At 64.4% G+C, this 57,416-nt stretch carries 48 protein-coding genes and 1 tRNA gene (2 of these 49 only partly in view); 32 read left to right on the forward strand and 17 right to left on the reverse strand.

Annotated elements, in window-relative coordinates:
* Window positions 1-1,067 carry the 3' end of a hypothetical protein gene (locus IRI77_RS02800; RefSeq protein ID WP_194450571.1) on the forward strand. 2,014 nt of this gene lie to the left of the window's left edge, so only the last 1,067 of its 3,081 coding nucleotides appear in the window; the start codon falls outside the window, past its left edge; it ends in the stop codon at window positions 1,065-1,067.
* A gap of 49 nt (window positions 1,068-1,116) precedes the next feature.
* On the opposite strand, the gene IRI77_RS02805 is transcribed toward IRI77_RS02800, so the two are convergent.
* Window positions 1,117-3,876: an NHL domain-containing protein gene (locus IRI77_RS02805; protein ID WP_194450572.1), complete on the reverse strand. Its 2,760-nt coding sequence runs from the start codon at window positions 3,874-3,876 to the stop codon at window positions 1,117-1,119.
* Between the two features lie 403 nt (window positions 3,877-4,279).
* Between IRI77_RS02805 and IRI77_RS02810 the strand changes: the two genes are divergently transcribed.
* Genes IRI77_RS02810 through IRI77_RS02835 form a run of 6 tightly spaced genes read left to right on the forward strand, consistent with a single transcriptional unit; the run spans window position 4,280 to window position 10,520 of the window.
* Window positions 4,280-5,419 (forward strand): hydrogenase small subunit, encoded by a 1,140-nt coding sequence (locus IRI77_RS02810; RefSeq protein ID WP_194450573.1) that lies wholly within the window; start codon window positions 4,280-4,282, stop codon window positions 5,417-5,419.
* Window positions 5,420-5,422: 3 nt separating this feature from the next.
* Window positions 5,423-7,144, forward strand: a complete 1,722-nt coding sequence (locus IRI77_RS02815) for a nickel-dependent hydrogenase large subunit (protein ID WP_194450574.1) — start codon at window positions 5,423-5,425, stop codon at window positions 7,142-7,144.
* 13 nt (window positions 7,145-7,157) lie between these two features.
* Window positions 7,158-7,883: a Ni/Fe-hydrogenase, b-type cytochrome subunit gene (gene cybH, locus IRI77_RS02820; protein ID WP_194450575.1), complete on the forward strand. Its 726-nt coding sequence runs from the start codon at window positions 7,158-7,160 to the stop codon at window positions 7,881-7,883.
* Window positions 7,864-8,406 carry a hydrogenase maturation protease gene (locus tag IRI77_RS02825; RefSeq protein WP_194450576.1) on the forward strand — a complete coding sequence of 181 codons (543 nt, stop codon included), beginning with the start codon at window positions 7,864-7,866 and terminating at the stop codon, window positions 8,404-8,406. The genes cybH and IRI77_RS02825 overlap by 20 nt, the downstream gene beginning before the upstream one ends.
* 11 nt (window positions 8,407-8,417) lie before the next feature.
* Window positions 8,418-9,281, forward strand: a complete 864-nt coding sequence (locus tag IRI77_RS02830) for a carbon-nitrogen hydrolase family protein (RefSeq protein ID WP_194450577.1) — start codon at window positions 8,418-8,420, stop codon at window positions 9,279-9,281.
* A gap of 54 nt (window positions 9,282-9,335) precedes the next feature.
* Window positions 9,336-10,520, forward strand: a complete 1,185-nt coding sequence (locus tag IRI77_RS02835) for a radical SAM protein (RefSeq protein ID WP_194450578.1) — start codon at window positions 9,336-9,338, stop codon at window positions 10,518-10,520.
* 1,733 nt (window positions 10,521-12,253) lie between these two features.
* Here IRI77_RS02835 and IRI77_RS38545 read toward each other — a convergent pair.
* Both IRI77_RS38545 and IRI77_RS02845 read right to left on the reverse strand, forming a co-directional pair.
* Window positions 12,254-12,412: a helix-turn-helix domain-containing protein gene (locus IRI77_RS38545; protein ID WP_407674101.1), complete on the reverse strand. Its 159-nt coding sequence runs from the start codon at window positions 12,410-12,412 to the stop codon at window positions 12,254-12,256.
* Between the two features lie 491 nt (window positions 12,413-12,903).
* Window positions 12,904-14,226 (reverse strand): glycoside hydrolase family 2, encoded by a 1,323-nt coding sequence (locus tag IRI77_RS02845; protein ID WP_194450580.1) that lies wholly within the window; start codon window positions 14,224-14,226, stop codon window positions 12,904-12,906.
* Window positions 14,227-14,291: 65 nt separating this feature from the next.
* Between IRI77_RS02845 and IRI77_RS02850 the strand changes: the two genes are divergently transcribed.
* The 5 genes from IRI77_RS02850 to IRI77_RS02870 all read left to right on the forward strand — a co-directional run bounded on the left by IRI77_RS02850 (window position 14,292) and on the right by IRI77_RS02870 (window position 20,965).
* Window positions 14,292-14,915, forward strand: coding sequence for a CGNR zinc finger domain-containing protein (locus tag IRI77_RS02850; protein WP_194450581.1), 624 nt, complete (start codon window positions 14,292-14,294; stop codon window positions 14,913-14,915).
* 253 nt (window positions 14,916-15,168) lie between these two features.
* Window positions 15,169-15,642 (forward strand): hypothetical protein, encoded by a 474-nt coding sequence (locus IRI77_RS02855; protein WP_194450582.1) that lies wholly within the window; start codon window positions 15,169-15,171, stop codon window positions 15,640-15,642.
* 782 nt (window positions 15,643-16,424) lie between these two features.
* On the forward strand, window positions 16,425-17,132 hold the full coding sequence (locus IRI77_RS02860; protein ID WP_194450583.1) for a hypothetical protein: 708 nt from the start codon (window positions 16,425-16,427) through the stop codon (window positions 17,130-17,132).
* 1,365 nt (window positions 17,133-18,497) lie between these two features.
* Complete coding sequence (locus tag IRI77_RS02865) at window positions 18,498-19,406, forward strand: sugar phosphate isomerase/epimerase family protein (protein WP_194450584.1); 909 nt, start codon at window positions 18,498-18,500, stop codon at window positions 19,404-19,406.
* A gap of 104 nt (window positions 19,407-19,510) precedes the next feature.
* On the forward strand, window positions 19,511-20,965 hold the full coding sequence (locus tag IRI77_RS02870; RefSeq protein ID WP_194450585.1) for a M20/M25/M40 family metallo-hydrolase: 1,455 nt from the start codon (window positions 19,511-19,513) through the stop codon (window positions 20,963-20,965).
* A gap of 9 nt (window positions 20,966-20,974) precedes the next feature.
* Here IRI77_RS02870 and IRI77_RS02875 read toward each other — a convergent pair whose 3' ends face one another.
* Window positions 20,975-22,036, reverse strand: a complete 1,062-nt coding sequence (locus IRI77_RS02875) for a hypothetical protein (protein ID WP_194453944.1) — start codon at window positions 22,034-22,036, stop codon at window positions 20,975-20,977.
* A 72-nt stretch (window positions 22,037-22,108) separates the two neighbouring features.
* Here IRI77_RS02875 and IRI77_RS02880 point away from each other — a divergent pair, with 72 nt between their 5' ends.
* A complete protein-coding gene (locus IRI77_RS02880) occupies window positions 22,109-22,732 on the forward strand; it encodes an NUDIX hydrolase (RefSeq protein ID WP_194450586.1) in 624 nt (207 codons plus the stop codon).
* 15 nt (window positions 22,733-22,747) lie between these two features.
* On the opposite strand, the gene IRI77_RS02885 is transcribed toward IRI77_RS02880, so the two are convergent.
* Both IRI77_RS02885 and IRI77_RS02890 read right to left on the reverse strand, forming a co-directional pair.
* Window positions 22,748-23,227 carry a hypothetical protein gene (locus IRI77_RS02885; protein ID WP_194450587.1) on the reverse strand — a complete coding sequence of 160 codons (480 nt, stop codon included), beginning with the start codon at window positions 23,225-23,227 and terminating at the stop codon, window positions 22,748-22,750.
* A 108-nt stretch (window positions 23,228-23,335) separates the two neighbouring features.
* Window positions 23,336-24,559: an L-lactate MFS transporter gene (locus IRI77_RS02890; RefSeq protein ID WP_194450588.1), complete on the reverse strand. Its 1,224-nt coding sequence runs from the start codon at window positions 24,557-24,559 to the stop codon at window positions 23,336-23,338.
* A 127-nt stretch (window positions 24,560-24,686) separates the two neighbouring features.
* On the opposite strand from IRI77_RS02890, the gene IRI77_RS02895 reads away from it, so the two are divergent.
* The 4 genes from IRI77_RS02895 to IRI77_RS02910 all read left to right on the forward strand — a co-directional run bounded on the left by IRI77_RS02895 (window position 24,687) and on the right by IRI77_RS02910 (window position 29,781).
* A complete protein-coding gene (locus tag IRI77_RS02895) occupies window positions 24,687-26,003 on the forward strand; it encodes a DegT/DnrJ/EryC1/StrS family aminotransferase (protein ID WP_194450589.1) in 1,317 nt (438 codons plus the stop codon).
* Window positions 26,004-26,031: 28 nt separating this feature from the next.
* Window positions 26,032-27,285: a neutral/alkaline non-lysosomal ceramidase N-terminal domain-containing protein gene (locus IRI77_RS02900; RefSeq protein WP_194450590.1), complete on the forward strand. Its 1,254-nt coding sequence runs from the start codon at window positions 26,032-26,034 to the stop codon at window positions 27,283-27,285.
* A 61-nt stretch (window positions 27,286-27,346) separates the two neighbouring features.
* The gene (locus tag IRI77_RS02905; protein WP_194450591.1) at window positions 27,347-28,960 is read left to right on the forward strand and encodes a tannase/feruloyl esterase family alpha/beta hydrolase; all 1,614 of its coding nucleotides are present in this window, start codon (window positions 27,347-27,349) and stop codon (window positions 28,958-28,960) included.
* A 71-nt stretch (window positions 28,961-29,031) separates the two neighbouring features.
* Window positions 29,032-29,781 (forward strand): DNA alkylation repair protein, encoded by a 750-nt coding sequence (locus IRI77_RS02910; protein WP_228486568.1) that lies wholly within the window; start codon window positions 29,032-29,034, stop codon window positions 29,779-29,781.
* A gap of 296 nt (window positions 29,782-30,077) precedes the next feature.
* Here IRI77_RS02910 and IRI77_RS02915 read toward each other — a convergent pair whose 3' ends face one another.
* Both IRI77_RS02915 and IRI77_RS02920 read right to left on the reverse strand, forming a co-directional pair.
* Window positions 30,078-31,253, reverse strand: a complete 1,176-nt coding sequence (locus IRI77_RS02915) for an MFS transporter (RefSeq protein ID WP_194450592.1) — start codon at window positions 31,251-31,253, stop codon at window positions 30,078-30,080.
* Window positions 31,250-31,708: a GNAT family N-acetyltransferase gene (locus IRI77_RS02920; protein ID WP_194450593.1), complete on the reverse strand. Its 459-nt coding sequence runs from the start codon at window positions 31,706-31,708 to the stop codon at window positions 31,250-31,252. Before IRI77_RS02920 ends, IRI77_RS02915 begins: the two co-directional genes overlap by 4 nt.
* 393 nt (window positions 31,709-32,101) lie before the next feature.
* Between IRI77_RS02920 and IRI77_RS02925 the strand changes: the two genes are divergently transcribed.
* The 6 genes from IRI77_RS02925 (at window position 32,102) to IRI77_RS02950 (ending at window position 39,426) form a co-directional block, all read left to right on the forward strand.
* Window positions 32,102-32,803, forward strand: a complete 702-nt coding sequence (locus tag IRI77_RS02925; protein WP_194450594.1) for a choice-of-anchor J family PEP-CTERM protein — start codon at window positions 32,102-32,104, stop codon at window positions 32,801-32,803.
* 15 nt (window positions 32,804-32,818) lie between these two features.
* Window positions 32,819-33,319 (forward strand): post-PEP-CTERM-1 domain-containing protein, encoded by a 501-nt coding sequence (locus IRI77_RS02930; RefSeq protein WP_194450595.1) that lies wholly within the window; start codon window positions 32,819-32,821, stop codon window positions 33,317-33,319.
* Window positions 33,309-34,721, forward strand: coding sequence for a PA domain-containing protein (locus IRI77_RS02935; protein ID WP_194450596.1), 1,413 nt, complete (start codon window positions 33,309-33,311; stop codon window positions 34,719-34,721). The genes IRI77_RS02930 and IRI77_RS02935 overlap by 11 nt, the downstream gene beginning before the upstream one ends.
* A gap of 144 nt (window positions 34,722-34,865) precedes the next feature.
* Window positions 34,866-36,632, forward strand: a complete 1,767-nt coding sequence (locus IRI77_RS02940; protein WP_194450597.1) for a GH35 family beta-galactosidase — start codon at window positions 34,866-34,868, stop codon at window positions 36,630-36,632.
* Window positions 36,633-36,691: 59 nt separating this feature from the next.
* Complete coding sequence (locus IRI77_RS02945) at window positions 36,692-38,221, forward strand: tannase/feruloyl esterase family alpha/beta hydrolase (protein WP_194450598.1); 1,530 nt, start codon at window positions 36,692-36,694, stop codon at window positions 38,219-38,221.
* A gap of 29 nt (window positions 38,222-38,250) precedes the next feature.
* On the forward strand, window positions 38,251-39,426 hold the full coding sequence (locus IRI77_RS02950) for a glycoside hydrolase family 43 protein (RefSeq protein WP_194450599.1): 1,176 nt from the start codon (window positions 38,251-38,253) through the stop codon (window positions 39,424-39,426).
* Between the two features lies 1 nt (window position 39,427).
* Here IRI77_RS02950 and IRI77_RS02955 read toward each other — a convergent pair whose 3' ends face one another.
* The gene (locus IRI77_RS02955) at window positions 39,428-40,906 is read right to left on the reverse strand and encodes a GDSL-type esterase/lipase family protein (RefSeq protein ID WP_194450600.1); all 1,479 of its coding nucleotides are present in this window, start codon (window positions 40,904-40,906) and stop codon (window positions 39,428-39,430) included.
* Between the two features lie 152 nt (window positions 40,907-41,058).
* Between IRI77_RS02955 and IRI77_RS02960 the strand changes: the two genes are divergently transcribed.
* Window positions 41,059-42,474, forward strand: a complete 1,416-nt coding sequence (locus IRI77_RS02960; protein ID WP_194450601.1) for a glycoside hydrolase family 30 protein — start codon at window positions 41,059-41,061, stop codon at window positions 42,472-42,474.
* 80 nt (window positions 42,475-42,554) lie between these two features.
* On the opposite strand, the gene IRI77_RS02965 is transcribed toward IRI77_RS02960, so the two are convergent.
* Both IRI77_RS02965 and IRI77_RS02970 read right to left on the reverse strand, forming a co-directional pair.
* Complete coding sequence (locus tag IRI77_RS02965) at window positions 42,555-43,769, reverse strand: NADP-dependent isocitrate dehydrogenase (protein ID WP_194450602.1); 1,215 nt, start codon at window positions 43,767-43,769, stop codon at window positions 42,555-42,557.
* A 203-nt stretch (window positions 43,770-43,972) separates the two neighbouring features.
* Window positions 43,973-44,049: transfer RNA gene (locus IRI77_RS02970), tRNA-Val, on the reverse strand.
* Between the two features lie 105 nt (window positions 44,050-44,154).
* On the opposite strand from IRI77_RS02970, the gene IRI77_RS02975 reads away from it, so the two are divergent.
* The gene (locus IRI77_RS02975; protein WP_194450603.1) at window positions 44,155-44,742 is read left to right on the forward strand and encodes an SAM-dependent methyltransferase; all 588 of its coding nucleotides are present in this window, start codon (window positions 44,155-44,157) and stop codon (window positions 44,740-44,742) included.
* Window positions 44,743-44,831: 89 nt separating this feature from the next.
* Entirely contained in the window at window positions 44,832-46,160 is a 1,329-nt protein-coding gene (locus tag IRI77_RS02980; RefSeq protein ID WP_194450604.1) for a Gfo/Idh/MocA family protein, read from the forward strand.
* Between the two features lie 57 nt (window positions 46,161-46,217).
* Here IRI77_RS02980 and ndk read toward each other — a convergent pair whose 3' ends face one another.
* Genes ndk through sucC form a run of 3 tightly spaced genes read right to left on the reverse strand, consistent with a single transcriptional unit; the run spans window position 46,218 to window position 48,686 of the window.
* On the reverse strand, window positions 46,218-46,631 hold the full coding sequence (ndk, locus tag IRI77_RS02985) for a nucleoside-diphosphate kinase (protein ID WP_194450605.1): 414 nt from the start codon (window positions 46,629-46,631) through the stop codon (window positions 46,218-46,220).
* Window positions 46,632-46,637: 6 nt separating this feature from the next.
* Window positions 46,638-47,513 (reverse strand): succinate--CoA ligase subunit alpha, encoded by an 876-nt coding sequence (gene sucD / locus IRI77_RS02990; RefSeq protein ID WP_194450606.1) that lies wholly within the window; start codon window positions 47,511-47,513, stop codon window positions 46,638-46,640.
* A 15-nt stretch (window positions 47,514-47,528) separates the two neighbouring features.
* On the reverse strand, window positions 47,529-48,686 hold the full coding sequence (gene sucC / locus IRI77_RS02995) for an ADP-forming succinate--CoA ligase subunit beta (RefSeq protein ID WP_194450607.1): 1,158 nt from the start codon (window positions 48,684-48,686) through the stop codon (window positions 47,529-47,531).
* A 50-nt stretch (window positions 48,687-48,736) separates the two neighbouring features.
* Between sucC and trpD the strand changes: the two genes are divergently transcribed.
* Window positions 48,737-49,759: an anthranilate phosphoribosyltransferase gene (gene trpD / locus IRI77_RS03000; protein ID WP_194450608.1), complete on the forward strand. Its 1,023-nt coding sequence runs from the start codon at window positions 48,737-48,739 to the stop codon at window positions 49,757-49,759.
* Window positions 49,760-49,773: 14 nt separating this feature from the next.
* Here the strand turns inward: trpD and IRI77_RS03005 are convergent, their stop codons facing one another.
* Window positions 49,774-50,151 carry a PleD family two-component system response regulator gene (locus tag IRI77_RS03005; RefSeq protein ID WP_194450609.1) on the reverse strand — a complete coding sequence of 126 codons (378 nt, stop codon included), beginning with the start codon at window positions 50,149-50,151 and terminating at the stop codon, window positions 49,774-49,776.
* Between the two features lie 89 nt (window positions 50,152-50,240).
* Here IRI77_RS03005 and zwf point away from each other — a divergent pair, with 89 nt between their 5' ends.
* Genes zwf through IRI77_RS03030 form a run of 5 tightly spaced genes read left to right on the forward strand, consistent with a single transcriptional unit; the run spans window position 50,241 to window position 55,547 of the window.
* Window positions 50,241-51,770, forward strand: a complete 1,530-nt coding sequence (zwf, locus tag IRI77_RS03010; protein WP_194450610.1) for a glucose-6-phosphate dehydrogenase — start codon at window positions 50,241-50,243, stop codon at window positions 51,768-51,770.
* The gene (locus IRI77_RS03015) at window positions 51,770-52,741 is read left to right on the forward strand and encodes a glucose-6-phosphate dehydrogenase assembly protein OpcA (RefSeq protein WP_194450611.1); all 972 of its coding nucleotides are present in this window, start codon (window positions 51,770-51,772) and stop codon (window positions 52,739-52,741) included. Before zwf ends, IRI77_RS03015 begins: the two co-directional genes overlap by 1 nt.
* Window positions 52,738-53,439 carry a 6-phosphogluconolactonase gene (gene pgl, locus IRI77_RS03020; protein WP_194450612.1) on the forward strand — a complete coding sequence of 234 codons (702 nt, stop codon included), beginning with the start codon at window positions 52,738-52,740 and terminating at the stop codon, window positions 53,437-53,439. The genes IRI77_RS03015 and pgl overlap by 4 nt, the downstream gene beginning before the upstream one ends.
* A gap of 51 nt (window positions 53,440-53,490) precedes the next feature.
* Window positions 53,491-53,862, forward strand: a complete 372-nt coding sequence (locus tag IRI77_RS03025) for a BlaI/MecI/CopY family transcriptional regulator (protein WP_194450613.1) — start codon at window positions 53,491-53,493, stop codon at window positions 53,860-53,862.
* Complete coding sequence (locus IRI77_RS03030) at window positions 53,859-55,547, forward strand: M56 family metallopeptidase (RefSeq protein WP_194450614.1); 1,689 nt, start codon at window positions 53,859-53,861, stop codon at window positions 55,545-55,547. Before IRI77_RS03025 ends, IRI77_RS03030 begins: the two co-directional genes overlap by 4 nt.
* Window positions 55,548-55,702: 155 nt before the next feature.
* Here IRI77_RS03030 and IRI77_RS03035 read toward each other — a convergent pair whose 3' ends face one another.
* Window positions 55,703-56,860 (reverse strand): tetratricopeptide repeat protein, encoded by a 1,158-nt coding sequence (locus IRI77_RS03035; RefSeq protein ID WP_194450615.1) that lies wholly within the window; start codon window positions 56,858-56,860, stop codon window positions 55,703-55,705.
* A gap of 157 nt (window positions 56,861-57,017) precedes the next feature.
* Window positions 57,018-57,416: the end of a sugar phosphate isomerase/epimerase family protein gene (locus tag IRI77_RS03040; protein WP_194450616.1), read on the reverse strand. Its footprint extends 516 nt past the window's final position; 399 of the gene's 915 nt are visible here — the last part of the coding sequence; its start codon lies off the right edge, out of view; it ends in the stop codon at window positions 57,018-57,020.

Genomic DNA, 57,416 nt, shown 5'->3' on the forward strand with positions numbered 1-57,416 from the left:
TCACCCTCTGGCCGGGCTACTTTGCCGAACTTCTGGAAGGCCGAATCTATCCCGCGATCAGCGTCTACAAGTCCTCTGGTGTGACCGGCTCGATGCTCGCCTTCCAATCAGACCCTGAAGTCATGAAGTCGACCTTTAGTCTGGCCGGCGACACCGCGAAAGCCCAGACCTTTGCGTTCCCGTGGCAGGCTCCGCCGTTGTCGGCCGCGCTGATGTATGGGGTCGTCCCGGCGCGATCGGCCCTGCCTGCCGGGGCACGCCTGACCTATCGCTTTCTCACTGCGTCCAGTGGCGACTACTTCTTCCTCTACCACTTTGACGGGAAGACCGGCCAGACCACCCGGCTCTATCATGGGTCGGCGCCCTTCACCATCGACAACCTGGCTTCGCTGGCCACCGACGCCACCACCGAGCTCTACGCGTTCATTCTCAACGCGGAAGACCAGCCGGATGCGGGCGCCACCTGCAATCAGCGCGAGTTCCAGGCGATCTACGATCCCGGCACCCCGAATCCGCTCATCAAGGCGACGGGGGTGTCGGTCAGGGTAAACGCTTTGCCGACCTTTGTGGACCCCGTTACCAAGGGCACCACCGACTCGTTCATCGGCTGGAATGAGTTCATCACCAATGCGCACTGCGGTTCGAATGCGGTGCGCAACAATTCCTGGTCCGGCACCACCTTCAATGTGGTCGCGGATTGCGATGGCCGCATGGGGGGAGAGGACAACCCGGTGGGCGTCGCGCACACGACGGCGACTGTGAAGATGAACCCGTCGTTCACCGCCATCGATCAGCTCCAGATGAACCAGACCCTGACCGTGCGGACCTCCAATCACGTGGGCGAATATCGCAAAACGACCTCGATCTGCCTGCAGAACCTGCCGCCCGACGACACGGTGAAGTACAAGTCCTATGTTCAAACGGTGCCCTCGGCGGATGCCCCAGGCAAGGTCTGCGGCATTGAGATCAAGCGCGAAGCGCTCAATGGGGAGGCCGTCACCAACACACTCATCCTGAAGTCGCTGGAGTGGCCGGCGGCCGCGTCGTTGCGGGTTGAGATTCAATAGTTCACCGGGCGGATGCAGCCGCAGACCGGCATCCGCCCAACTTGGGCCCCTATGCTGAAGGGCGTGCTGCCGCTACGGCCACCGTCACCTCGGGCTGCGTCGAGACCCCGCCCACCTGGACTGCAACCGGTACCTGCCCACCCACCGGCGCGGCCGCCGGCACGCGCACTTTCACCTCGACGACGCCCGGCTCGACGAGCTCCGCCGAAACCACTTCATCCGCCGGGACCTCTCCGAAAAGCACCGCCACGGGCAGCACCGGTTTGGGGCGTGGATCCGCTGGCACCGCCCCCGGAGCCACGTCCGCATCCAGCAGCCCGGCACCGGTCAACCGCAGAGTCAGCACCTCGCCCACCGCCACCGGAGTCTCCACGGCGTTGGCCGTTCCATCCTGGTTCTTCGCCTGCGCCTGGCCCTTGCCGTCTTCCCCTGCAAAGAGACCAGGAGCCGATGGGGTCTGGGTCAATTGAATCCGGTTCGTGAGAACCCCGCCGCGCAGAATCTCGATGTAGCTGATGACACGCGCCGTCAGCGGCACAATCGCTCGCACCTTGCCCGAGGACGCCGAGACCACCGGGGCCGGCGACGAGTTGATCAGGACCCGGGTTCCTCCGGCCTCACCGCCAAGGACGCCGAACTCGTCGACCACGCCGGCCGCGGGTTCCTCCGGACCAATGCCCGGCCCCTCCACCTCGATGATCTCGCCCGGAGCGATCGGGCCCGTCAGTTGACTGGCCGCGTTCCGCACCAGCCCGGCATCCAGGGTCTTGGGCAGCAGCCGGTAAATCGTCGTGCCGGCTGAGAAGTAGAGCTGGCCCTTGGTATCGACCGCGACCGATTGCAGCGTGCCGAAGGCCACAGTGGACGGGTCGGCGCTCTCCAGCGCAGTCGCGGTTGTCTTGCTGGCGCCCGCCACGGTGGTGATGACGCCATCCGGATCGATGCGGCGGATATAGCCGGCGTACTCGGCCAGGAAAATGCTTCCGTCTTTGTCGCAGGCAATGTCGGACAGGAAACCCAGGCCGGCCGAGATAGCAGGCCCCCCATCCCCGCTACGGCTGGTCGCGCCCGTGCCCGCGATGGTGCGGATGATCCCCTGGGCATCGACTTTGCGGATCCGGTAGTTGTCGGCGTCGGAGATAACCAGTCCGCCGTCCGGAGTCATGCACAGGCGGTTGGGTCGCGCCAGTTGGGCCGAGACCGCTGCGCCGTTGTCCCCCGTGTAGCCGTAATTGCCGTTGCCGGCCACTGTCGTGATGTTGCCCGAAGCATCCACCCGCCGGATCCGCGAATGATTGGTGTCCGCAATATAAAGCTGGCCTGCCGCGTCCGTCGTGACGCTCTCCGGCCAGATGAAGGTCGCCTTGACCGCCGGACCGCCGTCCCCGATGGCCGCCGCGGTGCTGCCGCTGGCATTGCCGCCGCCACCCGCAATCGACAGCGTGCTCTCCGCGCTCACCATGCGAATCAGGCTCGCGTCGGCATCGTATGCCTCCACGGAATCGCCGCGCTGCGCCACGTAGAGGTTGCCCTGTGCATCGTGGCTCGTCGCCCAGGGAAAGAAGAGGCTTCCCTCCGTAGCCGCACCCCCATTGCCGCCCGACCCCGGAATGCTGTTTCCGGCCACCGTGCTGATCTCTCCGGCTTGCGTGATCCGCCGGATCATGTGGTGATCGGAGTCGGCCAGAAAGAGATTGTCGTTCGCATCGAAACTCAGGCCCCGCGCAGTGATCAGCCGCGCATTCATGGCCATCCCGGTGCCGCCCATGTAGGTGAGGTCAGTGGTCCCTGCGAAGGTCGTGATCACTCCGTCCGTGTCGACGCGCCGGATGAGGCGATTGTCGATGAAATAGAGAGCACCCTCCGGACCCACGGTCAGGTGGGTGGGATAGGAGACCTGTGCCGCTTGCGCGCTGCCTCCATCGCCGGAGTAGCCTCTGACACCCGTGCCCGCAAAGGTCATGAGCCGGCCCGCGGCCACGTTGCGCACACGCGCGCCATACGACTCGGAGATGTACACCGCACCGCTACTCGACGCGGCTACGCCATACGGATAGCTCAGCGTCGCATTGGTAGGCGCGATCCCCTCTTTCCCGTAACTCTCACTGCCGCCGCCCGCGAAGGTCGACAACAGGCCGCTTTTCGTGTCCAGCACGCGGATCCGCGAACTGTTGGACGAGGAGATGTACAGCCGCCCCGCGCTATCCAGTGCAAGCTGCTCGGGACTGATCACCTGCCCCGACGTGCCCGGTACGTTCTCCCCATAGGTGCTGCCGGACGTGCCGGCCACGGTCGTCATCGTTCCTTCCGCGCTCATCCTGCGGATCCGGCTTGCGCCCTTTTCCGCGATATACAAATTGCCGGCCGTGTCGAAGACCAGGCCGCTGGGCCCTTTGACCGTGGCCTCCAGCGCCGGAACATTGTCGGCCACGGGAGTCGTCTTGCCCGTCCCCGCGATCAGTGTCTCCGTCCCGTCTTCGTTCAGCCGGTAGATCATGTTCTGGCCGTAGGCGCTGTAATAAATGCTGCCGTCCGGATGCACGGCGACACCCCCCATGGTCGCTTTCGGGCGGAGCACGGTGACAGTCCCATCCGCGCCAATCCGGAAGAGGCGCGCCAGTCGGGTATCCGCAATCAACAGCGCGCCATCCGGCGTGAAGGCCAGATCGTAGGGCTGTTCCAGGTACAGGCTTAGCGGCGTCAGCGCGCCGGTCTGGAGTGTCGATCCGCCGGCAAACCGGCTCACCACATAGCCCTCCCGGTACTGCGCACTCAATGCAATGGAGAAACAGGCAAGAGCGGCGAGCATCAGTCGCCCCCGATTCGACCACGATGCCGTAAACAAGATAATTACCTCCGATGGTCAACTTAGCACGAGGAAAAATGGAGCGCCTCCCCCTGGGAAGTCAAGGACCCTAGGTCACGCAAGTCACCCACCCCACTGGGTCTTGCCACGCACGCCTGACTGTTCGATAGCCGGGCATTGGGGCATTTGCGCCACATGCCTTCGGCCGGTGCGTCGACGGAACCCCGCCCCTCACCGGTTTTCCGCCGATTTCTTTGGATTCCCGCCGTTTCATCGACTGGTCACAAAAATGCATATCCGCCCGCCAGGACGCGCGCCGCGACTCACCTCGCCAGCCGCCGATGGACCCCGTTGTCCCTCTGAAGCCGACTCGTGCGCGCCGCCCGTCGTGTCAGGAGGGTTCGTGATGTCGCTTCGTTCCGCTCCGTCCACGTACGATCTGCTCCGCACCCATGGAGTCGATCGCCGCACTTTCCTACGTTTCTGCACCGCCACCGCCGCTGCCCTGGGCTTGGAATCCGCCCTCATTCCGCAGGTGGTTTCGGCCATGGAGACCAAGCCCCGCCTGCCTGTCCTGTGGCTGCACGGTTTGGAGTGCACCTGCTGCAGTGAGAGCTTCATCCGCTCATCACACCCCATTGCCGCCGATATCGTCCTCAACATGATCTCGCTGGATTACGACGACACCCTCATGGCTGCCGCCGGCGACCAGGCGGAGGAGAACCGCCGCCGCATCATGAAGGACTACAAGGGCCAGTACATTGTCGCGGTCGAGGGCAATGCCCCCACGCGCGACGGCGGGGTCTATTGCACCATCGGCGGCGAGACCTTCCTCAGCATCCTGAAAGAGACCTGCGCCGACGCCAAGGCGGTCATCGCTTGGGGCTCCTGTGCCTCCAATGGCTGTGTCCAGGCCGCCAAACCCAACCCCACCGGAGCCACGCCCGTCCACGAGATCATTCACGACAAGCCCGTCATCAACGTCCCCGGCTGCCCGCCCATCGCCGAGGTCATGACCGGGGTCATCACCTACATCCTTACCTTCGACGCCCTGCCGGAACTCGACCGCTTCGGCCGCCCGAAGATGTTCTACGGCCAGCGCATCCACGACAAGTGCTACCGCCGCGCCTTCTTCGACGCCGGCCAGTTTGTCGAGAACTGGGACGACGAAGGCGCCCGCAAGGGCTGGTGTCTTTATAAGATGGGCTGCCGCGGCCCGATGACCTACAACTCCTGCTCCACCATGAAGTGGAACAACGGCGTCAGCTTCCCCATCGGCTCCGGCCACCCCTGCATCGGCTGCAGTGAAGAAAACTTCTGGGACAACGGTCCCTTCTATCAGCGGCTCGGCGCCATCCCAGTTCCTGGAATCGATTCCACACCGGATGCCGTCGGCAAGACCCTCGCCGTCCTCACCGGAGCCGGTGTGGCCGCTCACCTCGTCTCCCGCGCCGCCCTCGGCGGTGTCATGAAGAAGATCACCAGTCCGCCCGCGCAGCCGCCGCCCGGCCCGGCAAAGGACGACACCAAGGAAGGGGGCAACTGAGCCATGGCGACCCGAATCGTAGTCGATCCCGTCACTCGCATTGAAGGCCACCTCCGAGTGGAGGCCATCCTCGACGACCAGCGCCGCGTGAAAGACGCCATGAGCACCGGCACCATGTGGCGCGGCATCGAGGTCATCCTGCAGGGCCGCGACCCGCGCGATGCCTGGGCCTTCACTGAGCGCATCTGCGGAGTCTGCACCACCGTCCACGCCCTCACCAGCGTCCGCGCCGTCGAGAACGCTCTAGGCATTCAGGTGCCGCGTAACGCCGACTCCATCCGCAACATCATGTTCCTCGCGCAGATGATCCACGATCACGTGGTGCACTTCTACCATCTGCACGCTCTCGATTGGGTCGATATCGTCAGCACCCTCAAAGCCGACCCGGCGGCCACCGCCGCCCTGGCCCAGAAGGTGTCGCCCCACTGGCCCAAGTCGACTGAAGGCTACTTCCGCGACACCCAGGCTCGTCTCAAAAAGTTCGTCGAGTCCGGCCAGTTGGGCCTCTTCCAGAACGCTTACTGGGGCCACCCCGCCTACAAACTGCCGCCGGAAGCCAACCTGATGGCCGTCGCCCACTACCTGGAGGCGCTCGCCTGGCAGAAGGAGATCGTCAAGATCCACACGGTCTTCGGAGGCAAGAATCCGCATCCCAACTACCTGGTGGGCGGCATGGCCTCCGCCTTCAACATGCAGGGCGACAACGCCATCAACCAGGAGCGCCTCAACCTCGTCAAGGAGAAGATCGAGGAGGCCGCGGCCATCGTCAACGACCTCTACATCCCCGATCTGCTCGCCGTTGCCTCCTTCTACCCCGAGTGGGCCGCCATCGGCGGAGGCCTCGGCAACTTCATGGCCTACGGAGACGTCCCGCAGAACGGCGTGGGCGATCCCGCCCAGTTCCGCCTGCCGCGCGGCATCATCCTGGGCAGGAATCTGGCCGAAGTCGTGCCCCTCGATCACGCCGACGCCAACCAGATCACCGAGGAGATCTCACACTCCTGGTATCAGTACGCCGGCGGCAAAACAGCGCTCCATCCCTGGGACGGCGAAACCACCCCGCACTACACCGGACCCAAACCGCCCTACAAAAACCTGGACGAAACCAAGCCCTATAGCTGGCTCAAGGCGCCGCGCTGGAAAGGCAAGGCCATGGAGGTCGGACCGCTCTCCAGGATGCTGGTCGGCTATGCCAGCGGACGCACCGAGTTCAAGGACATCGTCAACGACGCGCTCGGCAAGCTGAAAGCGCCTCCGGCCGCACTGTTCTCTACTCTCGGCCGCACCGCCGCGCGAGGACTCGAGGCCGCTCTCTGCGTCGGCTGGCTTCGGCAGGAGTACGACCGTTTGATTGCGAACCTTCGCAACGGCGATAGCGCCACCGCCGACACCAGGCGTTGGGATCCGTCCACCTGGCCCAAGGAGACCAAGGGCTACGGCTTCACCGAAGCCCCGCGCGGCGCACTGGCCCATTGGATCCACATCAAAGACGGCAAGATCGCCAACTACCAGTGCATCGTCCCCTCCACCTGGAACGCCTCGCCTCGCGACGCCCAAGGCCAGTTGGGCGCCTACGAGTCGGCCCTGATCGGCACGCCCATGGCCGATCCGGCCCGCCCGCTGGAGATCCTGCGCACCATCCACAGCTTTGATCCCTGCCTGGCCTGCGCCTCGCACGTCTTTGGCCCGGATGGCGAGAAGCTCGCCGAGGTCGTCGTCCGCTAGGAAGGAGAACGTCATGGCCACCGCCTATGAACGCCTGGACCTCTCGCCCGGCGAAGCCAAGTTCGGCATGCGCTACGTCTGGGAATTCCCGGTGCGATTGTCGCACTGGGTCAACGTCGCGGCCATCCCCATCCTCTTTGCCACCGGACTCTATATCGGAGCCCCGCAGCTCGCACCCAATGGCGAAGCCTGGCAGCATTTCGTCATGGGCCGCGTCCGACAGATCCACTTCGTGGCCGCTTACGCTCTGCTGTTCAGCTTTCTGTTGCGCGTCTTCTGGTTCTGGGTCGGCAACAACTACGCGCGCTCGGGCTTCCCCTTTGTGTGGCGAAAAGCATGGTGGGGTGATCTCGCCGCCCAAACCCTGCAATACCTCAAGCTCGATCGCGGACACGTCCACCTGGGCCACAACGCCCTGGCCGGCGCCAGCTACACTTTCTTCGTGATCTTCCTGGGTTGGTTCCAGATCCTCACAGGACTGGCGCTCTACTCAGAGACCAATCCGGGCGGCTTCTGGAGCCGGCTCACCGGCTGGGTGTTCCCTCTGTTGGGCGGCTCCTACGGCGTCCGCCTCTGGCACCACACCACGGCCTGGGGCTTTGTCGTCTTCGTCATCCTCCACATCTACATCGTGCTGTACGACAACGCCCAGTTCCGCAATGGCCTGATCTCGTCCATCATCTCGGGCTTCAAGTTCTACGAGAAAGGCGACCTCGACCATGACAAATGGCTCACCTGAGCCGCCCGCAGCAGGGCAGGGCAGCCGCTCGGCGGGTTTCGATCCGCCGGGCCCCGCCCCGGTACTTGTCCTGGGCTTAGGCAATCTCCTGCTCAGCGACGACGGCGTCGGCCTGCGTCTTCTCGAATTGCTCTCGGCCGACCCCGCCCCCGGAGTCGAATATGTGGATGGGGGGACCCAGGGATTAGCCCTGCTGGGCCTGTTCGAAGGCCGCCATTCGGTGGTCGTCTGCGATGCCGTGGCCCTCGACGGGGAACCCGGCGCCATCCATGTTCTCGACAAGGCGGCGATCGCGGAATTGCGAGGCAGCCGCGCGGGCTCGGCTCACGAGAGCAACGCGCTGGGCTTGCTGCAGGCGCTCACTCTTCTGGGCCAGGACCCGGACGAACTGTGGGTGGTCGGCATCGAGCCCGAAGTGGTGCGCACGGGCATTGGCCTGTCCGCTTCCGTCACTGCGTCCTTGGCCGGCTGCGTCCAGCAGGCGAGGCAGTTGATTCCGCGCCATGCCTCCATGCGACCATAGTTCCAAACCTGATGAAGTCCACAGTAAGAGTTGCCGCCGTCTCCGCTGAGAGCCACCCCGCCCGCACCGAAGCAAACCTGGATACCATCCGCCGTTGTGCCCGCAAAGCAGCGGAACAGGGGGCCGATCTGGTGCTCTTTCCCGAACTCAGCGTCACCGGCTTCGTTCCGAACCATCCCGTGGGCGATCACGCGCAGTGGCTGCGCGAGGTCCTGCAAGGCGCCTGGGCTATGGCGGAGCCGCTCAACGGTCCCGCTGTGCGCGAACTCGCCGCCATTTCCGCCGAAACCGGAGTCTTTCTGGCCGCGGGGCTCCTGGAGAATGCGGGCAACGTCCTCTTCAATACGCATGTGCTGGCCGGCGAAGGCCGCGTCTACGCTCACTGGCGGAAGATGCACATCCCGATGTTCGAAATGCAGGTCTACAACGGCGGCGGCGTTCCTGAGGTCGTCGACACACCCTTGGGCCGCATCGGCGCGAACATCTGCTTCGATACGCTCCTGCCCGAGTCCACCCGCCTGCTGGCCGTGCAGGGTTGCGAAATCGCGCTGTTTCCGTTCGCCGCCGATCCCGCCCCCGGCACCGCCGAAGCCTGGGCCGCCTGGGCCCGTCCCGTGCTCCAGGCGCGTTGTGCGGAAAACGGAATCTACGGAGCCGCCTGCAACTACCTCGGCAGCGTCTCCTTCGCGGGCGCCAGCCAGTCGTTCCCAGGCGGAGCCATGACGCTAGCCCCCGGAGGCCAGGTCCTGGCGGAAGGTGCAGCCGAGCTGCTGCTGACCGACTTCACCGCCCAGGGCCTGCTCGATGCGCGGGCGGCCTTCGAGTACACTTTCCGCTTCCGCCGGCCAGAGCTGTACGGTTCCCTCACTCGTTAGCGGTGCAGTCCGTCGGAACGTACACCGGGTTCTCCGGCGAATTACACTGGATTTATGAGCCGATTCCGCGAATTGACTCTCCTCTCTTCCGCGGACGGCGCACGGATGGCCCTTGGTTTCCCCCTGGCCGCGCTTCACCTGTTGCGCGATGGAGCCGTTACCCAGGGCGCCACGCCCTTTCCCCGGAGGCTCGGACTCTTCCTCACGAATCGCTGCAATTTCGCCTGCCCGATGTGCGCCGTGCAGGATGCCCGCGACGAAGGGCTCGCCCACGGCGGCGACATGCCCTTCCAAATCCTCGACACAGTTTTGGCCGAATGTTCGCCCCATCAGCCGGTGGTCGATCTCATTGGCGGCGAACCGCTGCTCTACCCGCGCATCGGCGAAGCCGTGCAACTGGCCTCGCGCCGCCGCGTTCTCGCGGTCCTGACGACCAACGGTCTCAAGTTGGAGCAGCAGGCCGAAGCCCTGGTGAAAGCCCGTCTACCCATGCTCCAGATCTCAATCGATGGCTGGGACGAGCCCTCGCAAGCCGCGCGCGGCGGAGTGAGAGACTCGCTGAGCCGGATCCGTGCCGGCATTCGAGCCGTGCAGCAGGCCCGCGGACGCCGGTCATTTCCTGCGATCCGCGTCCTCACCGCCATCACTCGGGTCAACCATGCTCACCTCGATCGCATCCAGCAACTTGTCGCGGAACTGGGTGTCCGTTCCTGGGGCCTCTCCAACTACTTCTACGTCAACCGCAATGCCCACGCCCGGCACCAGGAGTTTGCCCTGTTGCACGGCCTCACCGGAGCCGTCGTCGCCCATTCGATCCCTGGAGATGTCTATCTGGATTCGGTCCAGGTGGCTGGCCTCAAGGCTTCTCTCCTGCGCGTAAAAGCCGCAAACCGAACGCTCCGGCTGAAGATCGCCTACGCCTGGGACATCGACCTGGACAGCTACTACTCGACCCGCGAGGCCGCCCGTGGCCTGCTCTGCGAACTACCCTGCCGGCGTCTCGACATCCAGACCGACGGCCGGATGGCGGTCTGTGTCAGCGGCAAACAACTGGGCCAGGTAGGCCGCGACAGCATCACGCAGGTGCGGCAAGGTGCGGCCATGGCCGGCTACCGCCGCCTTTACGAGCAAACCCGCCCCATGCCCATGTGCTTCCGTTGCTGCGGCTTGTCGCAGTCGATCCGGTTTGACGCCGTGGCTGTGCCCCATCGCGAGCCGGCAGCAACTGCGCGCCAGTGACCGCGGAGCGCGGCCGAGAGCCACCAGCGACGGAAGTGCTCACGTTTCTATGACACCCAGAAGAGGAACGCGAAGTTTCGATAGGAAGGCTGTGAACTTCAGAGAGAAATGGCGGGCCTTCTTCGGTGCTTCGGGGCGTTCACCCACACGGCCGGCGCTCAAGCGGTCCCTTTCGTAGCCTTACAGCGCAATTCAACCTTTTCCACCCAACGGCGAAAGCGCGGCTGAAGGTGTTCAGCGTGATGATTCACTGCTTCGCGAGCCGCTTTCAGGTGCTCCGCACGAGCCTCCGGTGATTGTCCGGAGAGCGCGAATTGCAATATGGCCCTGAACACTGATCGATAGGATCCGTGGCCTCGCATAGTCGGATAACGCACAAGGATCTGCCACTCAGGCTGCTCAAGAAGCCGACTGAGTGTCTCTACGCTCCGGCAAAGCGAGAACCATCGTTCAGCGTCCTCACGCAGCGCCCTCAGCGCTAGTTCGGCGGAGTCGAAGCAGGTCGGACCTGCAACTGCGGCGCGCATTGCAGGCATCAACCACATCTGAAGTTGGCACTCACCGTACTTCGGTCGAAACTCACCGTGACGGTTTCTTCTGACGCCATCGTGTTCAGCCAGTTCCGGCCAGAATACCCCTAGTCCCAGACGAAACAGACCGGAGGGGTATTCGTTTGCTCGCTTCTCAAATGGGTCCATGGGGATAAATGAGACGACCTCAATGGAGTTTCCGGTGGGACGGTGGGCGAGCCGATCACTGAATTCGACAAAGCCATTCGCGCGCAATTGCGGCCATAAGCATTCTCGAGCCGAGAGAACCACATGCCCTGCCCCCTCAATCTGAATAGAGGGGCGTGTGATTGGGCCCGTGGACCAATTCGCCCCGAAAAGCTGACACTCCGGCGGGTGGATAGCAAACTCATCCTGCGGTAGTGAGATCGAACCCAATACCCCCGTGAGGAGGTCCCTGAGGCGATACGACTCCAGCTCAACTTCGATTGGTCTTGTGAACCCAGGTGAGTATATGTCTAGCTTCGCTTCAGCTGAGGCATTGATGGCAGCAAGGCATGCACTCGCAGACATGGAATCCGGTGATTGGGTATGTAGTTCTACCTTTAGGCTGGCCAAGAGATCACAAGCGGAGAAAGAGCCCGGGGCACCTGAAGTACCGAGACCGAGCGTCTCCGTCCCCCTAAGCGGCGCTGCGTTCTCAGACATTGCGAGAACAACACTGCCGAGGTCTTCGAACGCTGTGAACCATGGAGGGGCCTGTTCTTCCAGCAGGCAGATAACTTCATTGAGCACCGCGGCCATCGTGCTACCGTCCGGGGCGACATAGAAGATGTCGGCCCTCTCGAAGCCGTCGACCGTAGTTCTCTTCTTCAGGTGCACCCGGAATGAGCATGCGGGCTCCTGTGGGCGTGCAAGGCCGATCGAGTCCCTCTTCACCCACCTGTCAAAGGTACTTCCCCTAAGCAAGACTCCTAGGTTCAGAGCGAACGAAAACGTTGTGCAGCCGAGCCCATCCGCCAGGTGAGAATTGAACGACTGGAAGTTGACCACATCAATCAGTGGTCCCCGATATCGCCATGCATTGCGGCCATCAAACTTGGAGAAACCCTGACGCCGAAGAACCGGCCACACTTCTGATCGTAGGAGCTTGCTAACAACTTTGCTATCCATCTCAGCAAGCGTTCCTATCCGTCGGCTCCGAAATCACTTTATAGGCTTCGATCATTTCGTCCTCTTCTGCGACAGGGTCCGCCACAACGTATGGCGACTGACATCAAGTTCATCGGCAACCTGCACTTTGCTGTACTCCCCGGACAACAGGAGCGTCCTCGCCTTCTTCAAGTCGGCCGCATCGAGCGCCTTGCAAAGGGAGACGTTCAGTGGCCTGTCACTGTCGTTCTATCCGCATATTCTGCCAGGCAAAAACCTCCAGTATCCTACTCTAAACGACCACTTCCGATCACACCGGATCCGCCTCATTCCCGATCTGGCTCTCATTACCCCAACTTCCTTCGCTGGCGTCTGCTCCCCCGCCACCTTCGCCCAAAGCCCAGCCCGTTGCGCGTGCATTTCCTCCGTAAAGGCCTTGTCTCCAAACGGCTGGCCAGAGTGCGTCGCGCGGCGCAGCCTTCTTAGCGCGATCTCCACCTCCGGTTCATTCAACAGGCGCACCCAGGCTGGATCGGCGCCCTCCGTTCGGCAAAAGGACAGGTCCGCGATCCGCGCCGGCTCTTCCCCTGACAGATGAGCCTCCGCGCTCGATCATCCATATCTCCGCGGATCGGTCACCAGCCCGGGCGGCCCGAACACGGCAGGATGATTCAGTCTCATCCAAATACGGGGGTGCCATACCACGACGTCCACCTTTCACATCACGCGATCAACCGCGCAACGTCCCCCCCATCGCCGATCAATGCGTTCTCTTTGGAAGGCAAGGTTCGGACGATCAGCAAGGCCGTCAGCGGGACGGCGATCGCGTAGACATACTGTGTCCGCGACACGCCGATGCCGAACGGAAACCAGATGCCCGGCACGCCGATCGGATCGAGCAGTTCGGCGCCGAACAATGCGGCCATCGTCGAGGCCAAGGTGCCGAGCGCCAGGAGCCGCCTTGGTCCTGTGCGGGCAATGCGCGCGCCGATCACGATAAACAACGCGATCGACCCCAGCCGGCTGCCGCTTGTGACATTCGCCGCACGCATCACGGCGCCGATGGCCCCCGCGACCGACAGCAGTGCAGCCAACACATCGAGGCTGCGCCACGGACGCTCGCACCAACGGTTCCAGGCCAACGTCCAGACCGCCACCATCGGCACCCACATCACCGACGCCTGCCACGCATAGGTGTCCAGATCGATCAGATCGGTCCATGCGACGATCGCGTTGCTGAGTCTCCTCGCTGCCATCAGCGCCAGCGCCATGCTGGCCAGCATCAGGAAACTCCTGCGGCTGCTGCGATACCGGTACCCCAGCGCCAGGCCGATGACCGCGAACATGGCGGCCGGTTCGATCACTTCGACAATGTAACCGGCGATGGTTCGTCCCCATTGCACACGGTGCAGCGCTTCGCTAACCGGCCGCTGAGCGAGTATGGGCGCGCTGTGCATGCCGCCGCCGTCCGCGCTGCCGCCGGAGCCGGGCCGCATGTATGCGCGGACAGCGATCACGCCACGGGTGCCCGCCGCATCGCTGGGAAGCGCGAACCGAAGTGGCCGCGTACCAACGACGCGAGGCGCCGGGCCGAGCTCGCCCGACCCGCCCAGTAACCGGCCGTTCCAATATAGTTCGTAGCCGTCCTCGACGAGGGTCGGCCCCAGGATCTCCCACGATGCGCGTCCGGCCGGCACCGCCACCGCGCGCCGGTACCACGCGTAGCCGTGATAGCCGGGATGACCGTGCGCCATCCACCCGCCTACGTAGTCCGGCAGGCCCACGTCGCCGTCGTGGCTGCCAGGCAAGGCCGTCATATCGACCGTCTCCCAACCGCTATCGTCCGCATTGCCGTCTGCCCAGTGTGGGTCATCGCCGGTCCGGAATCGCCAGGAGCCATCGAGCAGCGTAGCTGCGGCCCGCAGCGCCGGCGGATCGGGGCGACCGCCGCTTGCCAGGTCGGCGGTCACGATGGCCACCGCCAGCAGCGTCGCCATCACGATGCCGGCGATCAGTTTTAGTTGTGTTGCATCGCTTGGACTCATTGGCGTTCTAACCATATACAGGGTCGATATACGGTTAGGCTAGCATAACCGTATAAAATGAGATCATGTGGTTAGATTCGATGGCCGCCATGGACAGCGGAAATTACAGATATCAGTTTGTCGCCGGAAACCTCGCGCTCGATTTCGTCAACACCGTCGCATTTCGAGCGGATCCCGGGAAGAGGAAGGACCATCTGCAATGTGCCGCGGATGTGCGCCTGTGGGCTGGCCAGGCTCAGTTGCCGGATCGGGCTGCAATCCTTTCCGAGCCCCTTCTGGGAACCCCGGCGCTGCGGCGCATCCGCGCAATCCGCGAACAACTGTTTGCGGTTTTCCATGCAATCGCAAGCGATGACCCGGTCCCGGCGGACACACTGGCCCAGATTGGCAATGCTTTGCACGATTGTTGCGCCAGGAGATGTTTGTCCCTTCAGGGAACTGATGTTCGCTGGACTTGGCGGCCTGGAGCGCGGTGTACGGACTATCTCCTCTATCCCGTCCTCATGGCAGCAACCGATCTTCTCACCTCTGTTGCCCGCGGTTCGGTCCGTCAATGCGAAGACGCAGGCTGCGGCTGGCTGTTCCTGGACCGATCCAATGCCCGCAAGCGACGTTGGTGCAGCATGGCTGACTGCGGCAACCGCAACAAGGCCCGCAAGTTCTACCAGCGCGAGGCCGGTCTGATCTAGAAAGTCGTCAGAAAGGCCACGGCCACAGGGCTCGCCGAGCACCGCCTTGCGAAGGCCAACCCTGAAGTGCCCGGGGAAGCCTGCCCCGCAAATGCCTCCGATCCGGCTCCACTTCTTCCCGAATTCCGGCATTAAACCGTATTCATTGCCCGCCGCTCAGGATTTATCTTCTCTTTCCATCCAATCGCTTACAGCCGTACCCTCCTGAGTTGCTCGTCCCCATGGTGTACAACCTCGACCAAGGAGCAACCACATGGAAATCTTCAAGCCGGCGATGGACGGGTTCATCCCCTCGCGCCACTTTCTGCAAACCACCGGTGCCGAGAACGACCTCCTCCTCGGAGACGACTCGGCCAGCGTCATCACGTGCATCGAGGACCAGGGCCTCTTCAGGGCCCTCCGCGACGACGTCCACCAGCACGTCGCCCCCACGACCCGCCTCGAGCAGCACATGGCCGATTCCATTGCCGAGGAACTTTGGCGCAACTCCCGGTACTCGCTCGTCGAAACCACCGCCCTCTGCGTGGCCATCGAGCGCGATTGGGAATCGGTGACGAAGGAGTGCCCCAACGCCGATCCCGCTTACCGCACCTACGTCGCCATTCGAGACCGGAGCGCCCGCGACACTTCCTGCATCCGCAGTAGCCAGGACTTCGAAGCCCGCTCCTGGCGCCGCAGCCGCGCCGACCTCGCCACCCTCCGCACCTACCGGACGAAGCCCCGCTAACGTCCGAAACCGGAATCCAACACCATGACGAAACGAACCCGATCCCACCGCCGCGCCGCACGCCCAGCCCGCCGGCCCAGCCTCCACGACAGCCTTTACCGCTTGCCTGCCGGCATCGAAGCCAGCCTCTACGAACAGTCGTTGGAGCAGACGGAGGACATCGCCGACCCGCGCTTCCGCACCCTGTTCGTCCAACGCCTCCTTCTCCGAGGCCATGAGCGCCGCCTCTTCCAAATCGAAGCCAAACTCTGGGCCGAAGCCCTTCGTGTCAACCACGGAGCCCGCCGCCAGGCCGTGCTCTGGATTCACCAGAACCACGCCGAGGTCCTCCAAATCCTGGGCCGCTACCACGCCTGGATCTGTGCCCGAATCACCGCCGTCCAGAAGGCCCTCCGCCCCTTCCACGCCCAGGAGCGCGCCCGCCAGGCGGCCAGCGTTCCGGCTGTCTTCGCCGCGGCGGCCGGCTCCAGCCGCCCCATTCTCGTGGGCGTCCCAAGCGAAGCCAACGGCCGCCTTTCAGCTCGTGACACAAGCCCACAAAACGCGGAGTCGGTCGCACCCCTGCAGTCCCTCAGGCAGCCGTCCGGCACCTCCAAGCCAACGCACTTGTCCCCCAATTCCGGTATTGAGCGATTGGCCGTCACCGCATCCGAAACTCTTTATTTCGTTTCTTTTCAACAAAAGCTTCCAGAAATGGGCCAATTTCCCTTGACACTCCCAGTTACCCTGGAATCGCGCCGGCCCCTACGCCGGCCATTTTCATTTACAAGGAGTTTGACATCATGGCTACCGCCGCTCAGATCACCGCCAATCAGGCCAACGCAAAACAGTCCACCGGACCCGTCTCCATCCAAGGCAAGGCCCGCTCATCCCAGAACGCCCGTCGCCACGGCTTCACCGCCCAGCACCTCAGCATCACGCCCGAAGACCGCGCCTCGTTCACCGCCCTCGAAGCGTCCCTGCGCCTCGATACCCGGCCCGCGAACTGCCTCGAGGAGGAGATCTTCCACCGCATCCTCACTCACACCTGGAACCTCCGCCGCATCGAATCCTTCGAATGCTTGATCCTCGCCGAAACGGACCCATTGGCCGAAACCGACCCGCACGGCGCCCAACTCGACCGCTATGCCCGCTACCGCCGCGATCTGGAACGCGGCCTCTACCGCGCCATCAAGGAACTCAGCAAACTCCAAGCAGAGCGCGCGGCCCTAGCCCAGCAACACCCCGATGTCGTCAAAGGTGTCCGCGAAAACGTCCCCCTGGCTGAAGTCACCCGCCTGACGAGCAACACCGACGAACTCTTCTTCTACGAAGGCTTTGGCCGCCCGCGCCGCGCCCTCCAACACCTCACCACCGGCATCGACACCAACCACCCCGACAACCAGGACCCGCTCGCAGACCTCCAACCGATCCGCATTCCACGAAACGAAGCCAACCCCGCCGCCGCAGACGGACTGCCTGACAACTTCTACAACGTTTCCAAGCGCTGAAGACCACCCCAGCGCCAGTTCGCGCGGTGTTGACGAAACGAAGTCGCCGAGCATCAACGAAACGAAGCCGTCATCCGACTCATCTGCGGGTCGCATCACCAACCGGAGTCCATCTGGCCCTGCTCTTTGACAACCTCACCTGTAAATCCCCTCCGGGGAGCCACAGCCAGCAACCGCCGAGCCCTCCGTGTGCGCGTCCCCCGAGCCCACCCCGTCGGGACGGCGCCCTCGTCGGCAGCCGGTCCCCTGACCGGCCCTCTTCTCTCTGCGGAACGGAAAGGAGGCCGCCGCCTTAACTAAGCGAGCCCGTCAACGAAACGAAGCCACCAGCCCCCTCGAACCGCCGAGCCCCCTCCGTCGGGACGGCGGACGCCCTCGTCCGCAGCCGGTCCCCTGACCGGCCCTCTTCTCCCTTCCAAGCGCCAAGGTTGCCGCCAACCCAACGAAACGAGCCCGTCAACGAAACGAAGCCACCAGCCCACCCGAACCGCCGAGCCCCCCCGCCAGGAGGGCGGACGCCCTCGTCCGCAGCCGGTCCCCTGACCGGCTCTCTTCTCTCTTCGGAATGGAAAGGAGGCCGCTGCCTCAACTAGCGAGCCCGTCAACGAACGAAGCCACCAGCCCCGAACCATCGAGCCACCCCAGGAGGGCGGACGCCCTCGTCCGCAGCCGGTCCCCTGACCGGCTCTCTTCTCTCTTCGGAATGGAAAGGAGGCCGCTGCCTCAACTAGCGAGCCCGTCAACGAAACGAAGCCACCAGCCCCCGAACCATCGAGCCACCCCGTCGGGAGGGCGGACGCCCTCGTCCGCAGCCGGTCCCCTGACCGGCTCTTTTCTCTCTGCGGAACGGAAAGGCCGCCGCCGCCTCAACTAAGCGAGCCCGTCAACGAAACGAAGCCACCAGCCCACCCGCCCCGTCGAGCCCACCCCGTCAGGACGGCGGACGCCCTCGTCGGCAGCCGGTCCCCTGACCGGCCCACTTCTCATCCAGACGAAGGACCGATACCCCAAGCCGGTCCCCACCAGTCGTCCGATCCGGCAGCCCGGCCCCAATCCGTCTCGCCCAGTCCCGGCAGCGCCGGGCCACCCAGCCCCCAGCAACCAACAGCTTCCGGAACTCCACGAAACGAAGCCACCGGCCACACCCGCCGCCACCAGCCCACCCGAACCGTCGACGCCCCCGCACGGAGGGCGGACGCCCTCGTCCGCAGCCGGTCCCCTGACCGGCCCTCTCCTCCTTTCAACCTCCAAGCGTTACCGCAACCCAACAAAACGAAGCCACACGCCCACCCTCCGGCAGCACCAACCCTCTCCTCCGACAACCAAGGAGAACCCCGTCCCCCGCCAGTGGTCTATCGTGGGAGCATGCGTAGCCTGCTCTCCGCGATCCTCACCCTCAGCCTCCTCTCCTGGGGCGCCGCACCCGCCTCAATGCAGGCCGGGCATGTCGGCATCTTTCTCCGCTGCACCGGCAAGACCGAACCCCGCGAGGCACTGCAGGCCGTGCGCTCCCTCGGCCTGCACATGGTTCAGATCAGCAAGCTGCCCGACCGCTTCTACTCCCCCGAAGGCGCCAAGGAATTCGCGGCCCTGCTGAAGGAATCCGGAGTCCAGGCTAGCGCCGTCGTGGCCGTCTACGACGGTGAGAACTACAAGGACATCCCCACCATTCGCGCCACCGTCGGGTTCATGCCCGCCGCCTTCATGGACCAACGCGTCGCCTACACGAAGAAGTGCGTCGACTTCGCGGCCGCCCTCAAAGTGAAGATCGTCACCTTTCACGTCGGCTTCCTGCCCGCCCAGCCCACCGATCCCGACTATCAGCGGCTGGTCCACGCCGTCAGGGACGTGGCACAGTACGCCGCGAAACACCGCGTCACCATCTCGCTGGAGACCGGCCAGGAAAGCGCCGACGAGTTGCTGCAGTTCCTCGGCCAGGTGGCCCGCCGCAACGTCGGCGTCAACTTCGACATGGCCAATCTGGTGCTCTACGGCAAGGATGATGCTCCGGCAGCGCTCAGGAAACTACTGCCCAAGGTCACTTCGGTTCACGTCAAAGACGGACTCCAGCCCGGAGACCCAGCCCGCCTGGGCGCTGAGACCCGGCTCGGAGAAGGGAAGGCCGGCGTGAAGGAATGCCTCCAGATCCTGAAGGCCGCGCACTTCGCCGGACCCGTGGTGATCGAGAACTACGTCTTTCGCGGTCGCAAGTCGGAACCGATGGACGAGCTCGCCTTGGCCAAGGCCTACGTCGATCAGATCCTGGCCCAATAACCACCCCCGCGCGCCTCCTCTCGAAAGCCGCACACGCCCGGAGTGCACGGCAGGCCCTATACTAATCTCTGACTTTCGAGTGAGAGGGGTAACTGGGTTCCGGCATGAGATGCGTAAAGCTGCTGTTTCTGTGTGCGACGCTCGCGGCGGCCGCCGACAATGATGCGCCGCGGCGCCTGGCCGCCCGCGCCCTGGGCGAAACGCCCCTCTGGACGGATCTGCGGGCCCTCTGCGACGGCATCGGCGGCAGGCCCACTGGCTCGCCCGCCGCTCAACGTTCCGTGGAATGGGCGGTGAAGACCTTCCGCGCAGCCGGCCTGACCTCCGTCACAGTCGAGCCGTTCAAGATCCCCCAGCTCTGGTTGCCCGGCACCGCCGAAGCCTCCGCTCTGTCGCCCGTACAATTCCCCATCCGGCTGGCGGCGGCGCCCTTCACGGCGTCCACCCACGGCGCACTGGAAGCGAACCTTGTCGATGTCGGCGAAGGCTCCGAACAGGACTTCGCCCGCGCGGGCGCTCGGGCCAGGGGCGCCATCGTACTGGTCCGCAGCAAGGAGATGAAGTCCTTCGACGACCTCTTCGCCGAGTACCTCCGGAACGATGCGCTGATCTCCTCCGCCAGGAAGGCCGGCGCCGCCGCGCTGCTGCTCCAGTCCACCCGCCCGCGCGGCCTGCTCTACCGCCATCCCATGGGCCTCGACGGCGCCCTCGTCCCGCTGCCGGCGGCGGTGGTCAGCCGCGAGCATGCCGAGCGCCTGTCCCGCCTGGCCGAAGCCGGCGACGTCCGCCTTCGCCTCAATCTGCAGAACCAGACCGGCGGCGAGTACGAATCGCAAAACGTCGTGGCCGAGATTCGTGGCCGCGAGAAGCCCGAGGAGATCGTCCTCATCGGAGCCCACCTCGACTCCTGGGATCTCGGCACCGGCGCCGAGGACAACGGCGTCAACGTCGCCATGATCCTCGACGTGGCCCGCGGCTTCCAGGAACTCGGCATTGTGCCCCGCCGCACCATCCGCTTTGCGCTGTTTACCGGCGAGGAGCAAGGCATGTGGGGTTCGCGCCGCTACGTCGAACGCCATCGCGCGGAGCTCGACAACTTCGTCGCGACCGTCACCTTCGATACCGGCTCCGGCCGGCTCAGCGGCTTCTATCTGAATGGCCGCGAGGACCTGCGCGCGCCCGTCAACGCCGCTCTCGCGCCCCTCAGCGGCTTCACCGCCTCAGACCACCTGATCGACGCACTCGACGGCACCGACAACTTCGACTTCCTGCTCTCCGGCGTACCCAACCTCGTCGGGGTGCAGGATCCCATCCCCTACCTGCCTGACTACCACGCCGAGTCCGACACCTTCGATCGCGTGAACCAGCGCGAGCAGAAGATCACCACGGCCATCGCCTCCGCCCTGGTGTGGTCGCTGGCCGAAAGCCCCCAGCGCCTGCGGCGCCAGTCCCGCCAGGAGGTCGAGAAACTCCTGATCGACACCAAGCTCGACCAGCAGATGAAGGCCTTTGGCCAGTGGAGCGACTTCACCGCCGGCCAGCGCGGTCTCTTCCAATAGCGCGCCGCCTCACGCGGCGTAGCGGTACTTCTTGCACACCAGCTCGCTGCCGATCCCCGAGATCAGCAGCCGCTCTTTCTGGTTGCTCAGCAGCCGCGCGGTCCAATCCGTGAAGCCTCCATCGGCCACGGGATACCGGTGGCCGTCCGGAGCCTGCGGTGAGATCCGCAGCGCGAAGCCGCGGTAGTAGCCGAGCCCCTCCAGCCTCGCCTGGTTCACTCGAAACTCGGCTTCGGGAAACTCGGCCCGCAGCGGCTCCACCACCGTCTCGTTCAGCAGCCGGTGCTCCATCTCCGTCGGCAGGTCGATCCCGCGCTCCTTCAGGAACCGCTCCGAGCCGCCAAACCAGTGCGCACGGACATTCTGCCGGATGTCTTCGTGAGTCACGCCCGCCTCCTCCAGGACCGCCTCGATCGCGCCCATGTCGGAGATCTCCACCAACGGGCGCTCAATCGAGAATCCAGCCGCCTCCAGAACCCGGAACAGGTTCAGGTACACCCGCACATGCTCCCGCAGATGCTGCGTCTCGAAAGCCCACGCGCCCCTATCCCGCCCCGCCGTCACCATGGCGAACAATCGAAAATGAGGCGTGAGGCCGGGTGCGTCGAAAGGTTGCAGCCGGATCACGCGGTGGCTGGAGCACAGCCGGATCAGGTCGGCGGAACTCCGGCGCCGTGCCGCTTCCAGGGCCATGGCGATCGTCGAATCCCCCAGCCCCTCCACGTTGCGGATGGTCGTCAGCAGATTGTTCTGGTGCGTGCCGCCCAATCGCGAACTCGCCCCGAACGGGCACACCGGCGACAGATCCAGGGCATCAAACTCCTCCGCCACTTCATAGGCAGCCAGGTCGAAGGCCGCAAAGTCGCGCGCATCCACGCTGCTGGGCGCCACCAGAGCATCGCGTTCCGCCTGGGCCAGCGCGGCAGACTCTTTCGCTGCGCGGGCACGCAGTTGATAGACCTCCAGCAGCAGCGAACGCAGATCACTCGCCGGCAAGCGCACCGCCAGCGCTTCCGCCAGGCCCGCCACCCCCAATTCGCGTTCAATCCTGTGAACGATTTTTGATGGCATTTCCTCAGAATAACTCCGCCTTCCCGGCTCGTGCCGCATCCGCCGGCGATTGCCGATAATGGAGCAAGCACCATGGACGACCCGCAATGGTTATCGTGGGTCCGGCAACTGCAGGCCATCGCGCAGACCGGGCTGACTTACGCGAAAGACGTCTACGATATCGAGCGCTATCAGACCCTGCGCCGCCTCTCCGCCGAGATGGCGGCGGCGGGTGCCGGACTCCCGGACTCCGCCAGCATCCTCGATCTGTTCAGCGGCGATACCGGCTATGCCACGCCCAAAGTGGATGTCCGCGCCGCGGTCTTCCAGGCTGGCCGCATCCTGCTCGTCCAGGAGCACGAGGACGGCCTGTGGACACTCCCCGGAGGCTGGGCCGACGTCGGTGACGCACCCAGCCAGGCCGCCGTGCGGGAGGTGAAGGAGGAATCCGGCTACGACGTCGTCGCCACCAAGCTCGCCGCCGTCTACGACCGCAATCTCCACGGCCACCCGCCCATCCCCTTCCACGCCTACAAGCTCTACTTCCTGTGCGACCTGGTCGGTGGCCAGCCCACGACCAGTTACGAAACGGACGCCGTGGAGTTCTTCGCGGAAGACCAGATCCCTCCACTCTCGCTCACCCGGGTGACCCCGGCGCTCATAGCCCATCTCTTCGAGCACCACCGTCACCCCGAGTGGCCCACGTCTTTTGACTGACGGGTCTGGGCGGAGTCAGGGCGCCCGGAAAACGTCCTTCCATCCGCCTGTTGGCCAAGCTACACCCACCACCGTGCCCACAATTGCACCCAGAGGCATAAACACCGCCTTGCCCGCATACGGGAACCAATCGCGGGAGGTCGATTGAGAATCGATGCCTGCGCCTGCCGCCAGGCCGGCGGCCGTGCCGATGCCGAGCCCAATGAGAGTGTTGCGCCCCCGGTGCCCCTGCTTCTTCAGGGAGACCCGCCGGACCTCCACACGCGCCAGCGTCTCCTGGCCCGTGGCCGCATTCAGCATCAGCGAATCCGGAGTCGCACGCTGGATGAATCCCCTCAGGTTCTTGCCACTGGAGAGGACAACCCGCACTTCCGCTCCAGCGGCGAGCGCGCTGAGATTCGCCCAGTTGGCCATCGGCTTTGGTTCCTGGGCGCCAAGGGGCGCCAGGGCCGCGAAAACTACAGAAAGTAGCGCCCATCGCAGAGGATTTGTCATGGAGAGGGACTTCCGGGCCCGATACGCGCAAAAGTTCACCCAGCAGCATACACCGGTTGGCCGGGCGTGGCCAGTGGGTTCGCTCACAAAGCCCGGGGTCCAGCCGGCTTAGGCTTTGGCCCCTGGCCGCCGGGCTCCCAGCTCGCACAGCAGGGCCACCGCCGCCAACGCAGCAGCGCTATAGAACGCCGCCTGATAGTCGTGATAGCGGTCGTACAGCACGCCGCCGATCCGCGGACCAATGATGCCCGCCACACCCCACGCCGTGAACAGGATCCCGTAGTTGATGCCCGCGTTCTTCGTCCCCCAGAAGTCGGACGCCGCTACGCCGTTCACCGACAACTGAGTCCCGTAGCACCAGTACACGACGAACACCGCCCCATAGAGCAGCGCCACATTGCTGCCCGCCGCATACAGCGCGGGCATGGCCACGATGCAGATCCCGATCATGGTCCGCAGCACATTGATCCGCCCCAGACGGTCAGACATCCAGCCCGACAGGATCCGGCCCGACGCGTTCCCGAAGGCGCCCACCACCAGCGTCATCGTCGACAGCGCCGCCGCTCCAATCCCCACGCTCTTCGCGAAAGGCACCAGTTGGCTGATCACCATCAACCCGGCCGAACAGCCCAGGGCATAGCCGAGCCACATCAGGTAGAACGTGCGCGTCTTCAACATCTCACTGGGCGCGAAGTCCCGGCTGGGGGCCGCACCCTGCACCGCCGGCGGGGTCCAGCCCGCGGGCCGGTAACCGGCCGGAGGATTCCTCAGCAGCAACGCACCCACGATGGTCATCACCAGGAAGATCCCACCCAGAATCTGGAAGGTCGCGGGCAGCCCGTAGGCTGGGATCAACTTCAATTGCGACAGCGGACCAAAGATGGCTGAGCCCGCGCCATATCCGCCCACCGCCAAGCCAACCGCCAGGCCGCGCTTATCCGGAAACCACTTCGCCATCACGGGAATCGGCGTCGCGTAGCCAAACCCATTGCCCAACCCGCCGATCACCCCGAAGCACAGATACAGGTAGTTCAGGCTCGTCGTGAAGGAGCAGAGGTAGAACCCCAAACTGACCAGGATCCCGCCCGTCAACGAACAGGCCAGCGGTCCGTACTTGTCCTGCAGCCGCCCCGCCGCCACGAAGCTCAGGGCGAACACGATCACGGCGATCGTGAAGACCATCGAGGTCTCCGCCCGCTTCCAGCCGAACTGAGCCTCCAGCGGCGCGACGAAGACGCTCCAGCCATACAGCGTCCCCAGCGCCAGATTCATGGACAACCCGCCCACCACACGCCACCACCGGTTCAGCCCGCCCAGTTCGTTCGCTTGCATCCTACACATCGTAGGCGATTCCCGCCCCGACCGCAGCGGAATTGCGGCCGGCCCGCCTGACGCTCTTTGCCTTTCCCCCCGGCGCGCACAATAATGAAAGTCGCCTCGTCTCTGGAAGGAGTACACCATGGACCGCAGGATCTTCCTCGCCTCCGTCGCCGCATCCGCCGCGGGATCTGAACCCGCCCTCGCCGCGCAGGGCGGCACGCCCGTCCGCGACAAGCCGCTCCGCACCGACAACTGGGGCCCGCTGCACTACGACTCGGCCGAAAAGGCACAAGTCGACGAGGTCGTCGATACCGGCGTCCCGTTCCGCTTCTCGGGCCGCCGCGGAGTCGCCCCCGTCAAAGTCTCCACCTATGAGAAGGAGTTCGCCGCCAAGATCGGCGCCCGCTTCGCCCTGGCCGTGAGCTCCGGCACCGCCGCGCTCGAATGCGCCATCGCCGCCCTCCAGATCGGACCCGGCGACGAAGTCATCATGCCCGCCTGGACCTGGCACTCTGACTGCACCGCCGTGGTCCGCGCCGGAGCCCTCCCCGTCTTCGCCGAGATCGACGAGACCTTCAACCTCGATCCCGCTGACCTCGAGGCCCGCATCACCCCGCACACCAAGGCCATCATCGCCGTCCACCTGCAGGGCAATCCGGCCCACCTCGATCCCATCCTCGCCATCGCCGGCAAACACAAGCTGCGCGTCATCGAAGACTGCTCGCAAGCCGTCGGAGCCTCCTACAAAGGCCGCCGCCTCGGCTCCATGGGCGACATCGCCACATACAGCCATCAGGAGAGCAAGACCATCACCTCCGGCGAAGGCGGCACCGTGGTCTCCTCCAACCCGGAACTCTTCGAACGCGCCGTCCGCTTCCACGACGTCGGCAACATCTTCGCGCCGCACAAGGACATGCTGGGCGAGGTCCGCCTCTCGCCCTTCGTCGGCACCAACTTCCGTATGAGCGAGTTCTCTGGCGGCGTCATGCTGGCGCAGCTCCGCAAGCTCGATCAGATCCTGGCCGCGGTCCGGGGCAATGCCGAGCGCGTCTACCACGGCCTCGCAGACATCCCTGGCCTGCGCTTCCGGCAGCGGCCCGATGCTGCCGGTGACCTCTGCTCTCCCGTGTTCGTCCGCTTCGACACCAAGGCCCAGCGCGACCGCTTCCTGGAGCTGATGAAGGCCGAGAACGTCCCGGCCAACGGTCCCAGCGGCTCAGTGGTCCTCCCCATCCAGCCCTATATCGAGAACAAGATCACGGTCCACCCCGCGTGGCCCTCCTGGCAATCCGAACGCGGCAAGGCCATCCGCTACGGCGCAGCTTCCTGCCCGCGCACCATCGACATCCTGTCGCGCTTCGCCGGAGTCCCTGTCGGGCCCAAGTACACCCGCCAGGACACCGACGACATCGTGGCCGCCGTGCGCAAGGCGTACCCCGCGGCTCTCCGCGCCTGACCGGAACGCAGTACAATCAAGGACCCTCATGGCCATTCGAATCCTCGCGCTGCTCCTGCTCTCCCTGGCGGCCTCCGCCCAGTTCCGCGCCGCGGCCGTCAAGGTCGACATCACACCCACCACGCCGCAGTGGCTGCTCGGTTACGGAGCCCGCCAGTCCACCGGCGTGCACGACCCCCTCTTCCACCGCATCGTTGCGCTCGACGACGGCTCCACCCAGTTCTTCCTCGTCTCCACCGACATCGCGCTGTTTTCGCCCGCCTTCTACGACGAATTCTGCGCGGAGCTCAAGCAGCAGACCGGCATCGATCGCCTGAACATCTGGTGGACCGTCACCCACACGCACTCCGCTCCGGAACTCGGCCCCGCCGGTCTCGCCCGCGCCTTCCTGGCCGGCCGCTATGATCATGAGCCCGATTGGGACTACGCCCGCTCTGTCAAACAGAAGCTGATCGCCGGCATTCAGGAGGCCCGCACGAAACTGGCGCCCGCCCGCCTCAGTGTCGGAGTCACCACCTCCAACGCCAACATCAACCGCCGCGCCCGCGACGAGAACGGCCGCATCGCCCTGGGGCTCAACCCCGACGGGCCCGTCGACCACCAGGTCGGGCTCATCCGCATCGATCGGCCCGACGGCTCGCCCATCGCCCTGCTCGCCAACTACGCCATGCACGGTACGGTTCTCAGCGGCAAGAACCAGCTCATCAGCGGCGACGCTCCGGGCATCGTGGCCAACTACGTCGAACAGAAGCTCGGTGCGCCCATGCTCTTCCTGAACTCGGCCACCGGCGACATCGCCCCTCTCTACAGCGTCTATGACGACTTCAAGAAGGTGCGCATCAGCGAGTTCAACGTCCTGCTCGGCGACCGCATTCTCAAAGCCAGTCGCGACCTGCCCGCCGCTTCGACGCCCGTGAAACTGAAGGCCGGCGAGCGCGTTCTGGAAACGCCGCTCAAACCCGGACTCCAGTGGCCCGAGGAACTGGCCGCCTACCTCACCCCGCAGTCGCAGGTCCGCCTGCCCGTCCGCTTTCTCCGCATCAATGCCGATACCGCCCTGTGGGCCGCTCCGCTGGAGCTCTTCTGTGAAATCGCCATGGACGTCCGCGCCAAGTCTCCGGTAAAGAACACTTTCTACGTCGGCTACGCGAACGGCTGGCTCGGCTACCTGCCCACCGTCCAGGCCTTTCCCGAAGGGGGTTACGAAACCACAGTGACGCCCTTCACTCCGCAGGCCGGTGCTGCGCTGGCGGCCGCCGCCTTGCAGGGGCTGGACAAGTAGGCCCTCCGCGGCCCCGCCAAAACCGACTATCGTTGAGGATGTCCATCTTCGGAGCCACCGTATGTCCTACCGCCTCGCCCTGCTAGGCATCCTTGCCTTGACCCGGTTCGCTAACGCGCAGCAAGCCTGCGAAAAGTTGGCGGAGCTGAAGCTGCCCCATACGGAGATCACCTCCGCCGTGGCCCTGCCCGCCGGTCCGCTGCCGGGCGGCAACCCCGGCTCGAAGCCGGTCGACCTGCCGGCGCACTGCGTCGTGAAGGCCATCTCGCGGCCCACCTCCGATTCCGAGATCAAGGTGGAGGTCTGGCTGCCGGCCGCCGGCTGGAACGGCAAATATCTGCAATCGGGCAACGGCGGCTGGGCCGGTTCCATTCCCACGTCCACCCTCGCCGGTTTCCTCCAGCGCGGCTATGCCGCCGCCGGCACCGACGATGGCCATTCGAATGCCGCTGAGGGAGGGCCCGCCGGTTGGGCCATCGGCCATCCCGAGAAGCTGATCGACTTCGGCCACCGCGCTCTCCATGAGACAGGCATCCTTGCCAAGGCGGTCATCCGCGCTTACTACGAGAAACCCTCCGCCCGGAACTACTTCTTCGGCTGCTCCGACGGCGGCCGCGAAGCCCTGATGGAGGTCCAGCGCTACCCGGAAGACTTCGACGGCATCATCGCCGGAGCCCCCGCCAACGACTGGTCCAACCATTTCACCGGCTTCGTCTGGAACGAACAGGCGCTCACCAAGAACGCGGCCAGCGCCATCCCGGTGGAGAAACTGCCGGTGATTCACAAAGCCGTACTCGCCGCCTGCGACGCCAACGACGGGGTCAAGGATGGCGTGATCGAGGATCCGCGCACCTGCCATTTCGATCCCGGCGTGCTCGCCTGCAAGGGCGGCGACTCGGCCGAATGCCTGACCGAACCGCAACTCGTGACTCTCGATAGGATCTACAGCGGCCCGAAGAACGAACGCACCGGCCAGCAGATCTATCCCGGCTACCCGCCCGGACACGAAGCGATCCCTGGAGCCTGGCGCCCCTGGATCATCAACAGCCCTTCCCAGCAATCGATCCAAGGCATGTTCGGCAACTCGTTCTTCGGCCAGGCAGTTTTTGAGGATCCGGGCTGGGACTTCCGCACCCTGAACTTCGACTCCGATGTCGCGTACGCGGCGGAGAAGGCCGGAGTCGTCATCAACTCCAACAGCCCCGATCTCCGCACCTTCCGCGCGCACGGCGGCAAGCTCATCCAGTATCACGGCTGGGCCGACGCGGCCATCTCGCCCTTTGGCTCGATCAACTACTACGAGAAGGTCCGCGCCTTCCTCTCGCGCTACCCCGATCCGCGCGCCAAGGACCGCGAAATTACGAGTTTCTACCGGCTCTTCATGGTGCCCGGCATGGGCCATTGCGCCGGCGGCCTCGGTCCGAACAGCTTCGGCAATGCCGGCAACCAGTTCGTCGGCGATCCGGAGCGCGATCTCCTCACCGCCCTCGATCGTTGGGTGGAACAGGGTGTCGCGCCGGAGCGTTTCATCGGTACGGGCCGAGCAACCGGCAATCCGGAGACGACCCTGACCCGGCCGCTCTGCCAGTACCCGCAGGTGGCCCGCTATAAAGGTTCCGGCGACCCAAACCAGGCAGCCAGTTTTGCCTGCGTGGCGCCGCCCCAACCGCAGTAGACAGCGGACGTATCAACGCCTTGCTCGAGAATCGGCAGGGTGACGACGAAGCCCGGCTCCAGCGGACACCTATGCCTTCGAAATCAAAGAAGAAGCCTCAACCCGACGCGCAGCAGGCGCCGGCCGGCGATCTCGGCCAGCAGGTCGAGCAGGCGCTGGCCTGGCTGGAGGAGGCCAGCACGCCCCGCGACCGCGAGAATCTGGTGCGCTTTGGCATCAATGCGAAAGAGGCGTTGGGCGTTTCCATGGCGAACATCCAGTCAATCGCAAAACGCCTCGGCCGCAGCCACGAACTCGCCGCCGCGCTCTGGGCCACTGGAGTCTATGAAGCACGGATGCTCACGGCGTTTGTCGACGACCCCACGGAGGTCACCCCCGCGCAGATGGACCGCTGGTGCCGCGACTTCGACAACTGGGGCATCTGCGACACCCTCTGTTTCTGCCTCTTTGACCGCACTCCGCACGCCTGGGCCAAAGTCGCCCAGTGGGGCGCGCGCGACGAAGAGTTCATCAAACGGGCCGGCTTTGCCCTGCTCGCCAGCCTGGCTGGACACGACAAGGAATCCGGCGACGAACCCTTCCTGGCCAGCCTGCCACTGATCGAGAGTGCCGCCTTTGACGACCGCAACTTCGTCAAAAAAGGGGTGAGTTGGGCGTTGCGCGGGCTTGGCCGCCGCGGCCCCGATGTCTGCCAGGCCGCGCTCGTCGTCGCCCGGCGTCTCGCGGATTCCACCCATCCGGGCGCCCGCTGGGTGGGCAGGGATGCCCTGAGGGATCTCACCAAACGCGCTTCCGCCGTCAAACGCGCGACCCGGAAATAGTCCTTCACCGCGCTATCCCCGCCCGATGGATGATCAGGGGCTCGAAGGAAATGAGAATAAAGCACGGCGGCGAATAAAGTACAAATCTTCGCCTCAACGCCATACTCACTCCGGAGAGAGATTCGTTGTCTTATGGGCGCTGTTGGCTGAAATATTTATGCAGTGGCGGGAGCCTGGATCTCCGCTTTATTCGCCCAAGGCAATGCCATGTCTCCTGCCATAATGTCCGGTATCATTTTGGTGGTGCCGAACATGGCTGGAAACAAATAGGCCGCCTGACTTATCCCGGCAACCGGCTAGGCGGCAGGTTCCACGATCACCGGTGGCGGTTGAATCCAGAACCACAGTATGGCCGCGACCACCGCCAGCACGGCCGAGACCAGTAGGGCTCCTTCCCACCCGATGGACGCCGCCAGGATGGGGGTAAGTGCCGGAGAAATCAGGCCGCCAATGTTGCTGCCCATGTTCATGACGCCGCCGCCGGCTCCACTGCGTTCGCCCGCGACCGCCGTCATCGTGGCCCAGAATGGGCCTTCCACGCTCAGCACCAGCGCGGTCGCCAGTGCCAGGCAAACCGCGGCCAGGTAGGCGTGCTGCGTGTGCGCTCCAATGGCGATGAATACACCGGAACCGGCCAATCCGCCGATCGGAATCACCCTGCGGTCAAAGGAGATACGGTCAAACAGCCAGCCGCCCATGGGAATGGAAACGATGGACAGCAGCCAGGGCAGGCTGCCGAACAACGCGCTGCGCAATAGGTCGAAATGACGCACATCCACCAGGTAGAGATAGAACCAGAACACGAAGATATAGCCGACGTAGCCCTGTAGCGAATAGCTCAGGGTTAAGAGGAGAAAGCTGCGTGGCAGGGGCCGGCCGGAGGGCGCCGCAACGGGAAGCGCCGCTGCTACCGGTGCGGTCTGCTGCCGAACCCAAAGCCAGCCGAGTCCCACGGCCAGCGCGGGCAGGGAAGAGATCATCAGCGCCGAGCGCCACCCGATCCTCACCATCAGGAACGAGATCAATGGCGGAGCAATTGCCGAGCCCAGCCCGATCGCCGCCACCACCAGTCCATTCGCCCGGCCGCGCTTCTGCGCCGGCAAGGCCCGCGAAATGGCCTGCGCCGCCGCAGGAAATGTGGGCGCCTCCGCGACACCCAGCGCGAACCTGGCGCCGAGCAGCGCGGCGACGCTGGCGCCCGCACCGGCCATCCATGCCGTTGCCGCCACCCAGGCCAGGGCCGCCCAGGCGAGTACGCGCGGCGCGCCAAACCGGTCGGCCAGCATTCCGCCGGGAATCTGGCAGATTGCATAGCCTACCAGGAACGCGCTGAACACGCGGCCCATCGCCTGCTGCGACAGCCCCAGTTCGCGCATCATCATCACCCCGGCCACCGACACGTTCACCCGGCATAGATAACTCGCTGTCGCCGTGGCAGATAGGAGCGCCACCAGGCGCCAGGGGCGGGTCACGGGCGCACCAGCCGCTTGTGCATCAGGAGCTCCGACGCGCCTTCGATGACGTAGTCCGGCAACTCGCCCCTCTGGATATACCCGCGCCGTTCATACAGTTTCCGTGCTTGCTGATTGAACGAGGACACGCACAGGAAGATATGCCGGGCCTCTGTGAACCAGCCTTCCGCCGCGTCCAGCAACGCCGAGCCGACACCCTGGCCACGCACCGGCTCGCTGGTCGCGATCGCCGCGATGTAGGGTGAGCCAGCCACGCCCGTCGGGTGCAGCAGCAGGAAGCCCACCCGTTCTCCGTCCAATCGCGCCAGCAAGACCACATATTGAGGGCCGCTGCAGCGCGCCAGGCAAGTCTCGAAGCCCCTGCCCAAAGTGAGCCATGGCTCGCTGGTCGACATGAGGCGGGCGCACCATTCGAGGTCGGCGCCGTGGGCAAGATCAATTTCTAAAGCAGGCACGAGTGTGCCTAACAGTTTGCATCAATTGGCGGCACCGTGCACCCGGGGCGAACGGCTCAACCTCAACCTGGTACGCCGGTACTACGAGTAAGAAACTGCATCTTTAGTTCAGCAATTGATGCGGCCTAATTTGTGTCCCGGCCTGTTCAGTTTCGCCCTATGTTCCTCGGGTCGTACTAAGGACATGGCTGCTAGCTGCACTAAAGCGTACTGGATTTCGATTTGTCTTCTTGTTTGGATGTCATCTGTATGATCGATTCAGGATTGAGCGCTGTTTTCCTGAACTTAAACAGGTGGAACCTTGTAACAAATTCTATGCTAATATTTTTACCAATCTTCGCGGGCCTACGGCACCTCGCTTATTCGGAGCCCACGAGGAGTTGGAGGAAAACTATGCGCCGATCCCGCGCTTTGGGTCTAGGCCTGCTCTTACTGGCCGCAGGCACCCAACTGAGCGCAGCCACACTGATTTCAGAAGGATTTACGGATGTCACCACACTGGCCGGAGACGGTTGGGTGGTGATCAACAACAGTGCACCGATTGGAACCGACAGTTGGTTCCAGGGCAACACGGGTGTCTTCAACGCCCAGAGCGGTCCGGCCGATGCCTACATCGCCGCCAATTTTCTCAGCGCCGCGGCGAGCGGGAATGTCAGCAACTGGCTGATTTCCCCCGTCATCACGTTCAGCTACTCCACCGGCATCTCGTTCTACACGCGGACTGAGAGCCCTCAGCTTTTCGCCGACAGCCTGGAGCTGCGATTGAGCACGAATGGCGCAAGCACGGACGTGGGCGCTTCGGACTCATCGGTCGGTGACTTCACCACACTCATTCTCTCCGTGAACCCTCTGTTGAATCAAACGGGCTATCCCGGCTCCTGGACTCATGTCACCGCCGTCCTGAATCCCTTCGTAGGCACCGTCAGCGGCCGTCTTGCCCTGCGTTACCTCGTACCCGACACGAGCACCAACGGCAACTACATCGGCGTCGACACCTTCAAGGTGGAGGCCGTGCCTGAGCCCGCCACTTTTGGGCTGATGGCCGCCGGATTCGGCGCGATCCTGCTGCGGCGCCTGCGCCGCCAGTGCAAATAGACTCTGGAGAACTGTATGTCGAAAACTGCCAAGAGCGTCGCGCTCGCGACGTCGGTCCTTGCTGCTGCGGTCACGGTCCTGAACGCAGCGGCCCCCAGCGATCAACAACCTGCCCGCGCCGAGGCCACGGCTGCCCAGCCTGCGGACACCAATCAGAAGTCCACCCTCAAGCCCGTTACCGGCGAGCAAGCCGCGCCAGCGGGCGGCGTCATGATCTTCAAGGATCCGGTGACCGGCAAGTTCCGGGCACCGGAACAGGGCGAAGTGGAGGCACTCACGTCGACCGGGAAGAAGTCCATTCAGTCCGTCGCGCCAGCGGCCCAAACGCCTTTCAAGTCGCCCACGGGTGCAGGGATTGCAGTCAAGCTGGGCGCGGAATCAAGGAGTTACATGGTCGTCACGAAGACCGCGGATGGCAAGCTGAAGGAGTCGTGCGTCACCGGCGACAAGGCCGCCACCGCCGTTCTCTCCGGCAACCAGGCGCCCGCCGAGAAGGGAGCTCTCGATGAGAAGTAGAATCCTCCCTGTCCTGGCGCTCGCCACACTTGCGCCCTTCGTCGTGAACGCCGCGGCGACGATTGTCATTGTTAACTTCGACGACCCGGGCGTAGGCTTCAACGATCCAACGCCAGTCGCCGCCGTGGGGGGCAATCCCGGTACAACACTGGGCCAGCAACGCCTGCTTGCGTTCCAGGCCGCGGCGAACAAATGGGGCGCCACCCTGACCAGCAACGTAATCATCACCGTGGCGGCCTACTGGGACCACCTGTCCTGCAATTCCTCAGGCGCGGTTTTGGGCAGCGCCGGCGCCACTGAGGTATTCGCCGATTTTCCCGGAGCGATCCTGGCCGGCCATTGGTATGGCAAAGCGCTGACCAATAAGCTGTACGGCGCTGACGGCGATCCGGGCGTCCCGGATATCGTAGCGGGCTTCAACATCGATCTGGGAAAGACAGGGTGCCTGGATGGCACCTTCTTCTACCTGGGGCTCGATGGCAATCACGGCGCCAACGTGGATCTGGTGACCGTTCTCGAGCACGAGTTCGCCCACGGGTTGGGGTTCCAGACTTTCACCAGCGGATCGACCGGAGCGCCGTTTCTCGGGCTCCCGACGGTCACCGATGCGTTCCTGATGAATTCAGCGACCAGCAAGACCTGGGACACCATGACCAACGCCGAGCGCGCGGCCTCGGCCCTGTCCGGCAACAAGCTGGTGTGGACCGGGCCCAATGTCACGGCCGGTGTGCCCAGCGTTCTCCAGGCCGGCTCACCGAACCTCCGCATCAATGCGCCGGCGTCGGTGGCCGGAAACTACCTCGTCGGCACCGCCTCGTTTGGTCCGGCTCTGACCGCTGCCGGCCTTACGGCCGAGATCATGCCAGTTGTCGATCAAGCCAACGGCACGGGCCTGGCCTGCACCACGCTTTCCGCCGCGAATGCTCTGGCGGTGAGTGGCAAGATCGGGTTGGTCGACCGGGGCGGCTGCACCTTCAACGTGAAAGCAGCCAGGCTGCAGGCTGCCGGCGCGGTCGGCATGATTGTCGTCGATAACGTCGCCGGTTCTCCGCCGCCCGGACTGGGCGGCACTGACGGCAGCATCACCATTCCGGCAGTTCGCATTACCCTTGGGGACGGCAACGCCCTGAAAGTCGCGCTGTCCAAACGCTCGCGCACGCACTCAGGCGTCTTCGGCTTCCTCGGCGTCGACCTCACATTGCGTTCCGGCGCGGACAACCTCAACCACGCCCTGATGTACGCCCCGAACCCCTACCAGAGCGGTTCGTCGGTGTCTCACTTCGACGTCAGCGCCTTCCCGAATCTGCTCATGGAGCCGGCGATCAACGGCGACCTGACCCACGAAGTCACCGTTCCCACCGACCTGACCTTCGCCTTCCTGAAGGACATCGGCTGGAATTAGTCCGAGCCTAACCGCCAACGGCTTCGTCACGGCCAAAGGGCCGGGGCGAAGCCGTTCGTGTTTCCGCCATTCGATCCGGCCTGGACAGGCTTGCCCTCGACGCCGCGGCATTCTATAGACTAAATCCAGTCCGGTAGTACCACCATGCACTTCAGCAGTACCGTCCGATTCGCCTGCATCGGGATCACAGCCGCCCTGGCGGCTACGTTATGTGCCCAGGAGCTTCCGCACCTGCGCAAACAAGGCACAGCCACCCAACTCATCGTCGAGGGACAGCCCTTCCTGGCTGTGGCGGGTGAGTTGGGCAACAACTCCGCCAGCAGCCTCGAGTACATGCGTCCCATCTGGCCGCGCCTGGCCTCCGCCAACCTGAACACCGTGCTGGCCGCGGTGTCGTGGGCGCAGCTCGAGCCCCAGGAAGGCAAGTTCCAGTTCGAATTGCTGGACGGCCTGCTGGCAGAGGCCCGCCGCCATCAACTGAAACTCGTCCTGCTCTGGTTTGGCAGTTGGAAGAACGGGCTCTCCAGCTATGTGCCGTATTGGGTGAAGCAGGATTACAAGCGCTTCCCGCGCATCCGCCTCGGCTCGGGCCGCGGCATGGAATTGCTCAGCACGTTCGGAGACGCCAGCCGCGATGCGGACGCCAAGGCATTCCGAGCCATGATGCGCCATCTCAAGTCGGTGGATGGCCGTGATCATACCGTCCTCATGATCCAGGTGGAGAACGAGGTGGGTGTCCTGCGAGATTCCCGCGACCGCTCCGATGCGGCGAACCGGGCCTACTCCTCCCCGGTGCCGAAGGAACTGATGCAGCACCTCGCCCAGCATCGCAGCAGCCTGGCTCCGGAACTTTTGGAAGCCTGGAAGGGGAACGGCTTCAAGTCCAGCGGAACCTGGGCCGAGGTCTTTGGCCCCGGCAAGCCGGAGAGCGTGGAGATGCCGATCCAGACCACCAGCCCGCCGCTGAGCGCCGAAGAGTTCGAGACCGCCTGGCGAAAACTCACGTGGCCTTCGGACGAGTTCTTCATGGCCTGGCACTACGCCCGCTACATCAACCGCATCATCGAGGAGGGCAAGGCCGAATACAACCTGCCGATGTTCGTGAACGCCTGGCTCCAGGGGCCGAACACCGCGTGGCCCGGCACTTATCCCAGCGGAGGTCCCTTGCCGCAGGTGCACGACATCTGGCGCGCCGGAGCCCCGGCCTGTGACCTGCTGGCGCCCGACCTCTACCTGCCGCAGTTCGACGAGGTGTCGGAGCGTTTCATCCGCAACGGCAATCCCCTGTTCATTCCCGAGACCTCGGTCAATCCGGCCAATGCCCTGGTGGCCTTCGGCAAGTACGGCGCCATGGGCTTCTCGCCTTTCTACATCGACAGGTCCGCCGGACCCGACACCGAACTCGCCGCCGCCTACAAGGTCATCACCAGCATGGCTCCCGCCATTGCCGCGCAGCAGGGCAAGGACACCATGACCGCGATCCGCATGAAGCTGGGCGACGCGCCGCAACAGTTCGAATTGGGCGGCTACCAGCTCAAAGTCTCGTTTCTAGGCCGCGGCCGCATCCCGATCGCACCGGAGCCCAAGCCCGCCGCACCCGCTGCCACTCAAGCCGCTGCTCCGGCCGCGCAGCCTGCCCAGGCTGGTCCTGCGCAAGGCGCGGCGATCCTGGCCGCCTCAGGGCCCAGCGAATTCTACCTCGGCGGCATCGGCGGCGCCTTCCGCATCGACCTCACCCCAAAGACTCCGGGACCGGGCATCGTAGGCATCGGCGACGTGCAGGAAGGGCGGTTTGAGAACGGCAAGTGGACCGTGATCCGGCAATTGGGTGGCGACGATACGGGGCAGGGTGAGATCCTCACGCTGCGTCCAAACACCGTCATGCACGTCACGGTCTACCGGTATGAGTAAAATGGTTTTCCTGTTGCAGATATGAGGGAATCAGAGGTGAAACACGGATGAGATGGACAATGTTCAGTGCAATGCTGGCGTTGGGCGCGGCGGGATTGGCCCAGGCGCAAGGGCCGGCCGAGTGCGCCAACCTGGCGAGCCTCAAGATCCCGAACCTGTCGATGGTGATCACCAAAACGGAGTGGATCCCCGCCTCGCCGCCCGGAGCCCCTCCGGCTGCCCCCAGGTACACCGGGCCCCTGCCGGCCTTCTGCCGGCTGGATGCCGTCCTCGACAAGCGCACCGGCGAGGGCGGCAAGCCCTATGGCATCGGTTTCGCCCTCACGCTGCCGGCGGAGTGGAACCAGCGCTTCCTGATGCAGGGTGGCGGAGGGCTGAACGGCTCCGTTCAGTTCCCGCTGGGCGGCCAAGCCGCCGGAGCCGCGCCCGGACTGGCGCGCGGCTTCGCCGTCGTCAACACCGACTCCGGCCACACCGGCACCGGAGGGTTTGACGCCAGCTTCCTGCAGGATCAGCAGGCGAGCCTCGATTTCGCTTACATCGCCGTCGGTCGCGTGGCCCAGGTGGCGAAGCTCATCATCGCCCACTACTACGGCAAACCGGCCGAGCACTCCTACTTCTCCGGCTGCTCCACCGGCGGCCGCGAAGCCATGCTGATGACCCAGCGCTACCCGCTCTATTTCGACGGAGTGGTCTCCGGCGCTCCGGCCATGCGGACGGGATACTCCAACCTGGCCGACCGCTGGGTGGCCATCAGCTTCAACCAGATCGCGCCCAAGGACGCACAAGGCAAACCGATTCCGGGCGGAGCGTTCACCGACACCGACCGTCAGCTGGTGGTCAAGTCGCTTTTGAAGCAATGCGACCTCAAGGATGGCGTCCAGGACGGCATGATCTTCAACGTCAGCGGCTGCGATTTCGATCCCGCCTCCCTCGTCTGCAGCGGAGCCAAGGACGACACCTGCCTCACCGCCCAACAGGCGGGCGCCCTCAAGCGGGCCTTTGGCGGTCCGAAGGACTCGCGCGGAATCCCGGTCTACTCCGGCTTCGCCTTCGACACAGGGATCACGGCCAAGCGAGGCATCCCCGGGTTGCTGAACCCCGGACCCAGTCCAGTGGGTCCGCCCAGCACTGGCACCGAGCAGGATGTGGACAAAGAAGCCCTGCTGGTGGCGAATCCGCTGGTGGACACGACCTCCACAAACCTCACTACTTTCGCCGGCCATGGCGGGAAGCTGCTGTTCTATCACGGTGTGAGCGATCCCTGGTTCTCGGCGCTGGACACGCTGGATTACTACCAGAAGATGAGCGCGGCGAATGGCGGCCTGCCCAAGGTAGCCGGCTGGAGCCGCATCTACCTGGTGCCGGGCATGGGCCACTGCGGCGGCGGAGACGCGGCGCTGGATACCTTCGACATGCTGAGTGCGGTGGTCGATTGGGTGGAGAAGGGCACAGCGCCCGAGGCCGTCGTGGCCACGGGCCGAGCCTTCCCGGGCCGCAGCCGGCCGCTCTGCGCGTATCCCAAGTCCGCCCACTATACCGGGCAGGGCGATCCCGAGGACGCGAAGAACTTTGTGTGCCGCGAATAGGATCGTGGAGAGACAGGAGCCACTCAGTCATGTCCGATAGAAATCGACCCGCCGCTCCAGCGACTGCCACAGCTTCGCGGCGCAGCGTACTGCGCGGGCTGGGAGCCGCCGTGGCCGCACCGCTGCTGGCGGCCGGACAGGAGGTCCCGCAGACCTACACGAATCCGCTGGGCATCGCCGTAGCCGACCCCTTCGTCCTGCGCGAGCCCAATGGCCAGTACTTCGTCTACGGCACCGGAGGCGGCAAAGGCACCACGGCCTACCCCGCCTTCACCTCCACCGACGTGGTCCATTGGCAGCCGGTGGGCGAGGTCTATTCGCGGGACCCCGCCACAGCCTGGTGTACCGATACTTTCTGGGCTCCGGCCGTCTACCACGTCAAGGATCGCTACTACCTCTTCTACAGCGCCCAGTGGCGCGACAACCCCAACAAGGAGAAGGAGAACTACCGCATCGGCGCGGCTGTCTCCGACAAGCCCCAGGGGCCGTTCCGCGACATCCGCAACGCGCCGCTGTTCGACCCCGGCTATCCGGCCATCGACGCGGAACTGCTCTTCGATGCCGACGGCCGCGTCTATCTCTTCTACTCGCGCTGCTGCTACAAACATCCGGTCGAGAGCGAGCTTGCCGACTGGGCGCGCAAGGAGAAGCTCTACACCGAGATCGAAGAGAGCTGGATCTACGGCGTTGAAGTGAAGCCGGATTTCACGGGCACGATCGGCGAACCGGTGATGGCCCTGCGCCCGCCCGTCAGTCTCTCGGACAAGAATGCCGCCTGGGAGAACCTCTCCGTGACGACGAAGGAGGTCAACCGCCGCTGGACGGAGGGTCCCTGCGCCTTCAAGCACGGCGGCACCTACTACCTGATGTATTCGGCCAATCACTATCTGGGCGAGAACTACGCACTGGGTTACGCGACGGCGAAGCAGCCCCTGGGCCCCTACACCAAGGCCGCGAACAATCCGGTGCTGAAGAAGAATACGGATCGCGGCGGCAACGTCACCGGTCCGGCGCACAACTGCGTGACCTATTCGCCCGACGGGTCGGAGATGCTCTGTCTCTATGCCGGCAGAACGGCCGCGACCGGCCAGCGCCGGGTTCTGTTCCTCGACCGCATGGAGATCCGCAAGGACGGCACGCTGGTGGTCCACGGGCCGGTCACCACGCCGCAGCCATTGCCCTCGAACCGCAAGCGAGACGGCTGATTCAGCGGGGCCGGAGCACGCCGGCCTCGGTCAGGGCCTGCACCCAGATGGCATAGCCTTCGTCGGTGGGATGGGTGCCGTCGTTCATCAGGCGCTTGGGCAGCGTCGCATCGGGCGCCAGGAACCGCGCGCCGATGTCGAGGAACGTCGTGCCGGCCTTGCCGGCCAGGGCCGCGGCCAGCAGTTGGTTCACCGTCGCAATCGGCACCCGCAGCCGGGAGGCAACAGGGAAGCCGCGCGGAAAGATGCCCATCACGACGATGCGGCTCTCCGGAGAAGCCGCCCGCACCTTGCCGTGAATCGCCAGGATCCCTGCCACGACCTCCTCCGGCGTGTTGGCTCGCGCGTTGATTGTGCCGGTGAGGTTGTTCGTGCCGATGTTGATGATCACGGTCTTGGGGTGCAGGCCGTCGAACTCGCCGTGCTGCAGCCGCCACAGGACGTTCTGCGTGCGGTCCCAGCCGAAGCCGAGGTTCAACACCTCCCTGCCGCCAAACGCCGCTTCCCACGACTTCGGCCCATTCACGCGATTGGCCTTCGGCAAGCCGCCCCAGAAGTGGGTGATGGAATCGCCGATGAGGACAATCTCGGGCTTCATCTGCGCCTTGATGGCCATCACATCGCGATGCCGCTGATCCCAATCGTAAGAGTCGCGTTCCAGGCGCGGCACCGGAATCACGGCCGTATTCACCTTGTTCAGCGCGGCGAGGTACTGCCGCGGCGCATCCTCCATCAGCCGAGCCAGGGTGGGTTCGATCGCTTCCGCCATCAGCCGCTGCCCGGTCGTATCGGGGTGCAGCGGCTTGCGCGGAGTCTTGAGGCGCGGGTCGTAGAAGAGAGCCGTATTCAGCCGGTCATCCTGGTAGAAAACGGAGCCGGCATCGACGTAGGTCACCTTGGCCTCGGCTTCATACCGTGTGGCGAGGTAGCGGTTGACTTCAGCATCGACGGTGCTCTTTTCCGGCGAGACTTCGCTGGGCAGCAACCCCAGCAGCAGGATGGAGCTCTGCGGCAGCTTCTCGTGCAGCTTTGCCACCACGGCGTCTATCCCGTGCGACGTCTCTTCCGCCGAATGCCCGCGAGCCGTGTCGTTGGTGCCGATCAGCAGGACCACCGCGCGCGGCCGCAGCCCATCCACCTCGCCATGCTCCAGCCGCCACAGCACGTGCGCCGTGGTATCGCCGCTGAAGCCCAGGTTCAGGGCCTTCCGGCTGGCATAGAACCGCTGCCAGGTCGGCTGGAAATCCTCATCCGGCGGATCGGCCTTCTCATAGTTCTGAGTGATGGAGTCGCCCAGCAGCACTAGTTCCGCGTCGCGCTCGGCCTGGACTTTCTCCAGCACCGCGGCATGCCGCTTAGACCACCACTGCTCCTGCAGGCGATCAGCCGGAGTAGTCACCAGACTTTGGGCGAGGCCGCCTGTGGCGCACAGCGCCAGCAGCAGGCAGAGGTGGAGGAACGGTCGAATGCGCTTCAGCATTGCCCCTCATTGTAGCGAGGCGGCTTCGATGGCAGCCGCCCTTGTGCATGGAAACCCGCGGGCATAGACTAAGCGCCATGTCGAACGGAAGTACTCGCCGGGCATTGCTGACTACGTCAGGCGCCGCCGCGATGTTCAGCGCATTGCCAGCCATGGCACAGACACAAGCAGGCGGAGCGGGCTCGATCAGTGTCCGCCGCACCGCTGGAAAGGATCAGTTCGCTGAGCAGCCCCCGCTGCAATGGCAGCCTGCCGCGGCGAAGACGGACGAGGCGATCGTCCTGGATCCCACGCGCACTTATCAGGAGATGCTCGGCTTCGGAGGCGCGCTGACGGACGCCTCGGCCTACATGATCCACCAGCTCGATGGGGCAGCAAAGGAAAAGCTGATGCACGAGCTGTACCATCCCTCCGAACTCGGCATGGGCGTCACGCGCGTCTGCATCGGCTCCAGCGACTTCGCCACGAAGATGTACAGCTATGACGAGGGCGAGCCCGATCCAGAGCTCAAGCGCTTCTCCATCGACCAGGACAAGCAGTACATCCTGCCCCAACTGCGCATGGCCCGCAAGCTCAATCCCGACCTGTTCCTGCTCGCCAGCCCCTGGAGCCCGCCCGGCTGGATGAAGGCCAGCGGCACGATGTTGGGCGGGTCTTTGAAGCCGAAGAATTTCGGAGTTTACGCCCGTTATCTCGTGAAATTCTTGAAAGCCTACGAAGCCGAAGGCGTGCCGATCGACGCCATCACCTCGCAGAACGAGGTGGATACGGATCAGGACGCCCGCATGCCCGCCTGTGTCTGGGCGCAGGAACACGAGATCGTCTTCGTCAGCCAGCAACTGGGTCCGGCCATCGCGGAGAACAAACTCAAGACGAAGATCTGGATGCTCGACCACAACTGGAACCTGTGGGGCCGCGTCATCAACTCGCTGGAGGAACCCGCGTTCAACAAGTACATCGACGGGGTCGCCTGGCACCCCTATCTCGGCACCATCGACGCCATGAGCCGGGTCCACGACGCGTTCCCGGACAAACACGCCTACTGGACGGAAGGCAGTTTCAGCAGCGTCGGAGCCTTTGCCGGCGGCGGACTGGCTGGAGCCGCGCCGCTCGCGTCCACCGACGCCCCGAAGCGCGAGGCCGTGCCGCCGCAGATCCGCATTGCGCGGGGCGGTGCGCTGGCCGCTGCGGCCGTCCGCAACTGGACCCGCTGCTTCATGCTCTGGAACATTGTCCTCGACGAGAACGGCAACCCCAACATCGGACCGTTCGTCCATGCTCGAGGTACTCTCACCATCGACTCCAAGACGAAGGAAATCTCGCGCAGCACCGACTACTGGGTGCTGAAGCACTACACGCATGCGGCCCGCCGAGGGTCGAAGCGCTTCGCCTCACAAGGCGGTGGAGAAGCCGTGGCCCACGCCGCGTTTACTCACCGTGACGGCACGAAGGTGCTGGTGCTGAGCAATGTGACTGACGCGGACAAGGCGGTCCAGGTGCGGGTGGGCGGCCTGATGACCCAGTTGACCGTGCCCGCTTACTCCATCACGAACCTGAGTTGGGTGTAGGGGCGAAGAAGCAGGCAATCCCCAAAGGATAGAGGCCGCTGCCATCGCTGACAGCGGCCTCCAGGTGTTGCAGTTCTGTACTACGAGAGACGCCGTTTGAGTTCCGAGTCGATCTCCGCCATGAAGGCTTCGGTCGTCAGGAACGGGTGATTCGGGCCGATCAGGATCGCCAGGTCCTTCGTCATCTTGCCCGACTCCACGACATCCACGCAGACCTTTTCCAGGGTGTGGGCGAAGCTGACCACGTCCGGGGTTCCGTCCATGGTGCCGCGATGGTGCAGGCCGCGCGTCCAGGCGTAGATCGACGCGATCGGGTTGGTCGAGGTCGGCTTCCCCTGCTGGTGCATCCGGTAGTGCCGCGTCACGGTGCCATGCGCCGCTTCCGCTTCCACGGTCTTGCCGTCCGGCGACATCAACACCGACGTCATCAGGCCCAGTGAGCCATAGCCCTGCGCCAGCGTGTCCGATTGGACGTCGCCGTCGTAGTTCTTGCACGCCCACAGGTAGCCGCCGCTCCACTTCAGGTTGGCCGCCACCATGTCGTCGATCAGCCGGTGCTCATACGTCAGGCCCTTGGCTGCAAACGCGGACTTGAACTCAGCGTCGAAGATCTCCTGGAACAGGTTCTTGAACCGGCCGTCGTACGCCTTCAGGATCGTGTTCTTGCTGGACAGGTACACCGGATACGAGCGGTCCAGCGCGTAATTGAAACAGGCCCGCGCGAAACCGGAGATCGAGCTGTCGAGGTTGAACATGCCCAGGGCGATGCCGGCGCTGGGGGCGTCGATGATCTCGCGCTCAATGGGCTCGCTCCCGTCGGCGGGCGTAAACACCAGCTTCAGCTTGCCTGGGCCCGGGAACGTAAAGTCCTGCGCGCGGTACTGGTCGCCAAAGCCGTGGCGTGCCACAACCACCGGTTTGTCCCAATGGCTGACAATCCTGGGCACGTTCTTGCAGATGATCGGCTCGCGGAAGATCGTGCCGTCGAGGATGTTGCGGATGGTGCCGTTGGGGCTGCGCCACATCTTCTTCAGGCCGAATTCCTGCACCCGCGCCTCGTCGGGCGTGATCGTGGCGCACTTGACGGCGACACCATATTGCTTGGTCGCATTGGCGGAGTCGATCGTAATCTGATCGTTCGTCTCGTCGCGCTTCTGCACCGACAGATCGTAGTACTTGAGGTCGATCTCGAGGTAAGGGAGGATGAGGCGGTCGCGGATCCATTGCCAGATGATCCGGGTCATCTCATCGCCGTCCATCTCGACGACGGGGTTCTTCACATGAATCTTAGCCATGAAACGAAAAGCTCCAGAGTGGATTGACATCTGATTATCGCCCAAGTCCCCTCCGATCCTCACCTGTTTATCGCGGGCGCCGCCGGTTCGCGGAAGCAGCTCCTCCGGCCTCGGCAGGCTGCCAGGGGCGACGGTGAACGGACGGGCGAAATCCGTAGAGGAAGTCTACAAGCTGAAGAGGGATTGGAGGGAAGGAGGAGGAATGGTGGGCGCGGCAGGACTCGAACCTGCGACCTCCTGCGTGTGAAGCAGGCGCTCTAACCAACTGAGCTACGCGCCCTAAGGCGTGAAACTTCAGTGTACAACAGCACCCACCCCGCTTGTCCACAGCCAACGAACAGTTCCCCCCTATGACTACGCCTTAAGCCATGATAAGCTCTCGCCCATGAGGATCCTGCGATGGGCTCCGGCCCTCTTCATCTCTCTGGTCGCGCCCCTGCTCCTGCACGCGCAGACCTACGGCGAGAGCGGTGACGTCCCCTATGTGCCAACTCCTCAACACGTTGTCGATGCCATGCTCAAACTCGGCAACGTCCAACCCGGCGATGTCGTCTTCGACCTCGGCTGCGGCGACGGCCGCATCGTGGTCACCGCCGCCGAAAAATTCTCGGCCACCGGCACCGGCATCGACCTGAACCCCAAACGCATCGCCGAAGCCACCGAGAATGCCCGCAAGGCCGGCGTGGCCGACAAGGTGAAGTTCATGGAACAGAACCTGTTCGAGTCCGATGTCAGCCAGGCCACACTCGTCACTCTTTATCTCCTGCCCGAGGTGAACCTGAAACTGCGGCCGCGCCTGCTCCAGCAGTTGAAGCCCGGTTCGCGCATCGTCTCTCACAGCTTCGACATGGGTGAATGGAAACCCGACAAGCATTTCGATGCCGATGGCCGCATCCTCTACCTCTGGACCGTCACCGAAAAGGCCAAAGCCGAGTTCGCCAACAAGCCTGAGCCAGGCGGCGCGGGCCACTGATTGCCCTTCGGCATGACCCGGCGCTTCGAACCCGCGTATACTGCTTTTACGTTTCCTCTCATCCCTGTCCGACAAGGAGCCATCGCCGCATGAATCGCCGCAGCTTTCTTCACACCGGTACCGCCGGGCTTGCCGCCTTAAACGCTCTCGCCGACGACAAGCCCAAACGCGTCGGTCTCATCGGCACCGGCTGGTATGGCAAGTGCGACCTCCTGCGCCTCATTCAGGTGGCTCCCGTCGACGTGGTCTCGCTTTGCGACGTCGATCGCAAGATGCTTTCCGAGGCCGCCGACATCGTCGCCTCCCGCCAGCTGTCAAAGAAAAAACCGCGCACTTTCGCCGACTACCGCCAGATGTTGAAGGAGAAGGATCTCGACATCGTCCTCATCGCGACACCCGATCACTGGCACGCCCTCGCCATGATCGAGGCCGTGAAGTCCGGAGTCGATGTCTACGTCCAGAAGCCCATCAGCGTCGATATCACGGAAGGCGAAGCCATGCTGGCCGCCGCCCGCAAGTACAAGCGCGTCGTCCAGGTGGGCACGCAACGCCGCTCCACGCCCCACCTCATTGAGGCCCGCGACCAGATCGTCCGCTCCGGCAAGCTCGGCAAGATCGGCCTGGTTGAGATCTGCTGCTACTACCCGATGCGCGCCCGCGGTGACGCTCCCGACATTGCTCCGCCCGAGAATCTCGACTACGAGATGTGGACCGGACCCGCGCCCATGCGTCCCTACAACCGCCTCGTCCACCCGCGCTCCTGGCGCGCCTTCATGGAATACGGCAACGGCATCGTGGGCGACATGGCCATTCACATGTTCGACATGGTGCGCTGGATGATGGATCTCGGCTGGCCCACCAGCGTGTCGTCCGAAGGTGGCATCCTGATCGACAAAGCCAGCAAGTCGAACATCTCCGATACCCAGACCGCGACCTTCGACTACCCGGATGTGAAGATCGTCTGGACCCATCGCACCTGGGGCCAGCCGCCGGACCCGAAATATACCTGGGCGGCCACCCTCTACGGCGATAAGGGCACTCTCAAAGCCAGCGTCATGAGCTACGACTTCACGCCCGTCCAGGGCACGCCCATCCACAAGGACGTCACCTACGAGTTCGAACAATATCCCGAGGACCGTACCGAGAAGGATCTGGAGCGCCACTGCGCGCCCGCCATCCGCGGCCACATGAAGAACCTGCTCGAGAACATCGCCTCGCGCGGCAAGCCGGTCGCCGACATCGAACAGGGCCACATCTCTACGGCAAGCTGCATCCTGGCCAACCTCTCCATGAAGCTGGGCCGCTCGCTGAAGTGGGATCCCGTGAAGGGCAGGGTAGTGGGCGACGAAGAGGCCAACCGGCTGTTGACCCGGCCTTACCGCAAGCCCTGGGTCCATCCCACCGCCGCCAACGTCTAAACGCAAAAATGGGGATGCCCCGCAAGGCATCCCCACTTCCAACAGAAAACGATCTGGCTAGTTGAGTTCGTAGCCGCGGAAGAACCACGCCAGCTCAATGGCCGCGTTCTCCTGGCTGTCCGAGCCGTGGCTCGCATTGCGGCCGATGTTCGCGCCGTAGAGCTTCCTCACCGTGCCGGCTTCCGCCTTCTCCGGATTCGTCGCGCCCATCACTTCGCGCCACTTGGCCACCGCGTCCTCACGCTCCAGCGCGAGCAGGATCACGGGACCCTCCGTCATGAAGGCGATCAGTTCTTCGAAAAAGCCCTTGCCCTTGTGGACGGCATAGAACCCTTCGGCGATGGGCCGCGTCAGGTGCTGCTTGCGCAGTGCGAGTACTTTGAACCCGTTCTTTTCAATCAGGGCGAGAATGTTGCCCGCGTTTCCGTCCGCAACGGCGTCCGGCTTGATGATGGCGAATGTACGTTCCATAGTTCCTTAAAGCTTGAGAGCTGCCTTGGCGCGGTCGCCGAGATCGGCGGGCGTCGGGCAAACGATGATACCGGCGTCTTCCATGGCGGCCATCTTGTCTGAGGCCTTGCCCGATCCACCGGAAATAATCGCACCGGCGTGGCCCATGCGGCGGCCGGGCGGCGCGGTCTGGCCCGCGATAAAGCCGATCACCGGCTTCTTCACGAACTCCTTCACATACGCGGCGGCGAGTTCCTCGGCGTTGCCGCCGATCTCACCGATCATGATGATGGCTTCCGTCGCCGGATCCTCATTGAACAGCCGCAGCGCATCAATGTGCGTCGTGCCGATAATCGGATCTCCGCCGATGCCGATGCACGTGCTCTGGCCGATGCCCAGCGCCGTCAACTGGCCCACCGCTTCATAGGTCAGCGTGCCCGAGCGCGAGACCACGCCCACCGGGCCCGGCTTGTGAATGTGGCCCGGCATGATGCCGATCTTGCACTCTCCGGGTGTGATGATGCCGGGGCAGTTCGGACCAATCAGGCGGGTGCCCGGCTTGGTTCTCAGATACTGCCACGCCCTCACCATGTCCAGGGCCGGAATGCCTTCCGTGATACAGACCACCAGCGGCAGGCCCGCGTCGGCGGCTTCCATGATGGCTTCCGCCGCGAACGGCGGAGGCACGAAGATCACCGTGGCGTTGGCGCCCGTGGTCTTCACTGCTTCCGTGACGGTATCGAAGACGGGCCGCTCCAGGTGAGTCGTGCTGCCCTTGCCGGGCGTGACGCCGCCCACGATGTTGGTGCCGTAGGCGATCGCCTGCAGGGCGTGGAAGGTGCCTTCCTTGCCCGTGAAGCCCTGCACGAGCACGCGCGTGTTCTTGTTGACCAGTACGCTCATGGTTGGGATCCCTTTCTACTGCGCGAGCGCGACGACCTTCTCGGCCGCGTCCTTCATGCCGTCGGCCACCGTGAAGTTCAGGCCGGACTCCTTCAGGATCAGCCGCCCCTCCTGTACGTTGGTGCCTTCCATGCGAATCACCAGCGGCAGGTTCATGCCCAGCTCGCGCGAGGCATCCACCACACCCGCGGCCAGCGTGTCGCAGCGCAGGATGCCGCCGAAGATATTGATCAGCACGGCCTTCACGCTCTTGTCATCCATCAGGATGCGGAACGCGTTCTTGATCTGTTCCTTGTTGGCTCCGCCGCCGACATCCAGGAAGTTCGCCGGGCTGCCGCCGGCGTACTTGATGATGTCCATCGTCGCCATCGCCAGGCCCGCGCCGTTCACCATGCAGCCGACGCTGCCGTCGAGCTTGATGTAGTTCAGGCCGAACTTCGAGGCCTCCACTTCCAGCGGATCCTCTTCGTTCAAATCGCGCAGCTCAGCCAGATCCTTGTGGCGGAACATCGCGTTGTCGTCGAAGGTGACCTTCGCGTCCAGCGCCACCACCCGGCCGTCCGAAGTGAGAACCAGCGGATTGATCTCAGCCAGCGATCCGTCGGTGTCGAGGTAGGCCTTCGCCAGCGCCTGCATCGTCTTCACGGCCGCGCCTACGCTGGCGGCGGGAATGCCGATGCCGAAGGCCAGCTTGCGCGCCTGCCAGCCCATCAGGCCGGCGCCCGGATCGAACGCTTCCTTCAGGATCAGTTCCGGCGTCTTCGCGGCGACTTCCTCGATGTCCATGCCGCCGGCGGCGGAGGCCATCATGACGAGCTTGCCCTGCGCCCGGTCCAGCACGATGCCGAGATACAGCTCTTTCTCGATCGGCAACGTCTCTTCCACTAGCAGGCACTTCACCAGCCGGCCTTCCGGCCCCGTCTGGTGCGTGATCAGCGTCATCCCCAGGATCTTGGAGGCGGCTTCCGCCGCGGCATCCGCGTTGTCGGCCAGCTTGACGCCGCCGCCCTTACCGCGTCCGCCCGCATGAATCTGTGCTTTGACGACCACCCGGCCGCCGAGTTCCACCGCGATCGCCTTGGCCTCATCCACGCTGAGTGCCATGCGTCCGCGCGGTACTGGAACCCCATACTTGGCCAAGATCGCCTTGGCTTGGTACTCGTGTATTTTCATAGGAATCCGCTTGTGGTAGGCTCGAATGAAGCCCCGAAATCCAATATAGCATGCCGTTTTTGCCCCTCCTGCACCGCCTCCTGAACAGGGAAAGTCTGCCTGCTGCGGATGCCCGCGCGGCCATGTCCGCCATCCTTGCTGGCGAGGCCACCACGCCCCAGATCTGCGCCTTCCTGGCCGCCCTGCGAGTAAAAGGCGAAACCGCCGACGAGATCCTCGGCCTGGCCCAGGCCATGCGCGAGAGCGCCGTCCACATCCACCACGGCATCACCGATCGCGTCGTGCTCGACACCTGCGGCACCGGCGGCGACAACCGTGGCACCTGCAACGTCTCCACCATCGTCGCCATCGTCGTTGCCGCCTGCGGCGTGCCCGTCGCCAAACACGGCAACCGCTCCATGTCTTCGCTCTGCGGCAGCGCCGATCTCCTCGAAGCCCTCGGTGTGAAGCTGCTGACAGACCCCGCCGCCATCGCCCGCTCCATCCGCGAGATCGGCTTTGGCTTCCTCTTCGCCCCCGTCCTGCACCCGGCCATGAAAAACGCCATGCCCGCCCGCGCGGAGCTCAAGACGAAAACAGCCATGAACCTGCTCGGTCCGCTCACCAATCCGGCCGGAGCCACCGCCCAACTGGCCGGCGCACCCTCCCTGCAGGCCGCTGAACTGATGGCTGTCACCCTCGCGGCGCTGGGCCTCGAACACGGCTACGTGGTCCACGGCTTTGACGGCCTGGACGAAGTCACTACCACCGCGCCCACGCACCTGCTCTCCATCACCAAGGGCGCCATCGACCATATTGAGGTCGCGCCCGAAGACTTCGGCGTGCCCCGCGCCACTATTGAACAGTTGAAGGGTGGAGAGATCACCACCAACCGCGACATCGCCCTCGCCGTGCTCAACGGCGCGCCCGGCGCGTATCGCGACATAGTTCTGGTGAATGCGAGCGTGGCGTTGAAGGCCGCCGGAGTGGCGCAGGCCTTCCACGAAGGCATGGAAATGGCCGGCGCGGCCGTGGACTCCGGCGCGGCGCTCAGGAAGCTGCGGCAGGTGGCGGAGTTCAGTCAGGGCGCGTAATTCGCGCCCCGCGGCTACATCGAGCCTGTGTGGCGCTTGAGAATTTGCGGCAGGTTGGTCGAGAAGGCCGAACGCGCCAGCACCATATTGGCGCCCGCATCCTGTGCCTGCTGCTTCAACTCCCCTTGTACGTGCGACACGAAGCCGATGAGGGACACGCGCTTCAGATCTTCTATCGCCTTGAAATTCGTGATCACGGAGACTGCGTTCACGGAATGCGCGTTGAGATCCAGGATGACGAGCAGCGGCTGCTCGGCGACGCTCTTTTCGAGAACGTCTTTCTCTGACTTGAGGAATTCACAGGTCAGGCCGGCGCGTTTAGCGGCGTCGTTGATCTTCACGACAAAGAAGAGGTCGTCAACGACCGCGAGTATCTTGGTGGACTTGGGCATGGGAATTCAAAACAGACGGCAGGAAATTTGATTTTAGCTTCTATGGGGGCCGTGGGCAAGGCCCCCCCTGCTCATGCTAATGTAGGCGCATGGCTGGGACCTATCCTCTCGAGGATCCGCTTCGCTACGAAAAGCCGGTTTCTCCTTCGGCAATTGTCATTTTCGGCGCGAACGGCGACCTCACCAAACGAAAGCTGTTGCCCGCCCTCTACAGGCTGGCTTACGAACGCCGTCTGCCCGCTGGATTCGCGATCGTCGGTATCTCCCGCACCGAGATGACCGACGACCAGTTCCGCGAAAAAATGCGCGAAAGCGTCGAACACTTCCTGGAAGACAGTCCCTTCGACGCCGATCTTTGGGCCAATTTCGCGAAGGGCCTCTTCTACGTCAGCGGCGACCTCGCCGACGCCGCGATGTACACCGCCCTCGACGCCCGCCTCAAGGAGATCGAAGTCAGCCGCCAGACCGGCGGCAACGTGCTCTTCTATCTGTCCACGCAGCCCAGTTACTACTCCACGGCCGCTGCCGGCCTGGGCGCCGCTGGACTCCAAAACCCCTCGACCCCCGGCGCCTGGCGCCGGATCATCGTCGAGAAACCCTTCGGCCACGACACCGCCAGCGCCGCCGAACTGAACACCAACCTGCAGGCCGTCTTCCCCGAAAATGCGATCTATCGCATCGATCACTACCTCGGCAAGGAGACCGTCCAGAACATCCTGGCCTTCCGCTTCGGCAACGGCATCTTCGAACCCCTCTGGAACCGCCGCTATGTGAACCACGTGCAGATCACGGCGGCCGAAGCCATCGGCGTTGAAGGCCGCGGAGCCTACTACCAGGAGGCCGGCGCCCTCCGCGACATGATCCAGAATCACCTGCTCCAGGTGATGGCGACCATCTCGATGGAGCCGCCCGCCAGTTACGAACCCAACGCCGTTCGCGACGAGCGTGCCAAACTCCTGCGCTCCATCCGCACCCTCAAGCCCGAGGAAGTGGCCACCCACGCCGTCAAAGGCCAGTACGGTCCCGCCAAAATCGGCGGCGCCGACGTCCCCGGCTTCCGCCAGGAACAAGGCGTGGACCCCGAAGCCCAGACCGATACCTTCGCCGCTATCACCGCGACTGTCGAGAACTGGCGCTGGGCCGGCGTCCCGTTCTACATCCGCACCGGCAAGCGCCTGCCCAAGCGCGTCACCGATATCGCCATTCAGTTCAACCAGGCGCCGCTGTCCATCTTCGAGGGCGAAACCGGCCAGCAGTGGCCCAATCTCCTGGTCGTCCGCATCCAGCCGGAAGAGGGAATCTCCCTCCGCTTCTTCTCCAAACTGCCCGGCGCCGGCATGAAACTCCGCCCGGTCACCATGGACTTCAACTACGGCACCAGCTTCGGCACGCGCACGCCCACGGCCTACGAAACGCTGCTGCTGGATGCCCTGGAGGGCGACGCGACGCTCTACACCCGCCTCGACATGGTCGAAGCCAGTTGGAATGTCGTCCAGCCCATCCTCAACGTCTGGAACGAGACAAAGTTCGAATTCCCGAACTACGCCGCGGGCACCTGGGGCCCGGCGGCCGCTGATGAAATGCTCGCCGCGCGCGGTCACGTCTGGAGGGTTCCATAATGGCCGAACCAGCAGTCATCGACGCCGGCCAGCTCCTCAAGGAGCTGGACAATAGCTGGCGGTCCATCGGCAAATCGGAAGGCTCGGGCGTGCTCCGCGCCTGCGCCATGACTCTCCTGGTCGTCGTCCGGGCTGAGGAAGATCCACAGGTTCTCGGCGAAACCCTGGCCGAGATCATGCACGAGCACCCCAACCGCACCATCGTCATCCGGGTTGGGGAAGGGAACGCGCCGGTCGAGGCTCGGACCACCCTCCAGTGCTGGATGCCCTTCGGCCGCCGCCAGCAGATCTGCTGCGAGCAGATCGACATCTGCGCCACCCGCGAGAACCTCTCCGCCGTGCCACCCATCATCTTCGGACTCATGGTGGCCGACCTCCCCGTCGCCCTCTGGTGCCGCGACCTCTCGCTGGCTTCACTCGAAGAACTGCGCCCCGTCCTGCGCCTCGCCGGCAAAGTGATGGTGGACAGCTCCTCCCAGCGCGACGCCGTCAAGGCCCTGGAGTGCCTCAAGAAGCTCTCCGGCGGCACGTGGACCCTGGCCGACCTCACCTGGGCCCGCATCACCCGCTGGCGCGAAACCATCGCCCAGGTGCTGCGCCGCGGCGAGCCGATGGAGTGGTGCGAAGTCACCTACGCCGGTAAAGGCATCTCCACCGCCGCCGGCTATCTGGCTGCCTGGCTCAAACGCGTCTCGGGCTCCGATGTTCCTCTTCGTTGCGAGGACGAGGAGTGTCCTCCGGCCGGCATGGGCCGCATCCGGGCTGTCCGCCTTCAGGGCGGCAGCCAGGTCGTCTCCCTGCGCCGCACCGGCCGCACCTCGCTCAGCATCGAGGCCGGACGCATGGGGTCGACGGCGGTCTTCCCGCTGCACACCGACTCCATGCTGCTGCACGAGGAGCTCAACGTCTTCGGGCGCGACCCGCTGTTTCAGGACGCGCTGGCGACCCTGCCTGAGGTCGTGCGCGGATGACCGATCGAATCCACGTATTCAGCGACGCCCAGGGCGCGGCGGAAGGCTGCGCCCGGGCGATCGCTGACCGCCTGAACGAAGCCATTGCCCTGCGCGGCACGGCCTCGCTCGCCGTATCCGGCGGCAGCACGCCCAAGCTCATGTTCCGCGAGATGGTCGAATTGGGCCTCGATTGGTCGAAAATCCAGCTCTTCTGGGTGGACGAGCGCGTCGTCCCGCCCACCGACGACCAGAGCAACTACCGCATGACCCGCGAAAACCTGATCGTCCCGGGCCATTTGCCCGAGACCCAGGTCCACCGCGTTCGCGGCGAAATGGAAGCCGTCGCGGCCGCCGCGCTCTACCAGAGCGAAATCGAAGCCGCTCTCGGTCCGGAGCCTCGCTTTGACGTGGTCCAATGCGGAGTCGGCGACGACGGCCACACCGCGTCGCTCTTCCCCGGAGAACCCATGGTGGCCGACCGCATCGGCCTCGTGGCCGCCCTCTGGGTCGCCAAGAAGAACCAGTGGCGCGTCACCCTGCTTCCGAAACCCATCCTGGCCGCACGCAGCCTGTATGTCCTCTCCAGCGGAGCCGATAAGGCCGTCGCCGTCCAGTCGGCCCTGCAGGGCCCGGACAATCCCCTGGGCGTCCCCTCCCAAATGCTCCGCGACGCCGAATGGTTCAGCGACGCGGCCGCCGTGCAACATCTCGCATAAAGTACGAAGTTCTTCGTTGACAGTACGAAGGACTTCGTATATCGTCGGGATGTGAGACCAACCGCATCGGAATTAGAGATCCTCGGTGTGCTTTGGGAGCAGGGCCCCAGCACCGTGAGGCAGGTCCATGAAGTGCTGGATGGCCGCAAGCCAACCGGCTACACCACTGTCCTGAAGCTCCTGCAAATCATGTCGGAAAAAGGACTTGTCGCGCGGGAGGAGTCTGCCCGCGCCCACGTCTACCGTGCCGCGGCGGCGCGCGAGGAGACTCAGGGCCAGCTTGTGGGCGACCTCGTCGACCGCGCCTTTGGCGGCAGCGCGGCCGAACTCGTCATGCGCGCCCTTTCTACCCGCCCCGCGTCTCAGGAAGAGTTGGACGAGATCCGCAGGATGCTCGATTCCTATCGGGGAGGGGCCGTATGATCTACCGGGATGCCCTTGGGTGGGCTCTCATTCACTTCCTCTGGCAAGGCGCCGCCCTCGGGCTGGCGGCCGCCCTCATCCTCGGCCGCCTGCGCCGGCCGGAAACCCGCTACCTCGTCTGCTGCGCGGCGCTGGCTGCCATGATCGCGGCGCCCGCCGTCACCTTCGCGCTCAGGATCTCCGGCCCGGCGGTGGTGCCGCTGGTTCTGGACGGCACTCGCGGCGTCTTCCTGGATCGGCCCCTGCCGGAGCCAACGATCTGGCAGCAGGCGGCCGGCCTGCTGGATGCCTGGCTGCCCGGCCTGACCACGGCCTGGTTCATCGGAGCATGCCTCCTGCTCCTGCGCGCCGCCGGCGGCTGGTGGTGGGCCCTGCGCCAGACCACGGCCCGCCGGCAGCCGCTCGACGGTTACTGGTTGGCCCAGGTGGAACGGCTGCGCGTTCGCATGGCGATCCCTGGCGTGGTGCGGGCCTACGCCTCGTCCACCGCCCTGGTCCCCCAGGTCTTTGGCTGGTGGCGGCCGGTCCTGCTCCTGCCGGTCTGCGCCCTGGCCAACCTGGCGCCCGAGCATCTGGAGGCACTGATAGCACACGAGCTAGCCCACGTGAGGCGCCGCGACTACCTGGTCAACCTCCTGCAGACCATGGTCGAGAGCTTGCTCTTTTATCACCCTGCCGTCTGGTGGGTCTCTGACCGCGCCCGGCAGGAACGCGAGATGTGTTGTGACGAGGCGGCCGTCGAGGCGTGCGGCGACCGCCTGCTGTACTCCACCGCGCTGTTGCGGTTGGAGGAGTCGCGAGTGGAGTTTGCCATGGCCGCCACTGGCACCGGACTGAAAGATCGAATCGGGAGACTACTTGGTATGGAAGAACGCAAGAACGGAATATCCCCGGCCTGGCCGGCTGTCGCCCTGGTGTTATGCGGCGGGCTGGTTTGGGCTCAACTCGCGCCGCCGGCTCCTCCGGCCCCGCCTGCGCCGCCGCCGGCTGTGGCGAAGAAACGGAAACAGTCGCCACCGCCGCCGCCTGCGCCCGAGGCCCCGGAGGCGCCCGAGGCACCACCCCCTCCACCTCCTCCCCCGGCTATCATCGCCGGCGTCGTGGATGGGATCACCGGCGGCGTGATCGCGGAGGTTCCGGCCCGGGACCAGGCGGAACTCAAAGAGCAGTTGGCGGAGGTACAAGCGAACATCGCCCGGCTCGAACAGCAGCGTGCCCGGCTGCAGGTTCAGTTAGGTCAATCCGCGGCCAATGCGCTGCTGGATTCAGCGCAGTCGCAACGTGAGATGGAGAGGGCGAAGCTGGATGACGAGGCAGCCAGCCAGATGCGGCTGCAGGCGAAGCATGACGCGGAAGAGTTTGGCCGCCAGAAGCTGGCGATGGAGCAGGAAATGGCGCAGGCCAGGCACGACCGGGCCATGTCGATGATGGAAATGGACCAGGCGAAGCACGATGCCGAGGCGGCTACGGCCGAACGCGAGCGGCGCATCGAGTTCGCCAACCAGAAGTTCAAGGAGTCGGGCAAGCGCGGCTCCGATACGGATCGCGGCAAGTACTACATCCAGCACGGCCCGCCAGACACGGTCAACGTTGAGCCGGATGGCGAAGTGTGGCGGTATCAGACCGGCCTGATGGTCAGCTTCGATACCAAAGGCAAGCTGCGTACGATCAAGGGTAAGGTCTAGCAGCCACCGTCAAGCAAAGGAAAGGGCCGGGTTCCCCAGGGAACCCGGCCCTTTTTGTGCGCAAGCCGGAACGCGGAATGGATTGGCCGGTTCAACGGAAAACCGCGCTCCGGCACGGGGCTGGAGCGCGGTTAAAGGACTGAACCAGGGCAGGACTACTTCTTCGTAGCCTTCTTGCCGCCCTTCTTGGCGTCGGGATTCACGAAGGTGGTTTCGATCGTTCCACCCACCAGCTGAAGCAGGCCCTTGGCGGCTTCGACGTTCGGCCCGTTCGGGTCGAGCTCGAGGTACTTCTCGCAGGCTTCCTTCATGCCGGCCGGCGGCACTGGCTTGTCACCCTGCAGGGTCATCTTGCCGCTGAGCGCACTGCAATACTGGAACCAGGCCGGGGCATACTTCGGATCCAGTTCGGTCGCCTTATGGAAGGCTTCCACGGCCGGATCGGTCTGGCCCGTGTTGATCAGCACGGCGCCGAGGTTGAACATATACTTGCCGCCGCCCGCGGGTTCGAGGGAGACAGCCTTTTCGAGTTCAGCCTTGGCTTCCGGGATCTTCTTCTGCGACGCGAGGACGAGGCCGTAGTTGTTGTGCAGGCCGGCGTCGGCAGGCTGCAGTTCCAATGCCTTCAGATAGCTCTCGGCGGCGCTGGTCAGCGCGGCATCCTTGTCGGCGCCAGTCTTGGTCTTGGCCAGGGCGTCGTAGGTTGCAGCCAACTGAATCCACACGGCGGACTGCTTCGGATCCAGTTCACCCGCCTTCTTGAACGAGTCAATCGCGGTGGGGTAATCCTTGGCTTCCTTGGCGGTCATACCGGCGTTGTAAGCGTCGTTCAGAGCCTTGTTCTTCTGCATCTGAGCGGAGCGCTCTTTCAACTGCTTCTCATAGGCCGCCTTCTGCTCGGGGGTCATTTCCTTTGCCAGTTCCTGGCTGATCTGACCGGTTTCGGCAGCCTTTTGCGCAGCCTGCCGCTTCGCGGCCATTTTGCGGAGATCGAAGCTGACTTCCTGGGGTTCGCCCATCTGGCTGCGGATTCCGTTGACGGAGTCGACAACCTGTCCACCGACTTCGCAGGTAATGATGAACTGACCGGGCACTGGCATGCCGCTATAGGTCCACTCACCTTTTTTATTGGTCTTGGTGTTCCAATTACCCTTGATGTCCTTGCGTTCGATCTTGATGACGGCGCCTTGAAGGCCTTTGCCGTCCTCACCGATAACTTTGCCAGTAAATGTGCCCATCTGGCCGAAAGCCAAACCCGCCATCACCAGGCAGGTGGCCGCCGTTAGAGCAGCTTTGCGGAGCTTGCGCAACATAAGAAAGAGACCTCCAACTCTGAATCGAACCAATCCAAACATAAGGTTACTACAACGCGATTCCGCGTTGCCAGACGATTTCGTAGAGTTCCGGCCGCCGCTTCTGCTGCTGAAATCAGATGCGGCGGCCGGGTCTGAAGTTGCCCGGCCATGCGGACTATGGCAGGAATTGCGCGAGGTAGCCCCCACTCTGCAACAGGGCGGCCTGGCGCAGCTCGAGGTTACCCTCATAGGCCCGGTCTTCCACTTCGATACACACCGGACCGTCGTAAACTTCAGTCAACACAGAAAATAGCTTGCTCCAGTTCACGTCGCCTAAACCCGGCAGCTTGGGCGTGTGGTACTGGTTCGGATATGCCAGCAGGCCGACTTCGTTCAGGCGGTCCTGGTCCAGCCGGGCGTCCTTGGCATGGAAATGGAACAGCTTCGCCTTAAATTCGCGCAGCACGCCGACGTAATCCATACCCTGCCATACGAAATGGGAGGGGTCAAAATTCAGGCCGAAGCTTTCCGACGGGATGTCGTTGAACATGCGGCGCCAGATGGCGGGCGAGGT

It is taken from the genome of Paludibaculum fermentans, from assembly GCF_015277775.1.
Taxonomy (GTDB): domain Bacteria; phylum Acidobacteriota; class Terriglobia; order Bryobacterales; family Bryobacteraceae; genus Paludibaculum; species Paludibaculum fermentans.

Bases quoted from the DNA above. Each gene is read 5' to 3' on its own strand.
- IRI77_RS02805 (WP_194450572.1), bottom strand. From the start codon at position 3,876: ATGCTCGCCGCTCTTGCCTGTTTCTCCATTGCATTGAGTGCGCAGTAC.
- IRI77_RS02810 (WP_194450573.1), top strand. From the start codon at position 4,280: ATGTCGCTTCGTTCCGCTCCGTCCACGTACGATCTGCTCCGCACCCAT.
- IRI77_RS02815 (WP_194450574.1), top strand. From the start codon at position 5,423: ATGGCGACCCGAATCGTAGTCGATCCCGTCACTCGCATTGAAGGCCAC.
- cybH (WP_194450575.1), top strand. From the start codon at position 7,158: ATGGCCACCGCCTATGAACGCCTGGACCTCTCGCCCGGCGAAGCCAAG.
- IRI77_RS02825 (WP_194450576.1), top strand. From the start codon at position 7,864: ATGACAAATGGCTCACCTGAGCCGCCCGCAGCAGGGCAGGGCAGCCGC.
- IRI77_RS02830 (WP_194450577.1), top strand. From the start codon at position 8,418: ATGAAGTCCACAGTAAGAGTTGCCGCCGTCTCCGCTGAGAGCCACCCC.
- IRI77_RS02835 (WP_194450578.1), top strand. From the start codon at position 9,336: ATGAGCCGATTCCGCGAATTGACTCTCCTCTCTTCCGCGGACGGCGCA.
- IRI77_RS02845 (WP_194450580.1), bottom strand. From the start codon at position 14,226: ATGAGTCCAAGCGATGCAACACAACTAAAACTGATCGCCGGCATCGTG.
- IRI77_RS02850 (WP_194450581.1), top strand. From the start codon at position 14,292: ATGTGGTTAGATTCGATGGCCGCCATGGACAGCGGAAATTACAGATAT.
- IRI77_RS02855 (WP_194450582.1), top strand. From the start codon at position 15,169: ATGGAAATCTTCAAGCCGGCGATGGACGGGTTCATCCCCTCGCGCCAC.
- IRI77_RS02860 (WP_194450583.1), top strand. From the start codon at position 16,425: ATGGCTACCGCCGCTCAGATCACCGCCAATCAGGCCAACGCAAAACAG.
- IRI77_RS02865 (WP_194450584.1), top strand. From the start codon at position 18,498: ATGCGTAGCCTGCTCTCCGCGATCCTCACCCTCAGCCTCCTCTCCTGG.
- IRI77_RS02870 (WP_194450585.1), top strand. From the start codon at position 19,511: ATGAGATGCGTAAAGCTGCTGTTTCTGTGTGCGACGCTCGCGGCGGCC.
- IRI77_RS02875 (WP_194453944.1), bottom strand. From the start codon at position 22,036: ATGCCATCAAAAATCGTTCACAGGATTGAACGCGAATTGGGGGTGGCG.
- IRI77_RS02880 (WP_194450586.1), top strand. From the start codon at position 22,109: ATGGACGACCCGCAATGGTTATCGTGGGTCCGGCAACTGCAGGCCATC.
- IRI77_RS02885 (WP_194450587.1), bottom strand. From the start codon at position 23,227: ATGACAAATCCTCTGCGATGGGCGCTACTTTCTGTAGTTTTCGCGGCC.
- IRI77_RS02890 (WP_194450588.1), bottom strand. From the start codon at position 24,559: ATGCAAGCGAACGAACTGGGCGGGCTGAACCGGTGGTGGCGTGTGGTG.
- IRI77_RS02895 (WP_194450589.1), top strand. From the start codon at position 24,687: ATGGACCGCAGGATCTTCCTCGCCTCCGTCGCCGCATCCGCCGCGGGA.
- IRI77_RS02900 (WP_194450590.1), top strand. From the start codon at position 26,032: ATGGCCATTCGAATCCTCGCGCTGCTCCTGCTCTCCCTGGCGGCCTCC.
- IRI77_RS02905 (WP_194450591.1), top strand. From the start codon at position 27,347: ATGTCCTACCGCCTCGCCCTGCTAGGCATCCTTGCCTTGACCCGGTTC.
- IRI77_RS02910 (WP_228486568.1), top strand. From the start codon at position 29,032: ATGCCTTCGAAATCAAAGAAGAAGCCTCAACCCGACGCGCAGCAGGCG.
- IRI77_RS02925 (WP_194450594.1), top strand. From the start codon at position 32,102: ATGCGCCGATCCCGCGCTTTGGGTCTAGGCCTGCTCTTACTGGCCGCA.
- IRI77_RS02930 (WP_194450595.1), top strand. From the start codon at position 32,819: ATGTCGAAAACTGCCAAGAGCGTCGCGCTCGCGACGTCGGTCCTTGCT.
- IRI77_RS02935 (WP_194450596.1), top strand. From the start codon at position 33,309: ATGAGAAGTAGAATCCTCCCTGTCCTGGCGCTCGCCACACTTGCGCCC.
- IRI77_RS02940 (WP_194450597.1), top strand. From the start codon at position 34,866: ATGCACTTCAGCAGTACCGTCCGATTCGCCTGCATCGGGATCACAGCC.
- IRI77_RS02945 (WP_194450598.1), top strand. From the start codon at position 36,692: ATGTTCAGTGCAATGCTGGCGTTGGGCGCGGCGGGATTGGCCCAGGCG.
- IRI77_RS02950 (WP_194450599.1), top strand. From the start codon at position 38,251: ATGTCCGATAGAAATCGACCCGCCGCTCCAGCGACTGCCACAGCTTCG.
- IRI77_RS02955 (WP_194450600.1), bottom strand. From the start codon at position 40,906: ATGCTGAAGCGCATTCGACCGTTCCTCCACCTCTGCCTGCTGCTGGCG.
- IRI77_RS02960 (WP_194450601.1), top strand. From the start codon at position 41,059: ATGGCACAGACACAAGCAGGCGGAGCGGGCTCGATCAGTGTCCGCCGC.
- IRI77_RS02965 (WP_194450602.1), bottom strand. From the start codon at position 43,769: ATGGCTAAGATTCATGTGAAGAACCCCGTCGTCGAGATGGACGGCGAT.
- IRI77_RS02975 (WP_194450603.1), top strand. From the start codon at position 44,155: ATGAGGATCCTGCGATGGGCTCCGGCCCTCTTCATCTCTCTGGTCGCG.
- IRI77_RS02980 (WP_194450604.1), top strand. From the start codon at position 44,832: ATGAATCGCCGCAGCTTTCTTCACACCGGTACCGCCGGGCTTGCCGCC.
- ndk (WP_194450605.1), bottom strand. From the start codon at position 46,631: ATGGAACGTACATTCGCCATCATCAAGCCGGACGCCGTTGCGGACGGA.
- sucD (WP_194450606.1), bottom strand. From the start codon at position 47,513: ATGAGCGTACTGGTCAACAAGAACACGCGCGTGCTCGTGCAGGGCTTC.
- sucC (WP_194450607.1), bottom strand. From the start codon at position 48,686: ATGAAAATACACGAGTACCAAGCCAAGGCGATCTTGGCCAAGTATGGG.
- trpD (WP_194450608.1), top strand. From the start codon at position 48,737: ATGCCGTTTTTGCCCCTCCTGCACCGCCTCCTGAACAGGGAAAGTCTG.
- IRI77_RS03005 (WP_194450609.1), bottom strand. From the start codon at position 50,151: ATGCCCAAGTCCACCAAGATACTCGCGGTCGTTGACGACCTCTTCTTT.
- zwf (WP_194450610.1), top strand. From the start codon at position 50,241: ATGGCTGGGACCTATCCTCTCGAGGATCCGCTTCGCTACGAAAAGCCG.
- IRI77_RS03015 (WP_194450611.1), top strand. From the start codon at position 51,770: ATGGCCGAACCAGCAGTCATCGACGCCGGCCAGCTCCTCAAGGAGCTG.
- pgl (WP_194450612.1), top strand. From the start codon at position 52,738: ATGACCGATCGAATCCACGTATTCAGCGACGCCCAGGGCGCGGCGGAA.
- IRI77_RS03030 (WP_194450614.1), top strand. From the start codon at position 53,859: ATGATCTACCGGGATGCCCTTGGGTGGGCTCTCATTCACTTCCTCTGG.
- IRI77_RS03035 (WP_194450615.1), bottom strand. From the start codon at position 56,860: ATGTTGCGCAAGCTCCGCAAAGCTGCTCTAACGGCGGCCACCTGCCTG.